The sequence below is a fragment of the Dellaglioa algida genome (assembly GCF_030127605.1).
GTDB classification, from domain to species: domain Bacteria; phylum Bacillota; class Bacilli; order Lactobacillales; family Lactobacillaceae; genus Dellaglioa; species Dellaglioa algida.
Window position 1 is genome coordinate 230,686 of sequence record NZ_JANXLE010000001.1, and the last position, 57,671, is coordinate 288,356.

Here is a 57,671-nt window from a genome sequence, read left to right on the forward strand (position 1 = left end):
GTTGGCATAGCCTAAACCAGTATCAGTAAATTCTTCATTGTCTTTAACCCCATAAAACGATCCAACAAAATTAGTTTGTTTCATTTTCTTTTGAAAATCATTATTAAGAACTTGAAGGTCCTTATCTAATTTTTTTGATGTTTCATTTGTTTTTTTTGCGGCGTTTATTTCGGTATTTGATTTTGCAATAACTGATTCTTTCCAAAGACTTTCTTTATTGAGCATCATTGGCCTATAAATAACTAGAAGCCCTATCCCCATAACTATCAGGCCTAAAATAACACCGGCCAGAAATACATTCATATTTTTTTTCATATTAATTGTAAAATCCCTCTTTATTTAATTGTAAAAAACCTATTTTATTATTATACCGTAATTATTAAAAATTAATAGTTACTTTTAGCAAGCTTTAAAAAAAATTATTTTTCTTTTAAAATATTATATTAACGTATTTTTTTAATTTCGACTAGAAAAATGAATCCAATATGAAAAGACTTATAAAAGTTAGTTGATAGCTGACCTTTATAAGTCTTCTCTTCATATTAATCCTTAATCGGTGGGTAATACCATGTCAAACAGTTCAGTGCGCCTCCCATTGTTGAAATATCTCCAATTTTAACGGGAACAACTGGTTTATCTACGTTCTTACGAATAAATTCTAGCATCTCATGATCTTGTTTCATGTTGAATTGTGGCACATAGATTACTTTATCCGTTTCCAACATGTTAATATATAAGCCCTTAGCGGAGAATATATCTTTATCGTACTGCCCCTTTTCAGTATATGCCGATTTTAATTCAACGAATTCAGCATCTGGCATCCCTTTTAGAATTGCCTTTCGAACTTTGGCCTGAAATGCTGTATCTTTTTGAAAATCACTAATAAACATCTTTTTAGGACCAATGAATTTAATCATACCATCGGCGTGTGCTAAAGCATCTTCTTCCTCAGCAGGAATAATAATCACTGTTTTAACATCTAATTGTTTTTTAAGCGTCCGAATAACTTCTTTTTCCGTTAATTGATCATTATCTTCAAAAACGCGATCAGTCATTACAACAACGTCTTTTTTATTCCAAACAACGTTTCCACCGTCCACAATCAATTTAGAAGATTCTGTCTTAATTTCATTTTGCTTCAAAAATCGATTGAAAGACTTATCCAAATATTTTGCATCTTTCTTTGGTAAGTAAGAGGGTTGATAGCGAAATTTTACCATTTTATTTGCCACTACCGGTGCCACATCACGCAACCAAATGTCATCATAGTCCGTATTAATTCTTTTTGAAACTTTCGAGTCCTTCGTTAAAGTTTTAACTGAATCTTGCCCTTCGGCTTTTTTCGCAAATTGATTACTGAACTGAGTTAATTCTTGGTATAGCGGTTGATAATAATCATTCGACTTCAAAGGTAATGCTGTAAAAATGACGCCACCTTTATTCGGTTTCGTTTCTTGTTTGCCAATTGTAAACCACATTATTAATCCTCCTATGATAAGCGTAAAAGTTATTGCAATACCAATCCATATTCTTCGTCTTTTCTTCATAAGATTAGCTCCCCTTTTACTGTTTTTTACAGTGTATCACGCCTTTTCTTTATATAATTATAATAAATATATAAGTCCGCCACGCCTCATCTTTTTGCCCCTTGACATGCCTTTTTATAATAAATATATAATTATTATAAAAAAATACTGACCATATCTATGCCTACTAAATAAATGGGACGACTTGATTCAATTTAGTAACAACTCAAATTTCCATCTTTACGTTTCTACTTGGCGAAACTCTGAAAGACCTTTTAGTCGCTTCTTTTTTTGGGAACGCTTATACTCAATTTATTGAACGAATACTGAAAGGAATTTAATGATGAAACAGATAACCCCAATACACGAAAAATTACTTTTCAGCAGCTTTCTAGCAGCAGCTGCTGGCGGATTTGATGCTTATACCTACCTGGTTCACGGTGAAGTTTTTGCCGGGCTACAAACTGGGAATTTAATTTTACTTGGTACACACATTGGTCAGCTCAGCTTCTCCACTGCCTTACATTATTTAGTACCCTTGTTATCCTTCATGCTGGGGACCATTTTGGCGCACTATCTTCAAAATAGGCTTCCTGAAAGTGATACCTTGGTACGACGCAAACAACTAATTATTACTTTTGAAATTATCTTGCTCTTATTAGTCGCTTTTATTTCACCTGTTATTCCTGACATGTTAGCAAGCGCCCTCGTCTCAATCGCGGCCGCAGCCCAACTTCAAGAATTTAGACGACTCAACAATGGCCCATTCGCCTCACTTATGATGACCGGAAATATTAGAACCTTAGCTGAATCTCTCTTCGAAGGTATTGTCCGACACGATACAGTCGCGAGAACTAAAGCAGTTGAAATTGGTACGATTATTTCTAGTTTTACTGTTGGCGCTGCTGTAACTGGCGCGGTTGTCCCTTATCTTGCTGAAAAAACGATTGTTTTGTCATCAATAATTCTTTTAATGCCACTTTTCTTGCTCACTTATTCGACTAAAAATAAATAAAATAAGGGTAACTATCAAGAAACCGATAGTTACTCTTATTTTTTTGACTAATTTTATTGCACCAATATTATCCGCAGCCACCCCGGCTGCTTTGCACAAAAAAAGACCGTCCAAAAGGACGGTCTTAAATTTAGATTAAAGTTTGATTTTACTTACGATGTTTAATTTGTCATCAAGATCGTAAACAACTGGTTCGCCAGTTGCCATTTCAACACCCATGATATCTGCATCAGAAATGTTTTCAATGTATTTTGTAAGGGCACGTAATGAGTTACCATGTGCAGCAACGATTACATTTTTGCCTTCAAGTAATTTAGGAGCGATTTCGTCTTCCCAGAAAGGAATAACACGTTCCAAAGTAACTTTTAAGTTTTCGCCACCTGGGATAGCTTTAGGATCTAAATCAGCATAACGACGATCGTTAGCTGCTGAACCTTCATCAGATGCACTTAAAAGTGGAGGTAATGTATCGTATGAACGACGCCATACAAGAACTTGATCTTCACCGAATTGTTCTGCTGCTTCGGCTTTATTTTGGCCTTGTAAAGCACCATAATGACGTTCATTTAAGCGCCATGATTTGATTTCAGGAACCCATAATTGGTCTGAACCTTCAAGTGCGTAATGTAACGTTTTGATAGCACGCGTTAAAACTGATGTGTAAGCTTGATCAAATTCGATTCCAGCTGCCTTAATCTTTTCACCAGCTGCTTGTGCTTCAGCAACGCCTTGTTCGCTCAAGTTAACATCTACCCAACCTGTGAAAAGGTTAGATAAGTTCCATTCACTTTGTCCGTGACGAATAAATACTAATTTTGCCATAAGATAAAATCCTCTTTTTCTATTTTTAGTTTACTGGTACATTTTACACTGAAATCACCTAAATTAATAGTCTAATTTAAGTGATTCAGTTTAGCACCCTTGAGCCCTTTTAACAACTGATCTACGGCGATTTGAACTGTCCCTAAATCCGTCGCTAAATTCATTCTAATAAACCCTGGAGTTTCTTCGCTAAACCACTGACCATAATCAACGGCCAAGCCGCATTCTTTTTGCATAAATTCTTTCATTCTGTCCGCTCTGACATAAGCTGAAAGGTCTATCCACATCAGATAAGTCCCTTCTAGTTCACTAATTTTAATCTCTGGAAATTTAGAAACTAACTGATGACTGACTTCTAAATAATTCGTTCTGACGATACTTAGAATTTCATCCAACCAGATTGCGCCTGAACGGTAGGCGGCTTCGCCTGCAACTCGTCCCATTAAACTACCTTCTGGTTTGTTTAAATGTTTCACAAGTTTGTCATATTTAGCACGTAATTGAGAATTTGGAATAATGATATGTGAGTTTTGTAATGCAGCTAAATTGAACGTCTTTGATGGCGCATTAACAACAACCATATTATCTCGGTAACGACCATCATCTATTGATAACGCCGATATAAAAGGTTTATTTCCAACAATTAAGTCCTGATGAATTTCGTCAGAAATCACCATGACATGATTCTCACGACATAGTTCAAGCAGTTGTGTTAGCTCACTTTCCGTCCAGACGCGACCCACTGGATTATGTGGTGAACATTGAATCAGTAACTTAACGTGGTTCTCTTTAATATCACGTTCAAGTGCCTCAAAATCCATTTCATATTGGTTATTTTCATGTTTTAAAGGCGTTCGAATCACACGTCGTTGATTGTCTTCAATCGCACTATAAAATGGGTAATACACAGGTGTTTGAACTAAAACATTGTCACCTGGCTCCGTCATTAAATCGACTAATTGGTATAATGAATTAACGACCCCTGTCCCAAAACGCATCCATTCCTTATGCATCTCGATGCCATAACGGGTTTGCTGCCATTCAAAAAAAACATCATAATATGAATCAGGAATTGTTGAATACCCGAAAACACCATGTTGTACACGGGCAACTAAGGCATCTGTCACCGCTTTAGGTGATTTGAAATCCATATCCGCAACCCACAATGGTAATAGCTGATCGTCACCATATTGTTCTTTTAAGTTATCCCACTTAACTGAGTTTGTATTTTTTCTGTTTACTCTAAATTCAGCTAAAAATTTATTTTTCTTTGCCATCAGTTTGCTTATCTCTCCTTAGTCTTTTGATTTTAACGCCCCGTCCTCTAGTCCCAGGAATCGACTTCACACCTAAGATATCTAAAAGGAAGGTAAAAATAGGAATTCCGACAATCAAACCCCATGTCCCAAATAATTCTTCACCGACCAATAGAATTACAAATGTGAAAAAGATTGGTAATTCTGTCCGACTCGACATGAACTTAGGATTTAACACATAAGCTTCAAGTAAATGAACCACCATAATCATAATTAAGATATAAATAACATCACGAATACCACCGACAGAATACCCAACCAAACTTAACGGTATACATGAAATCAGTACACCAGCCACAGGGATTAAACTCATTAAGAAAATTAAAATTCCTAAAGGCAATAACTGCGGAATATTCATAAAGTATAAACTGGTAATCGTAATAATTGTATTAACTGTTGCGATAAAAAATTGGGCTTCGATCACGACCCCAAATGACTTCACGAACTTCTCACCAAAATAGTAAACATCTTGGAAGAACCAGCCAAACTCACTTGATAAAAAGTTTTTTGAGAATTTTGCCATCTGATCTTTTTCAATCGTGTAGAAGAAACTTAATATTAATGACAACAAGAACGTTGCCGCCATAAATCCGATACTTGTTAAGTATTTAAAAACGAGTGTGAATCCACTTTTTAATTGTGGAATAATTTGAGACTTACCAATAGAATTAACGAACCACTCCATCATCACATTCGTTTCATCACCCGGATTTTGATAAAAATTAATCACGTAATGAGTCATTGAAACTGTCTGCATAACTAAAATTGGTAAGTACTTAGTAATTGCCAAATACAATAATGCGAGAATTGCCAGATACACGCCAATAACGATTAATTGGCTATTAATTGGTAAATGTCTCTGGATCATATTTATCAACCTAACCATTAAATATGTAAAAATAAACGTTAATAACACAATACTAATAACATCTTTTGCAAGGAAAATAACCCCAATAATTGTACATAGAACAACGAATCTACGTAACTTAATATTTTCAATAAAACTTTGCCAAATTTCCAATAGACACACTCCTTTAATCACATTCTTCATTGTACAAAAAAATCACTGAAATGTCTGTACTTCTTACTTTTTAATTACATAATATCAATCTATTTCAAAAAATATCGACTTGTTGAATATTAAAACTTATGTTTAACTATGATTATTAACGCTACGAAAGGAGTCCCATTTTATGGCCGAATTAATTTATAAACAACTGATTAGTAAACTAAAAAAAAGAATCACTGCGAATGAATTCCCCGACATGAAACTCCCCGATGAACGTAGTCTAAGTGAGACTTACGAAATTAGTCGTAGTTCAGTAAAACGGGCCCTAGGTCAGATGGCCAGTGATGGCATTATATTTAAAAAACGAGGATCTGGGACATTTATTAACCCGTTATATTTAAAAAACAAAACGGTTTTCAATTATGCGGGAACTAACTTAGGTGTCACAGATGGTTTCGAAATGAACGGAAAAAGTCCCAAAGTTAAGGTGTTAAGTTTTGAAGTAATTGCCCCCTCAGAAGACTTACAGCGTAACCTTTTCTTAAATGCGGATGACTTTGTTTACAAAATTGTTCGTCTCCGTCTTTTTGAAAAAACGCCATTCATGATTGAAACGGGTTATATTCCCATCAAAATCGTCCCCAATTTATCACGAGTTATCGTTAAGGGATCCATTTTTAATTATTTAGAAGATGCTCAAAATCAGGCGGTTACCAAGTCTTCCATTTCAATTTATGCTGAACCTTCTACCGAAAATGATCAAGCCCTTTTAGATTTAAAATCAACAGAGCCAGTCAGCATTATGGACGGTATTTTTTTCCTAGATGATGGCACACCATTTGAATATTCAAGCATGAGATTCCATTATAAATTCTCTAAATTCAATACTTTTATGTCCGTTAAATAGCCTATTTAACGGCTTTTTATTTAATTTTTAAAAAAATTGGTACGTTCCAATAAACTAAATGATTGACTTCTGTTTGATGTTTGTTATTATGGTCATATAGTAAGCGTTATTAATTTAACAAATAAAACCTTTAGGAGAGTGTATAACTATGACAGAAACTGATTTTTCATCTAAATCATATTTAGATAAAGTTGATGCTTGGTGGCGTGCAGCAAACTACCTTTCAGTTGGTCAACTTTATTTAAAACAAAATCCATTATTACAAACTGACGTCGTACCTGAAGACATCAAAGTTAACCCTATTGGCCATTGGGGAACAATCTCAGGCCAAAACTTTATTTACGCTCATTTAAACCGTGCAATTAACAAGTACGACTTAAACATGTTCTATATTGAAGGACCTGGTCATGGTGGCCAAGTAATGGTTTCTAACGCTTACCTTGATGGTAGTTATACAGAAATCTATCCTAAAATAACTCAAGACCTAACTGGTATGCAAAGATTGTTCAAACAATTTTCATTCCCAGGTGGTGTTGCTTCTCATGCTGCTCCCGAAACACCAGGATCAATTCATGAAGGTGGCGAATTAGGTTATTCATTATCTCATGCTGCTGGTGCTATTCTTGATAACCCTGATGTCATTGCTGCTACAGTAATTGGTGATGGTGAATCAGAAACTGGCCCATTAGCAACAAGTTGGTTCTCAAATGTCTTCATTAACCCAGTTAATGATGGTGCTGTATTACCAATTCTTGATATGAATGGTTTCAAAATCTCAAATCCTACAATTTTATCACGTAAATCTGATGCAGATTTAACGAAATACTTTGAAGGTATGGGTTGGGATCCAATTTTCGTTGAAGGAACTGATCCTGAGATCATCCATCCTGATATGGCTAAAAAAATGGATCTTGCTATCGAAAAAATTAAAGCAATCCAAACTGAAGCTCGCAAACATCCAGCTGAAGAAGCAACAATGCCTAAATGGCCTGTTATGATTGTCCGTACACCTAAAGGCTGGACTGGTCCAGCACAATGGGATAACGAACCAATCGAAGCTTCATTCCGTGCTCACCAAGTGCCAATTCCTGTAACACAACGTCACATGGAACATATTGACTCACTTGTTGATTGGATGAAATCATACCGTCCAGAAGAATTATTTACAAAAGATGGTAAATTAATTCCTGAATTAAAAGAAATGGCACCTAAAGGCAACCAACGTATGGCAATGAACCCTATTACTAACGGTGGGATTAATCCTCAAAAATTAGTTATGCCAGACTGGAAGAAAAATGCTGTTGATACATCAACTCCAGGTGCTGTAACAGCACAAGATATGATTGTTTTCGGTGATTTTGCTCGTGATATTATCGAAGAAAATCCTAAAAACTTCCGTATCTTCGGACCAGATGAAACTAAATCAAACCGTTTGAATGCTGTCTTTGAAGCAACTAACCGTCAATGGTTAGAACCAATCAAAAAAGGTAACGATGAATGGCAAAGTCCTGTAGGCCGTGTTCTTGATTCTCAATTATCAGAACATCAAGCTGAAGGTTGGATGGAAGGTTACGTCTTAACTGGACGTCATGGTTTCTTCGCTAGTTATGAATCATTCTTACGCGTTGTTGATTCAATGTTGACACAACATTTCAAGTGGTTACGTAAAGCCAAAGAACAATCATGGCGCAACCATTACCCATCATTGAATGTTATTGCAACATCAACTGTATTCCAACAAGATCATAATGGTTATACTCATCAAGATCCAGGTATCCTTGGCCATTTAGCTGATAAGAAACCTGAATTCATCCGTGAATATACACCAGCTGATGCTAACAGTTTATTAGCTGTTATGAATACAACACTTCAAAGCGAAGAATTGATTAACTTGGTTGTTTCAAGTAAACATCCACGTCCTCAATTCTACTCAGCTGATGAAGCTCAAGAACTTGTTGAAAACGGTTTGAAAGTCATTGATTGGGCAAGTACTGCTAAGGGCGACGACGCTGATATCGTTATTGCCGCTGCTGGTACAGAACCTAACTTGGAATCTTTAGCTGCTGTTGATCTTTTAAACGCAGCCTTCCCAGAATTAAAAATTCGTTTCATCAACGTTGTAGATATCTTAAAATTACGTCATCCTAAGATTGACCCTCGCGGTTTCTCTGATGAAGAATTTGATAGCTACTTTACAACTGACAAACCAGTCGTATTCGCATTCCATGGTTTCGAAGCTATGGTTCGTGACATCTTCTATGATCGTCACAACCATAACATCGCAATTCATGGTTACCGTGAAAATGGTGATATTACTACACCATTCGATATGCGTGTCTTGAACCAAATGGATCGTTTCAACCTTGCTAAAGATGCTGTCTTACAAGCTGGCCATTTAGGCGCTATGGGTGATGCATTTGTTAAAGAAATGGATGCTAAGATTGCAGAACATGAAGCTTACATTCGCGAACATGGTGATGATCTTCCAGAAGTTAACAACTGGAAATGGACATCATTAAGATCATAAACTATTAAATTAAAGGGAGACGCAATTGCGTCTCTTTTTTTGTTCCAAATTAAAAGACAGCATTCTTTTTAAATAAGAATACTGTCTTTTAATTTATCCATTACTATTCTTCCGTCAATTGTCCGTCCCGCATAAAGAATGTTTTATCTGTATAAGCTAATACATCCTCATCGTGCGAAACCATAATAATCGTTTGACCTGTTTTCTTCGTAATATCGGCCAACTGTTTAGCAACTTGCTTTGCTCTTTTGCTGTCCAGACTTGCCGTGGGTTCATCTGCAAAGACTATCTCTGGCTGACTAAACAATGCCCTAGCGATTGCAACACGTTGTCTTTGTCCACCTGAAAGACTTGCCGGATACTGATTTCTTTGGTCCCATACGCCCAATTCACGTAACATTGCTTCAGGATCATTATTCCCTTTTTTACTACGCATTTTACTTACTAACTCAAACTGTTCTAAAACTGTTAAAAAAGGAACTAAATTTGAGCCTTGTAAAATAAATCCAAATTCGTTAAATCGTAAATGCGTGCGTTCTTTTTCACTTAATTTACCAATTTCTAAATCTTTAAAATAAACTTCACCATCGGTTAGTCCCTGCAGCCCACCCATAATTGTTAACAACGTTGTTTTTCCGGAGCCTGAAGGACCAGTTAATCCAATAAACATTCCAGGTTCAACAACTAAATTAATATCTTTGAGTGCTAATTTGGCACTATCACCTTTTCCAAACATCTTGGACACATTCGATAATCGCATTAAACTCAATTTAGACACCCCCAATTGCATCAAGCGGATCAACACGTAATATTTTAGAAATTGAAAATAGTGATCCCAGAATAATCATTAGCAATAAAACAAGTGAGAATCCAGAAACTAAGAACGCGTTATTTAAAAATGGTACAGCGGCTGGTAGCGTCAATGCCGTTGCCACATCCGCAATAATTCCAAGCCCAATCCCTGCTATTCCTAACAATGATGATTCCCAGATTAAACTTTTAACTAAGGTTCCACCAGAAATCCCTTGCGCCCGTAAAACACCATAAACAGCCGTTTTCTCAATCGTTAAGATATACATAAATATACCGACGATAAACGCAATAATAACAAAAAGAGCCCCAATCATTAATGCAAATGTTTTTACCTCTGGAGCGTATCCCGGTATATTGTTAATTAATTCATTCGTTGTTAACGTTGTAAATTGTGTTTCTTTTTTTATACCTGCTGAATTTTTTAAAACGATCGCATTTATTTTTTTATTTGAACTACCCGGTCCATACCTCAATGTCTGATAATCGGTTAATCGTAAGTAAACAACAGGTGATGTCGTATATTTGTTCCCGGTAGTTAATCCAACGACCGTATAAACTTCATCCACGTTATTAATTTTTATTTTTTGACCTAGTTTAGTTGCTTCCAATCCATTATCAACAACAACTTCGTTAGCTTTTTGTGGCATACGTCCTTGAATTAATTTTGGTTTCAAAAACTTATTAAATTGAATACCAAAAACGCTGATATTAGCTTTTTTTTCATTCTTACGACTAGCGACACCCATCATTTGACCTAAGTAAGCATAGTCAGAGCTTGATCCTGAAATTTCAGGTAATGCGTTACTTTGAATTTCCGATGATGATAAGTTATCATTCGCGTATTGGCTAATAACAACATTATCTGCATGCCAATTATCAATTGATGAACGATTATTATTCGCAAGTCCGAATGCTAAACCCGTTAAAAAAAAGATGAGATATGATACTAGAAAGATCGTGAAAATAATAAGCCCATATCGAAACTTATTATGTTTTATTTCTTTAATAGCTAAGTACATAACCTATTCCCCCAATTTTTTACTATGTCATATGAATACTTAAGAAAAAGAACACAACCCCAGTAAAATCAAGGATCGTGCTCTTAAAAGTATTTTATTTGTAATCACGTGCTGCAATGGCCTTAACAGTTGTTTTTTCTTTAATAGACTGTTTAATAATTTTAGCAACATCTGAATCGCTAAACGCTCTAGGATTTACCCCAGCAGATCTAATTGCGTCACGTGCTTCCTTGATACGTGCTGCCGTAATTTTATCACTACTTGCATCAACATAATCCGATGAATTCGTCGTGTACTCATTTGAGCCAGAATACTTCGCCGCATCATCCTTTTCTTCTGATGTTAATTCCGCTGATGATGAACCAGAATCGGTATTAGGCTTCGAAGTAACGCTACTGCTACTTGATGATAAAGATGATGAGCTTGAGCTCGTTGAACTACTTGTTGGATATCCAATAGCTGCTAATTTCTTATCATTGCTCTTTTGTAAATCAGTTGCTTCTTTCTTAAAATCTGAATAATAATTTTTATCAATATCACTATCTTTTAAAATTTTGTCTAACTCAGTATTCGATGCCGTATAACTATTTTTTGCAGTTAAATCTTTTGCAGTATCATAGCTTGTTGTAAATGATTCACGTTTTTTAATAACTGTTGTTAATTCTTTTTCTAAATTTGTCGCACGTTTTTTAATAACCGTAGATGCATCACGATCTGCTAAAACAACACTTATTGCATCTTTTGCCTTAGCATACTGGCGTGCTTCAACCTTATCAAGAACAGTCCTGTAATGTGTTACCTGTGTCTTATAAGCTTGTGCAGTAACATCATTTGATTTCTTTTGTAAAGCAATGTCGAAGTACTTTTCAGCGCTAGCATACTCTGCATCCTTGATTGCGGCTTTACCGTCCTTCATTGCTGTATCATAACTTTTTCCAGTTTCCGCGTGTTTTGTTAAACCGTAACCACCAAACATACCTACAATGATGATCACTACTATTCCCCATACCCATTTTTTCATTCTAACTACACCTCTTAATTATCATATTTATACTAACGCCATTATATCACGGAATATTGCTCAATCGCTAATCAAAAATAAGAATTCGGCTTCCCAATGAAACCGAATTCTTATTTCAATTTATATTTACAAAACAAGTGACAATAACATAATAGCACAGAGTCCAAGAACAACTGATAGACCCATTGACCGCGTACGGTAAGCAATCGCAAAGACGATTACTGCTGCTATTAACTTTGTTACGTTATCTACACCAACAAACTGAAATCTTGAATTAATAAAAAGATCTTTAAAAACTAATGCTGAAAATAAAGAAACGGGTACATATTTCATCCATTCATTAAACCATTCCGGAATTTCACGAGATGCGAAAATTCGTAATGGAATGAATCGAGGTAAATATGCAACAAACGCAGATAAAATAATTAATAAAAAATGATCCATTGTTGTCATTTCCATAGTTAACTTTCCTCAGAAACTTTAGATTTTCTACTGATCGTATGTCGACTTGCTCTTGGCTTAATCGTATTCAATAACTTGCTACGTTTACCTTTTTTAACGACTTCGTGCTCTATTAAGAACCCAACAAAAGAGGCTAACAACGTTGCTACAACTAATCCCATTGTACTTTGAAATAACGTCATAAATACAATTGCTAGTATCCCTGACAAGACGCTAATCAGGATTGTTAAGTAATTTTTGAGTTGCATAACAATCATATAAATAAATAGTGATGTTAGTGCAAATTCAACAATACTTAAATTAATTTTTAATCCGGCACCAATGAGGCTACCCACAACATTACTCATTGTCCAAAATAATAATGAGTAATGTTCAACCATCAAGGCATCTTTTGGTTTCCATTCTTTATCTGTCGCAAACTTTAAGTAATTAACTGCATAATTTTCATCGTTCAGTGATGCCGCAAATATGTATAGGAATTTACGACTAGTTCCTCGAATGTATTGCGATAAACTAGCACCTAATAAGGCGTAACGCAATTCAAGGAAGAATAACATGGTAACAATCGAAAGAATCGGCGAATGAATTGTCAGCATAGATGCAATCAAAAACTGTGCACCACCTGAGAAAACAAGCACGGAAACTAATCCTGCTAATATCGTATTGAAGCCTGCCGCATGGAGTAAAATCCCACATGCGAGTCCAATTGGGATGTAACTCAGACAAAGTGGCAGCGCAATTTTTAGGACTGTGAGCCAGCGTTTTTCCGTTTCTTTCACGATAATCCTCCAGTAATATAAAATGGTTTTGCGGTATAAATTATAGCATACATCTGTTTTTTAATACTCTTTATTTAATAACTTTAATCAAAAAGTCATCCAATAATGATTTGTTCTGAAGGAAAACGGTATTTTTCATCCCGATCTTTTTTCGAAACGAAGAATATCAACATATATAACATCCCTACACGTCCAACAAACATCAGGATAATAATGACCATTTTACCAATGACGCTAAGCGAACTAGTAATACCTGTTGATAATCCCGTTGTCCCAAAGGCAGAGGTTACTTCCACAATTAACGAAATGAGTGATTGGTTTTCCGTAATACTTAAAATAAAAACCGCCATCAGACACATCAAGATGGACAAATTAACAACGACAATCGATTTTTGAATATCATTTTCATGAATTCTTCGGTTGAAGACATTCACGTTCTTATGCCCCCGGATAAATGAGAGTAAATATAACCCCAAAATACCAATTGTCGTCGTTCGGACACCACCACCAACAGAGCTCGGACTGGCACCAATAAACATTAAAATAGAGAAAATCAGTAAAGTTGTTGTATTAAAATCGCCAATTTGATTTATCTGTAATCCCGCATTTCGCGTTGTCACACTATAAAACATGGCCGTGATTGTTTTCTCAATAACCGTTTTATTTGCAAAATAGCCATTATTTTCAGATAAAAATATCAGAATGGTTCCAATGAAGAAGAATCCAACCGCGAAGCTACCCGCTAGTTTTGCAAACAGTGAAAATCTAAATTTCTGATTACCCGGCCTAAACCAAGTCATTTTAATCCACGCTAATACTTCAATGATAACTGGGAACCCAAGACCACCTATAAAAATTAAAATCATAATTAAAAATAAAAAAAAGTAATCTTTTGAATACGGAATAATGGATTGACCAGTAATATCAAAGCCCGCATTTGTCAGTGCTGAAATCGAAATATAAAAACCGTCAAAAATTGATTTGGCTAGATGTTCAAATCCATCGCGTGCGTACAGGTAACATGAAAAAATTACGCCAAATACAGCTTGAATTGCCAACATAATACCAAAGATCGTGTAAACCAAACGAACATTTCCACTTAAACGTGGTTGGTTCATATCGGTCTGAATCAGTCGGCGCTGCTGTAATCCAATTCGACGTCCAGCAATTACTAAGATAAATGTCGATAACATGGTGATTCCAAAACCACCTATTTGAAATAATATTTCGAGTAAAACAATACCATTTTGATTATAGACTTGCTCTAACGGAAATGTCGTCAATCCGGTAACACTAACAGTTGAAACGGCCATAAAAATCGTATCAATAAACGAGATATTCACACCCGGTTGTTTAAAAAATGGGATACATAACAAGAGACTAGTAACCACAATTAATGACAAATAATAAAACACGACAATTTGTACGGGGGATGCCAACAGATTGGCTTTATCGAGATATTTTTGAATCCACCTATTCATCTTGTCATCCCCCTTTTTTTAGTATAATTTAAAAAAAGAGGTTAGCGCTAAGTACGCACGCTAACCTCTCATTCTAATTATTTAATTAATTCTAATCCTGCGTAACTAATGACAACTTTTTGTTTTAATTCTTCAGCCGTTTCGTTCTTAATAAATTCCTTATCGAATTTAATAATAGCCGAATTTTTTAGTTGTTTTTCAACGACCCCAGTAAAGAATTCGTTGTTAGTTTCGAAACTAACGCGTGTATCAGCTGGGAACGGAATCCCTTTTTCGTTGACTTCAAGATTTTTTTCATCAAAATGACTTAACATAATTTGGCCTCCTATTGTTTTAAATATTAATAAATACAGTATACCGCTTTTCAATGATGATTACGACCCATTAGTGCTAACCAAATATAACTCATCTATAGTTCTTTTATCCCGCCAGTTTGTCTTTTACGACTCAACATCATAGCTGGAATGATAAGGCTGACAACGAATATTGCCGACCACATAAATCCATAGTGATACGCCTGAGCCAACTGCGTAACATTTACAACATGATGCGTCGTCGTATAGGTTGTGACAGCCGTCGCTAAAATGGCTGTTGCAAACCCAGCACCAATTTGTTGAAATAAATTAGAACTAAGTGAGGCTGCTGCTGAATCTACTTTATTTAATCCCACATAAGCATCCGCTTGCGTCGCAGATTTTACCGCTGAACCACCAACTCCTCGTATGAACATGACAATTGCAATTAATAAATAATGACTTGATGCGTCAAAGTAACTAAATGGAATAGTCCCAACGAGCGTTATGGCAATTCCAATAATAGTAACCAAACGAGCGCCCAAAGAATCAATTAAATTACCAATTGCAGTTCGCGAAACTAGCATCCCAATTGATTGTGGCATCAAAGATACCGCCGCAACAATTACGCTTTCACCTCGAATATCTTGAAAGAAAAGAGGTAAAAGTAACATTGGTCCAGAGGTCACAAATCCCGATAAAAAGATTCCTAACATGGATCCAGAAAAATGACGTTGTTTAAATAAATGTAAAGGCATCACGACCCTTTTACTATTCAATAGTGCGTACCCAACATAGATCATAGCTAGAAAGATTCCGGTACCAACGTATGATAACGTCGCCGTATTGTTAAACGTTCCTTTAGTGCTGGCTTGCACAACGCCATAGATACTTGTCGTAGAAATGGCAATTAGCAATACAACACCAAAATAATCAAATTTTATAGACTTATTTTTTGGTGCAACCTGTGGCACTTTAAGCATCAGTAATATAATCGCTATAATAACGACCGGTACATTGATAAAGAAAATCCAGCGCCATGAGAGATACTGAACTAATAGTCCGCCAATTATTGGACCAACCATTGGACCAAGGGTCATTGGAAGACCAATAACGGCCATCATTCGTCCCATTCTATCACCACCAACGGAATCAACAAGCAAGGTGAACATCACCGGCATTAATAGTCCACCAGCAAATCCTTGGATTAATCGAAAGATAATTAAACCATTAATATTCCAAGAAATACCCGCCAATAAAGATGCCATTCCAAAAGCGACTTCTGCCCACAGATAAACAGATTTACCAGAGAACCTCATTACTAACCAACTTGAAAATGGTACGGCAGCACCCATAGCCAGAATAAATCCGGTAACCGTCCATTGAACAATTGATAAACTGACATGAAAATCAATACTTAACTGATTAACTGAAATATTAACCATAGTGGAATCTAACATTGGTGCCATAATACCAAGTACCATAATCCACGCAATAATAACCAAGTTATGCGGAATTGGTTCAAGTTTCAAATTTTTATTCTTCATATTTAATAAATCTCCTAATAATTATATTTAAAGTACATGTTGTATCTTAAATATAAGATACGTCAACGTAAACTCAAAGTCAACTTTTAATTACATGTTGTATTTATTTTAATAACATTATGTAACTATGTTATACTTAACGTACCTAAAATGAAGGGATTTAAAGATAATGACGGATAAAAAAAGAGCACCCCGGAAGACAAAAAAAGAATTAACTAAAGATATCTTTCAATCAGCCATCAATATTTTAAATAAAGAAGGCTATGAAAATGTCACTTTTTCAAATGTTGCTCGCCTGGCAGGAACAGGACGGCCCGTCCTTTATCGCCGTTGGAAAACGCCATTTGATTTACTTCTAGATGCCGTTGATTACTTCTCAGAAGATGAGATTTCCGATTATTCAACTATTGATTTTTCAGATAAAACATTACGTGATAATTTAATTTCAATACTTAGTCATTTCAATGCATCATCTCAGTTCATGCGTGCTTTCTTATTCGAACTTGGTCAAGACACGCCGTCCGTTAAAAAATATTCAAATCAAATGCGCCAACAAAACTTATCATTAATGGATCAATTATTGTCACAAGCCCAGCTCTCTGGCGAGCTTCAATACACTGTTACTGAGGATATTAAGCTTTTACCTTTTAATTTATTACAGTATCAGGCAATGATGACACCCAATGATATGACACCACAATTCGTTACTGATTTTGCAGTTCGGATTGTTGATCGGATTGTTTTACCAGCCATCTTAGCCCAACAAAAAAAATAAGGTCGCCCAGAATAAATTCTGAGCGACCTTATTTTAATTTAATGATTATTTTTCTAAATCTTGTAATTTTTGATTATCATCTAATTGTGATTTACCAGCAAGTCCGATATTTTGAAGAACTTGCATAGCAACCCATAATAGAACAAGTGAGACGATAGCGAAGATTGCTAGAATAAGAACACTTATTCCAACTTGTCCACTAACCATTCCAGATGTTAATGATTGACGGAACCCTAAAGTAGAGTAAGTCATTGGTAAGAATGGATGGATAGCGTTGAAGAAGCTATTTGTAACTTCCATTGGGAAGGTACCACCCGCGCCACCTAATTGTAACATCAGAAGAACCATGGCCACAAAACGACCAGGATTATCGAATGCCATAGCAAGCGCCATGACGAGGTACATCGATGTTAACGAGAACGTAGTTGCAATTAAGTAAGTTTGAGCAATATGGTCTGCTTGTAAGCCGAACATAAGCATCCCTGTAACTTCAACGACTGCCATACCAATAGCAACGACAGTTCCGATAGCAACTTTACTCCAGAACCAAGCTGTTGCTGATTGACCTTCCATTGAAACTTTACGGATTGGGAATGCAAAGTTAAAGACGATTGCGCCAACATACAATGCAAGTGAAAGTACGTATGGTGCTAAAGCATGACCGTAATTAGGTACATAACTATAATCTTTATGTTTCAATTCTGAAGGTGCAGCGAACATTTGAGCTGTTTTATTAGTTGCTTTAATACCGTTAACGGTATCTGATCCCGTTTTAAGAGCAGTAGCTAACGTTTTAGTTCCGTCTTTAAGTGTTTTAGAACCATCACCCAATTTAGCTGAGTTATCATCTAATTTTTGAGTTCCTGCTGCCAATTGATCAACACCTGATACAAGTGTTGGTACTTGGTTATTCAAGGTTACTAGCCCATTTGATAACGTATTTGAACCTGTAGATAATTGACCGATACCTGATGTCAATGCTGGTACTGATCCATCTAATGTTGATAGACCCGTGCTTAATTGACCTGAGCCTGATACAAGTGCGCTATTGTTTCCTGCTAACTGTTTAGAACCGGCACTAGCTGTCGAAACTCCAGCAGTATATTGCTGAACACTTGGAATTAATCCAGGCGCCGTACTTGTTCCATTCAATCCAGCCTGAATTTGGTTTAATCCATCATTTAGTAATTCCGTTGCCTGGATTGCACCCATAGGACTGTTTTTCGCTCCCGTTCCCTGTTGCATTAAGCCATTTTTAACAGTTGTTAAACCACCTGTTAATGTATTAATTGCCTTTGTGGCGCCAGCTGTCACCTTAGGTTCGTCCTTGGCTAACTTAGCAACGCCGTCTTTTAGTTCCTGTAGTTTAGGTAACAAGCCTTGAACGACTGCCAATTCTTTTTGAATATCTTTTAATTTAGTACCATTATCGTTCAATGGATCTGACATACCGGTTAAGTCATCTTTAATTTTTGATGCGTTAGCACCTGATGCCACTAAATCTTCGCCTGAAGTCTTTAAATTACCACCTAAATCAGTTACGGACTTAACAAGACTTCCCGCTAATGTCGGATTTGATGCTGCTAATTTCTTAAAATCATTTGAATTTAAGAAATTAACTAATACGGCCATGTTACCTTGAGCACCTTTAAGTTGTACAGCGGCACTAGAAGGATTGTCCGTATTATAAAGATTATTATTAAGCGCGCTCAATTGTAATCCTGCATCCTTCGCTTTAGCCCCAACTAACTGCGTGTTCACCCCAATTTGAGTTAAGTCCGCAGTTAATCTTTTAGCATCAATATTTGGCATACTTTCACCATTTAATTGATCATTCAGATATGATACACCAGAATCTAACGCCTTAAATCCATCCATTAGAGTTTTCATTTGATCTTTTGATTCTGAATTATTTAGCTGTGTGTCCAAATCATTAGCAGATGTTTTCAAGTTTGAACTTAATGTATTCAATCCAGTATTTAATGAAGAAACACCATTAGTGTACGTTTTTACACCACTTGCTAACGTTGTTGAACCAGAATCTAACTTCGATACACCTGAAGCTAAAGCGCCCGTACTATTATCTAATTTTGATAATCCAGCACTTAAAGAGCCGGCACCTGTTGTTAATTGTTGCACACCGTTCTTCAATGGTACAACGCTAGTTGATAATGTTTGAACACCATTGTTAACTGTGCCAACACCTGTAATGTAACTATTTAAACCATCATTTAACGTAATCGTACCATCAGATAGTTTTTTTGAACCCGTTGCGGCTGTTTTAAAGCCTTTCCCGATTGTTTTAACTTGTCCAAAGATAGCTGTAGCGTATGATTCCGTGACTGATTCACGAATTTGGCTATTTAATTGTTTTGCAGCTGCTTCACTGATAACTTCACCAATGTAGTTACGTGATGCATTGGTATCATATGTGATTTGCATTTTCTTAGGATTTGTATCCAACAACGTTGCTGCGTTAGAAGAGAAGTTCTCAGGTAACGTAATCGTTGTGTAGTACTTGTTGTCTTTCATCCCTTGTTTTGCTTGTTCTTCAGAAACAAACATCCACTTTAATTGATGATTACTCTTCAACTCTTTTACAAGTTGATCACCAACATCTAAAGTTTCACCATTATATTTAACGGATTTATCGTTATTAACGACTGCTACTGGTAATTCGCTTGTCTTACCATATGGATCCCAAACTGATTTCAAGAAGAAAGCAGCATATAGAATCGGAATGAGCATCATAACGATTGTTGAAATAAGAATTAGTCTATTCTTCCCAACAAATTTAAATTCATTCTTGATCATTTTCATTGAAATTGGTGCCCCCTAAAATTAATTATGTCTACTATAAAGTTTCATCGATAGGTTATAATATACATCAAATGTCCACGAAGGACAAATTTTTTTTACTATTTTTTTTTTTTTTAAGATTTTCTTAATTTTACATAACTTATTAACTCATAAAGACAAAAAAATCATCTTATGATATAGATGATTTTTATTGCTTAAAATAAGTTTTTAAAGAAGTTAGCAACCGCGCGCCACATAATAACAAAGATGTTTGCTTTTTCAATTGCCTTCTCATTTGTTCCGGTAACAGAAAGTGCTTTTGCCCCATCAACATAAGTTAATGCACCATCTTTGCCAGTTAACTTAAGCGTCCCAATATCACTATTAGCTTTAATGGGTGCTTCTAATCCAGTCTTTTTAACTAATGATGTGTTTTTCGCTACCGTAGCCGAAACAACGCTCTTAACTGTTTCGCCCTTTTTCAACCAAACTTTTTGGTCAGATTTAAGTGCTACTTTTGTTGTTAATTCTTTACCATGGAAGACAGGTAAACTATCTGCGTTTTTAAATGTCGTACCCGCTTTGATTGTTTTAACATCAAATGAATCAAAGACATATGACATGATTTTTTGCGTATCAGTAAAGCGACTCACATCTGTCTCACTCTTATGTGATGAACCTAAAACAACCGTAATAATACGATGTCCATCTTTTTTAACAGTTCCTGTAAAACATTCGCCGGCTTTATCAGATGTCCCTGTCTTCAAACCATCAACAGGTAATTCAGTATAAGCTTTAGCCAATCCAGGCAACATCCAGTTCCAGTTTTCCATCAACGTTTCGTCAGATGTTCCTTTATCAAAAGCTTGGCGTTTGATACTTGTTGTTTTCAATACTTCTGGATATTTTTTTAGTAGGTTTTTAGCAATAAGTCCCATATCTTTGGCTGTTAATTCATTTTCATCGGCCGCAGATGATCCAGGATAGCGATCTGCATCACTAATATCACTATTTGTTAACCCAGAGACATTGTCAATTTTAGCATCGTTAATGCCCCATGATTTAACTTTTGCACGCATTAAAGTCACAAAATCTTTTTGTGATCCCGAAACTTGGTGAGCAAGCGCCATAATGGCGCCATTAGCTGAATAAATTAAACTAGCATCATACAGTTCTTTAACTGTATATTTTTTCGTTTTACTCAATGGTACATTAGACAATGATGTATCTTGACTGATTTTATAAGAATCATCATCAACAGTCACTTTTTGGTCCCAAGTTAACTTACCACTTTTAATTTGATCCAAAATAACATCAATTGAAATTAATTTTGTCATTGATGCAATTGGTAAAACAGCATCGGCATTTTTTTCATAAATAACTTGACCGGTATCCGCATCAATTGCTAAAGCCGCTTTAGCAGTTAAATTAATTGCACTTGAGCTTGTTGTTGCAGCCGATACAGGTTTAACATCGTGAAGTGTCATTGCTGAAACACCAGTGAATAACGCTGCACCAGAAATAAGTCCAACTACGAATTTTTTTGTGCGTTTTAAAAATATCATATTCTCTTTACCCTCTTAACTTCTCTTATTCATTTAAGAATACCCAATAATACCTATTCTTGCAACTATCCTTCTTACTTTCTAATCAGTTTTTTATCCTTACCAAGTGGTAAGTGAATAACAAAACTAGTTAGCGAATCATCTGAAACGACGTAGATGTACCCACCATGAAGTGTGATAATACTCTGAGCAATAGCGAGCCCTAATCCAGTTCCACCCGTTTTTTGTGAACGCGATTCTTCCACTCGGTAAAAACGATCGAATAATTGATCGAGCGACTGCTCAGGAATTTTAGGCCCATCATTAGAGACTTTTACAATGACTTCTTGGCCAATTTTTTCTGCTTCCAAATAAATGTGTTTCCCACCGGAACCATATTTCAAAGCATTTGAAATTAAATTATTAAAAACGCGACCTAATTTCTCGGTATCAGCTTCCATCATTAATGGGTTAGGTTTTGTGCTACTGGCAATTGTCATCCCTTTATTTTTAGCTTCAAGTTCAAAGCTAGCTGCTAACTGAGCCAACATCTGGTTCATATCAAAATCAATTGCATTAATTGGTGTCGATGTTTGACGAACCTTCGTATATTCGAATAAATCTTCCACCAAAACTTTCATTTGTTTCGACTTCACATATGCCGTGTGCGTATATGAAAGTAAATCTTCTTGCGAATTATACTGATTATCTTCTATTAAACCGAGATACCCAATAATTGATGTTAATGGCGTACGGATATCATGGCTAACATTCGTTATCAATTCATCTTTTGAATTCTCTATTCGCCGTTCTTCCTCCATTGACTCAATTGTACTTTGAACCAATGCATTAATACTCGAAACCACTCGTGCCATATCTCCCTGTAACTTAAAAGGGATTTGGTGGTCATAATGACCATCGGCAATATAATGTAATTCTGAAATAACATGTCGCAACTGCATTTGACGGTAGCGTCGAATTAAACGCCAGTAAAGCACGATAATATCTACAATAACCATAAACACAACAAAAACATTGCCCCAACTCCAGATATTGAAATCATTAGGTCCAAACGTTAATGATGTCTTTATTTGAAATATTCCATTCCTAAGTCCTGGATTAGAAGCAATGGTCTGATTTAATAAGATAAAAACAGATAAATTTAATAAAATTAATAAAATGATTGTAATGAATCCTTCACCAATTAATTCACTTTTTTCTCTACCGGTTAATTTCAAAGATGTCTCCTTAACTAATGCGTCTCTATCTTGTACCCAACGCCCCAAACAGTTTTAATAATATCATCGCCGTTTGTGGCTACTTCAATTTTATCTCGCAAATGGCTAACATGAACCATTACCGTTTTTGCAGAAATAATTGATTCCTGCTGCCATACTTGTTCAAAAATATCATCTGCGGAGTAAACATGGTTTGGATGTGATGCTAACAAATATAAGATTCCAAATTCTAAAGCCGTTAATTGAATAGCATTCCCATCAACCGTTTGAACTTCATGTGAGTCCTTTTTAATAATTAATGGTCCAATTTCGAGTGCAACATCGGGTGCTGGATTTGAGTTTTGGCTACGACGGAGTAATGATTTAACCCGAGCCATAATTTCTAATGGGTTAAATGGTTTAACAACATAATCATCGGCCCCCGTGATTAATCCACGGATTTTGTCCATGTCTTCCGTCTTCGCAGAAACCATTAAAATAGGGATTTCTGAAGTTTTACGAACTTCTTTAATCACATCCATTCCGTTCATTTTAGGCATCATGACATCAAGAATCATCACACCAATATCCGGCATTTTTTCTAATTTTTCAATAGCTTCAAGTCCATTTTGAGCAGTAATTGCTTCATATCCTTCGTTCTTTAAATAAATAGAAATTAAATCAACGATTTCTTTTTCATCATCTACGACTAAAATTTTCATTGGATGTCTCCTGACTTTCTTAATTATAGTTACATTGTATCAAACATCTTACAGGATAACTTTAAAGAATTGCTTAAATATGCTTAATTCATGGTATCAAAAAGGGCTTTCATTTAAAAATGAAAGCCCTTCTCCTAGAAAATTATTTACGTGCTAATAAGTAGTTGAATAAACCGCCCATTGTTTTGTCTGATATGTCAATTTCTTTACCGTCTTCTGTAACTTTAGTGATTTCATAATAATCTTCGAATTCAGGTACTTCTAATTCCATCATTGCGACAAAAGCTGCAGCCGTTTTATAAGTTGCTTGTAACTCTTTTCCATGAACATAATTGATTACTAACATAATTGTATCCCCCTTATGAGTCTCTCTTAGATTAATTCAGTTTTTTTAATATCATCAACCGTTTTTGTTCCGGCTAATTGCATATCGATTGTTAATTCTTTTGATAAATGTTCAAAGACTGATTGAACACCTTGCGCACCACCCAAATGAAGACCGTAAACCATTGGACGACCAATTGCGACAATATCTGCACCACTTGCAAGTGCCTTAAAAATATGTGACCCACGACGGATTCCACTATCAAAGACAATTGGCACACGTTTGTTAACTTTTTTGGCAATTGATTCAAGAACATCAAATGATGCAGGTCCACCATCTAATTGACGACCACCATGATTTGAAACCCAAACGCCTTTAGCGCCGGCTTCGATGATGTCATCAATGTCTAATGGTGATTGAATTCCCTTAACAAAGACAGGTAAGTCAGTGTAGTCAGAAATTGTTTTAATATCTTCTAAGCTCAATGTTTGTTTAGCATTGGCATAGATAGCCGCAATTCCTTGTCCTTCACCTTCGCCATATTCAGCCAAGTTTGCCATGGGAATTGGGAAGGTAAAGTGGTTAATACTATCAGCTTCACGATTACCACCTAATGTTGAATCAGCTGTCAAAATGATTGCTTTCATGCCAACTTTTTTAGCTTGATCTAACAAGAAACGGTTAAATTTTTCATCTTTACTCATATATAGTTGGAAGAATTGAGGACCACCCGTTCCACCATCGCATGTTTCCGAAATCGTTTTGTTGGAATATGTACTGAGTGACATGATTGATCCAACAGCAGCTACCCCTTTAGCAGTATCAATTTCGCCTTGTTCATGAGCCAATCCTTGTGCTGCAATTGGTGCTGCAATCATTGGGATTTTTAAATCGATACCCATAAAGGTTGTTGATAAATCTGGTTTTTCAATATTTTTTAAAACGCGAGGTGCGATGTGTTTGTGATCGAATGCGACACCATTTTCACGTAATGTCCATTCATCTTCTGCACCACCGGCGATGTAACCAAATGCACCCTTTTCCATACGTGCTTTTACTAAACCTTCTAATGCTTGAACATTAGTAATTTCAATTGAATGTTCTTCCTGACTTGCTTGATATGCCAATTTTGTAACCCCCATCTGTTATTTATAATTGTAGTGTAGTCCCTAACGTTGAATACTTCCACAAATAACACTTATTTTAGATAAAAAACGCTGACGTCAGTTACTAGAATCGTATTTGTAATTAATTTGACTAAATGTTATAAAGTTACTGTAGTATAAATATAGATTTATGGAGGAATGAAAGTGTTAGTTAAAAAAATGGGGATAGTCGTTGTTTTATGTTGTTCGCTTTTAGTTACCGTTGGTTGTGGGAAGCAATCAGGGTCGACTGAACAACAAAGTTCTGAAAGTGCTCAGAAAATTAGTTCTGAAAAGGCTAAAAAAGCTAGTTCCGAAAGTGCCAAAAAAGCTAGTTCCGAAAGTGCCAAAAAAGCTAGTTCTGAAAGTGCTCAAAAAGCTAGTTCCGAAAGTGCTCAAAAAGCTAGTTCTGAAAGTGCTCAAAAAGCTAGTTCTGAAAGTGCTCAAAAAGCTAGTTCTGAAAGTGCTCAAAAAGCTAGTTCTGAAAGTGCTCAAAAAGCTAGTTCTGAAAGTGCCAAGAAAGCCAATAATCTAATTGATTCTTCATTAATAGGAACTTGGTATGGCTATAATAAATACGAGTCCAAACTTGATACGATTAACATTACCGGCAATAAAATTATTACAAATGGTAATACCACTGAAATACACTCCGATAGCGAACGAACGGCTGCTGATAAAGCACTCTCAGCAGGGTCTGGTACGATCGATGATAATAAGGATACCTACAAATTTAAACACTGGGGTTCAGTTAGATCAACTAACGAGGAAAATGGTCGAAAATGGCTTAATGTTAAAGGTTGGTATCAATCTGCGGGTACTGGCTCTTTCTACGGCGTTAAAAATAGAGTTATTAACGGGCGCAGTATTCCGGTATTAACTCTAGCAGACGGCGCCGGTATGTGGGCAAGTCAACACTTTTATCAAGATAAGGCAGACGCCAATAAAATGTCTGATACTATGTTTGATGATGAACCTTCACAAAATTAGCGCTTTAAAAATTACTCAATAAAAAAAGGTTCAATTTCTTTAATTAACTTAAAGAAATTAAACCTTTTTTGTTATTTAACTGAGTAATTAGGTGCTTCTTTAGTAATTTGAACATCATGTGGATGTGATTCAATTAAACCAGCACCTGAAATTTGAACAAATTGAGCATCGTCTTGTAAGGCTTTCAATGTACCAGCGCCAACATAACCCATACCAGAATGTAAGCCACCAACCATTTGGAAAATGATATCAGCTAAACTACCCTTGTATGCCACGCGACCTTCAATACCTTCTGGCACTAATTTATTAGCTTCGTTCACGCCACTTTGGAAGTAACGGTCAGAAGAGCCATTTGATTGTTCCATGGCTGCTAAACTACCCATACCACGGTAAACTTTAAAGCGACGGCCTTCATAAATTTCGAATTCGCCAGGTGCTTCATCAGTTCCAGCCAACATGCTACCTAACATAACGGCATTTCCACCGGCAGCAAGCGCCTTAACAATATCACCAGAGTACTTGATTCCACCATCAGCAATAATTGTCTTACCATATTCACGAGCAACTTCAGCAGCATCATAAATGGCCGTTAATTGAGGAACACCAACGCCGGCAACAATTCGTGTTGTACAGATTGATCCAGGACCAATCCCAACTTTAACAACATCAACACCAGCATCATAAAGAGCACGAGTTGCTTCACCCGTTGCGACATTACCAGCAATTAAAGTAGCATCAGGAAATTTAGCTCTGATTTCAGTAATTTTACGGATAACACCGGCAGAATGTCCATGTGCAGTATCAATAACCAAAGCATCAACGCCAGCCTCTAGTAAAGCTGTAGCTCGTTCGAATGTATCGCTTGTAACACCAACAGCAGCAGCGACAAGTAAACGACCATGTTTATCTTTAGCAGCATTAGGAAACTCAACAACTTTTTCGATATCTTTAATTGTGATTAAACCTGTTAAACGACCATCATGATCAACGATTGGTAATTTTTCGATTTTATTTGTTTGAAGAATTTTTTCCGCTTCCTTGAGTGAAGTTCCTTCGGCAGCAGTTATTAATCCTTCTTTAGTCATTACACTATCAATTGAAACTGTCATATCTGAGACAAAACGTAAATCACGGTTGGTAATAATACCAATCAATAGACGATTATCAAGCGTTTCAACAATTGGTACACCACTGATGCGGTAACGTTGCATTAACTGTTCAGCATCCGCAACAGAATGTTGTGGTGTTAAGTAGAAAGGATCAATAATAACGCCACTTTCAGAGCGTTTAACTTTTTTTACTTCTCCGGCTTGTTGTTCGATGCTCATGTTCTTATGGACAACACCTAATCCACCTTGGCGAGCCATAGCAATCGCCATCTTAGAATCTGTGACAGTATCCATGCTGGCACTTAAAATTGGGACATTTAACTTGATATTCTTTGCTAATTGCACACTGATATCAACTTCGTTCGGTAATACATGACTTTCTGCAGGTACTAATAATACGTCATCAAAAGTGAATCCTTTTTTAGCGAACTTTGTTTCCCAATTTGACATCTTAAAACCAGCTTTCTCATTTTATTTTGTTTACTAACATACCAGATAAGTTCAACCCTGGTCAAGGCTATTGTCTGATTCTTATTAAGTTGTAATCGTTCGTGATTGTAGCAAAAAAGAGCTCAAAAATTTTACTTGAACTCTTTTTCCAGTCGTTACTGAATCTAAAACATTGTACGATTAATATTATAGCGACGTTTAATATAAAGTCTTGCCACAAATGCGATAGCCGCAATTGCAACATATACAGCTGCTGGTAATATTGAATTAAGTGGTCCTGGAATCAATGCTACTAACATGTAGGCAAGAATCCAAACAGCGATGAAAGCAATCATTACGAGTAATGTAACCCAAAAAGCTGGTTTGTCTTCTTTTTTGACATTAGGCCCATACTTTTTGTAGAAAAGTGCTGCGCCCATTCCACCCAAGATCGATGTCAAGAGTAGCGTCAATAACCCACCGGCACCTGAATCACCGGCCTCTAAACTTGTTTTATTCATAAATCCTGTCACAGCATACATGGCAGCGAAAATTGCTAGCATCATCAAGCCATTATCCAGAACAGTCAACCAAAAACTCGTTGATGGTTCTGCAGCTTTTTTCTGAGGTCCCATAATAATATCGGCAGCTTTTGTGCTAACTGGACCATATAATTTAGTTGCCGTTACACCCTTACGTTGTTCAGTACGCAATTCTGCAACAATCTCATTAATAATTGTATCGCGTTTTTCATTATTAATTTCTGAATCCGTTAAAATACTATTTAAACGGTAAACATAGTCTTCATTACGTTTCGTTAATCCCGCGAAAGGACCATCGCCTTGTAACTTTGTTTCTTTTTCTAGATATTCTTTTTGTTTTGCAGCGGCCGAAGCATTTCTATCTTCAACTGATGTTCCTTCAAGGTTATTTTCATCTGCCATGGTTAACAACTCCTACTAACTTATTTTATTTAGACGTTAAATCTGAACTCAATAATATCGCCATCTTGCACGACATATTCCTTACCTTCGGAACGTAAGCGACCAGCTTCTCTAACAGCCGCAACACTTCCATTTTTATCCAAGTCATCAAATGACATTGTTTCGGCGCGGATAAACCCACGTTCGAAATCTGAATGGATAACACCGGCAACTTGAGGTGCTTTCATCCCCTGTTTAAAGGTCCATGCTCGTGTTTCAGCACCACCCGCAGTGAAGAATGTTGCTAAACCTAATAACTTGTAAGAAGCTCTAATTAAACGATCAAGTCCTGATTCTTCGACACCAGCAGCTTCAAGGAAATCTAACTTATCTTCATCATCTAATTCGGCAATTTCTTCTTCCGTTTTAGCAGAAACAGCTAAGCATTCAGAACCTTCTTCTTTGGCGAAAGATTCAATTAATTTCACATATTTATTAGCGTTAGGGTCAGCCATATCGTCTTCGGCGATATTAGCAACGTAAAGGACTGGCTTATTAGTTAATAAGAACATGCCTTTAACATATTTTTCTTCTTCTTCATCAAATTCAATCGAACGAACGGCATGTCCAGCTTCAAGAACTGGTTTGATTTTTTGTAAGATACTGAATTCTGCTAAAGCATCCTTATCTTTTGTTCTCGCAACTTTTTCTACCTTAGCATAGCGTTTCGTAACACTATCCAAATCTGCAAAAACAAGTTCCAAATTAATCGTTTCGATATCGTCCATTGGGTCAACTTTATCAGAAACATGCGTAATATTATCATCATCAAACGCGCGAACAACATGCACAATTGCATCAACCTGACGAATGTTTTCTAAAAATTTATTACCCAATCCTTCGCCTTTACTTGCGCCTTTAACAATACCGGCAATATCTGTAAATTCAAAAGTTGTGTGAATAATTTTCTTAGCAGGGACGACTTCGTCAATCCGAGCTAAGCGTTTATCTGGAACTTCAACCATTCCAACATTAGGATCAATTGTCGCAAATGGATAGTTAGCCATTTCTGCGCCTGCTTTTGTAATTGCGTTAAATAAAGTTGATTTACCTACGTTTGGTAATCCTACGATTCCTGCAGTTAATGCCATAATTAAGCGTCACTCTTTTCATTTATTTTGTGTTATCTTCTGGCGTAGCTTTTTCTAACATTTTTTTCATCTTTTTTTCAAATTCTCGTCTGGATAATAGAATAAGGTGTCCGCAGCCTAAACATTTAATGCGGATATCCATCCCCATTCGGACAATTTCCCAGCGGTTAGTTCCACAGGGATGCGGCTTTTTCATTTCAACAATATCGTGTAAGTCATACATATCGACTAACCTCCTAATCTAGTGAAATATCAAGTAAGTCTAAGATTCGGTTCAAATCATCCGTTGATAAATAATCAATTTCGATTTTACCTTTATCATTTTTTTTACTTTGCTGAATAGAGACCTGTGTACCAAATTTTTCTTTTAATAAATTCTCACTTTGTTGAACGTAAATTGACTTTTCACTGTCGTTCGTTTTTTTAGTATTCTTTTTACTCTCGCCATTCATTTGGGCAATTACTTTTTCTAATTCACGAACAGTTAAATTTTCTTTAACCGTCCTTTTAGCTAACGTACCAATTTTTTGTTTGTCTTTAAGTGACAACAACGTTCGCGCTTGACCCATTGATAATTGGTCAGCCTGAATTAATTCTTTGACCGCATGAGGCAACCCTAGCAAGCGTAAATAGTTAGCGATATATGGGCGACTTTTGCCCAACCGTTCTGAAACTTGTGATTGTGTTAGATTTAATTTCTCCATCAACGTATTATAAGCTTCTGCCTCTTCTAAAGGAGATAACTCTTCACGCTGTAGATTTTCTAAAATCGCAACTTCCATCATTGATTCTTCGGTCATCGTTCTAACAATTGCTGGAACGTCAGCCACACCGGCTAATTTAGATGCGCGAAAACGACGTTCCCCGGCAATAATTTCGTAACCTTTAATCACTGATTCTCTAACGATGATTGGTTGAAAGACACCCGATTTTTTAATTGAAGCCGCTAATTCCTTTAGCGCATCTTCATTAAACGTTTTACGTGGTTGATAAGGGTTGGGCCGAATCTCATCTAAATTCAGACGGACAATAGATTCTTTTGTGTCATCGTACTGGTCAAGCTCATCTTGAAATAATGCGTTGATGCCTTTTCCAAGGCCTTTTTTATTATTTGCCATGCGCCTTTAACACTTCCTTTGCCAATTCCATATAAACTTGAGCACCCTTTGACTTAGGATCGTAATCGATAATTGCCATCCCATGACTAGGTGCTTCGGACAAGCGGACATTTCGCGGAATAATCGTTTTGTAAACTTTTTCTGCAAAATATTTTTGAACTTCAGAAACAACTTCTGCGCCTAAATTCGTTCGCGCATCGTACATTGTCATCAGAACGCCTTCAATAGCTAAATCTGGATTAAAATGTTTTTGAACCAAGCGAATTGTATTCAATAATTGGCTCAAACCTTCCAAGGCGTAATACTCGCTTTGAACAGGAATTAAAATTGATTTGCTGGCCGTAAAAGCGTTGATTGTAATCAAGCCAAGTGATGGCGGGCAATCAATTAAAATATAATCATATTGATCTTCAATTGTTTTGATGGCATCCAATAGACGTGTTTCACGCGCCATTTGTGGTGTTAATTCAATTTCGGCACCGGCTAATTGAATTGTTGCGGGAACAATATCTAACCCTTTATGATTCGTAGGAAGAATAGTGTCCTTAATTGGAAATTCATTAACTAAAACATCGTAAATATCTTTTTTAATGGTTGATTTTTCGATACCGACTCCACTTGTTGAATTTCCTTGGGCATCTGTATCGATTAATAAGACTCGTTGACCTAATTCGGCCAAGCAGGCGCCTAAGTTCACGCTTGTTGTTGTTTTACCAACGCCGCCTTTTTGGTTCGCTAATGAAATAACAATTCCCATATTTGATTAACCCTCCTTTTTTGATTCAACCACATCAATAATGACGCGATATCCTGAATCAGTTTTTTCTTGTTTTGATTTAATGGTAACGCCGTTATCTTCTATAACTTTAACGGCCTGTTTCAATGTGTTAAGAACTAATCGTTTATCAGGATTAGCTTTTTTTGTAACTTTTTTTTCATTTTCTTTTGGTTCTGGTTTACCTTTATCCTCTGCAATGAGTAATTCAGTTTCTTTAACTGTTAATTTTTCTTTTAAAATACGTTTTAGTAATTTCTTTTGTGCGGTAGGTTCTAAATTAACCATCGCCCGACCATGACGCTCGGATATTTGTTGTGACATAATTGCTGTCTGCACTTCATGTTCTAGCTTTAGCAACCGTAATTTATTCGCAATAAATGCTTGACTCTTACCCATGTTTTCAGCCAATTTAGACTGCGATAGGTGGTTCAAGTCCATTAATTTACTGTATGCTTCCGCTTCTTCAATCGCAGTTAACTCTTCTCGTTGTAAGTTTTCAATCAGTGCCATTGATGCCGCTTGGTCGTCATTCATCTCGCGAATAATCGCCGGTATTTCTTTCCAATCTAATGAAGTTACCGCTCGAAAACGACGTTCCCCAGCAATAATTTCATATTTTCCCGTCTCATATTCTCTTAAAATAATAGGTTGCAACAAACCATGTTCTTTAATGGTTTGTGCCAATTCCTCTATTTTTTGATCATCGAAGACTCGACGAGGTTGAAATCGATTGGGAATAATAGTCGCAATAGAAATGTCACTAACCTTCTTTTGATTCGTTTCATCTTCTTGTTGATTTTTACGATTTCCTAAAAATGAAAATGCCATTTTCTGACGACCTCCTGACTATAACTTAGCTACAAGCGGTGTCCGTCCAGGGACGCCCGCCTTTCTAGGGTATTTCTTAGGACTTAATTTAATTTTATCGACTACCAATAAATGACGTTCATCATCGGAAATTGGTAAATTAAATTCATGATTAGCTTTAACCTGACCACCCAAAAGTTTGATGGCATATTCGGCGTCGGCTAGTTCCTCATCCATTTTTTGCGCTTTTAATGCAATAAATTGACCGTTTAACTTAACTAACGGTAAACATAATTCAGATAACACGCTCAATCTGGCAACTGCTCGTGCCGTTACAATATCGTATTGCTCTCTGTATAAGCTTTTCTTACCCGCAAATTCTTCTGCACGATTATGAAAAAAAGCAACCCCTGTAATATCTAATTTGTCCGCCAATTCATTCAAAAAGTTGATACGCTTGTTCAACGAATCAACAATAGTCACCGTTAATTGCGGGAAAGCAATCTTCAATGGAATTGAAGGAAAGCCGGCACCAGCGCCGACGTCACAAATAGATAAGGGCTCGCTTTGTATTTCTTTTGAATAAAAAGCAGGCGTTAAAGAATCATAAAAATGCTTCAAATAAACGTCTGACTTTTCTGTAATAGCAGTCAGATTAAGGTTTTCATTTGTCATTACTAAAAATTCATAGTAAGTTTCAAATTGTGCCATTTGTCTGTCTGTTAAATTGATACCTTTTTCAGCTAATGATTGACGAAATTCTTCTGGATTCATATGACTGGCCCTCCGTTATTTGTGAAACAAAACGATGTTTCACGTCCTGTTTAACTTTAACGTATTTAGTCCAGAAATACAAGCCACCTGTAAGATTTACTATCCTACTAACTCATCAAATTTTTTAAGTTTTGAAATTAATAATTCAACAAATTTTGTACGGTCAATAGACAACAGAACCTCTGTATTTTTTTCAAGACCTAACAAATCAAATTTGTCGACAATCGTTTCGCCTCGAGTAAGATCACCATTAACTTCAACATCAACATGATAGTGACCACTCGTGAATAATTCTGGCTGTAGCATCCAAGCAATCGTACAAGGATCATGTAAAGGAATACCTTGGAATCCCCATTTTTCTTGGCCATAATAAATACCGTAAAATTTCAATAATCCGTATGCTGATTGTGCTACTTTGTTGTTAATCTTACCAATTTCTTCAATTTCTGCATCCAAAATTTGCGCTTGATGCGTTAAATTCAAGCCAGCCATAACTAATGGAATTGAATCATTCAAAACCATTTTTGCTGATTCTGGATCTACGGCGATATTAAATTCTGAACCAGGCTTAACATTTCCTACATCAGTTGATCCACCCATGAAGACAATTTTTTCAATTTTACTTTTTAATTCAGGATATACGGCTAAGAATAAAGCCATATTTGTCATTGGACCCGTTACTACCATTGTGACTTTTTCAGCACTCTTAGAAAGCGTCTCAGCAATTAGTTCAATTGCCGTTAAGTTAGTTGCTGGAATCTCTGATTTAGGCAATACTGTTCCATCAACCCCAGTATCCCCGTGAACGGCATCAGCGATCATTAATTCTTGAAGTAAAGGTTTTTTATTACCACTAGCAACCGGAATATCCGTTCGTTCCATTAATGTTAGTAGTCGACAAGCATTATCAAATGTTTTATCAGGCGTTTGATTCCCGGCAGACGTTGTTACTGCACGTAAATCAAATTCTGGTGAAGCAATGACCATCATTAATGCTAATGCGTCATCATGTCCTGGATCACAATCTAAAATAATTGGTGTTTTTGTCATAATAAAATCTCCTCTTCAATCGAATTATTTTTTTGCATTTTTAATGCAATTAGTAAATGTATTTATGTTCGGACTTGTTGAAATTCCAGAATGGGACTTTTACGACACCCTGAATTTTCGACTTGTCAACGAATCCCCAATAACGACTATCGTTAGACACCGAACGATGATCCCCTAAAACAAAATATTTACCTGCCGGAACTTTAGTAACCGAACTATCTTTAGTCCACTGATTATCCATGGCCAATGATTTAAATGACCAGTCCTTAGCATTTATCCCCTGGACCCTTGTTCCTGTTGTCTTTTGATAGGTTGAAATATAAGGCTCCGAAATTTCTTTATCATTGACATAGACGTGGTCATTTTTAAATGCCACTGTATCACCAGGCATTCCGATAACACGTTTAACATACTCTTGACCGTCTGTTGCGTCCGGATCCACACCATATGCATCAAAAACAACCGTACTAAGGCGCTTAATATCAATGACTTTAACAACTGCTACATGTTCGTTGTTAACCAAGTTCGGTTGCATTGATGGTCCATCAACGCGCACCATTGTGACAACGAATGTTTTTAAGAGCATTGCAATTATTAGTCCTACCGCGATTGGTATGATCCAACTCATTATTTCTTTACCTATTTTTTTCATAATTCCACCCAATCGTTACGTATTTTTATCCCTTTATTATGGTTAATTATACGCCAACTATTTACGAACTTTCAACGTCTAATAATTCATATGATACCAGACAATGAAATCCCTTTCTATTTAAATTAAAAATTTCATTTGCAACTATGTAAAACGACTGGTATAGTTTTATTTAGTTCTAGTAGTTAAAAACATAAGATTTTTGTAACTTTTTTGTAACATTCATAAAAATCCGTTTTTAGTGGAACAATACGTTAATCGCCTTTAAATCAATATAAATGACGTGTTTTATCAATAATCAAAATTCATTATAATTACATAAAACATTTAAAATACGCGTATGTAAGCGTTTGTTAGTGTTTATTACAGTATTTCCCCGAATTGTAATAGTTTTCGCATTTAACTGCAACACGAACCAGTTACAATGGTTACTATAGTATAAAACCAATAAAAAAAGAAAGTAGATGTGACTCAATTTGAATAACACAATTAAATCATTATTACTCGGTACAGTTGGTACCGCCGGCCTCCTTCTTGCATCTAATGCAAGTGCTGATGCAGCAACAGTTAAAGTTCAAACAAACGATACCGTTTGGGCATTTTCTCAAAAGTATGGCGTTTCAATCAAAACAATCGAAACTTTAAACAACATTGACTCAAATTCTCATATTATTACAATGGGCCAATCATTAAACATCCCTACAAAAGATAGCGATGCTGACACGAACTCAACAAAAACAAGTTCAGCTAAAACAAGCGTTGTTGCTACACTTCCTGCTGATAACTCAGCAAACAAAACATCAGTTACTGTTAAAAGTGGCGATTCATTATGGTCAATTGCTCAGGCAAATGGCATCTCAATCGCAGCTCTTCGCTCAGCTAATGGATTTGCTGACAACTCAGCACTTATCTTACCTGGCCAAAAATTAACATTAACTGGATCAAAAGCAGTCGTTACGACTGCTAAACCTGCCGAAACAGTTACTCCAGCTCCAGTTAAGACAACTACACCAGAAGTTGCCGCTAAACCTGCTGAAACAGTTACTCCGGCTCCAGCTAAGACAGCTACACCAGAAGTTGCTGCTAAACCTGTTGAAACAGCACCTAAAGCAACAGAATCAGCAGTTTCTGCAGATGGTAAAACAGTAACAGTTAAGAATGGTGATTCATTCTGGTCAATCGCTCAAGCAAATGGTATTACTATCTCAGCATTACTTGATGCTAACGGTTTAACTTCAGGTTCAATGATCAATCCTGGTCAAACGTTGAACTTAACTGGCTCAGTTGCAAAAAAAGCTGTTCCTGAAAAAGTTGTTACCGAAAAACCAGCTGCAGCTCCTGCTGCTGAAGTAGCTAAACCTTCTACTAACAACACTGTTGCTAGTTCAAACACTGCTTCAACAACAAATGTTGCTACTAACAACACAACTACTAACACAAACACAGCTTCAACAAGTAATAACGATGCTACTACTTCAAATACTGATACTGCTGAAAGTTCTACAACACAAACAGCAAGCTACTCAGCAAGTAAAGTTATCTCAGTTGCTAAAGCATACATAGGTACTCCTTATGTTTGGGGCGGATCAACTCCTTCAGGTTTTGATTGCTCAGGCTTCACGCAATACGTATTCGCTAAAGTTGGTATCAACTTAAACCGTAATACTATTGGACAAGAATCAAATGTTACTAAGAAATCAACTGCTGCTGCTCAACCAGGAGACTTATTATTCTGGGGAGCACAAGGTTCTACATACCATGTTGGTATCTACTTAGGTGGTGGCCAATACATCGCTGCTCCAGAACCTGGTCAAAATGTTAAAGTTGGTACATTAGCATACTTCCCTGCTTCATTTGCTGGTACTGTTAACAAATAATTCTTAAATAAATGAAAAAGCGTAAACCTAACGGTTTACGCTTTTTTTATATCCCATCATTATCGATGTTTCACATGAAACATTTTAAGCAAATAGTAACCCAATATAATACGTTACAAGCATCGTTACTAACCCCGCTATAACGTTACGTAATATTGCTGGTCCTTTTCTCGCACTTCCTAATGACGCGCTAATAAAGCCCGTTAACGCTAACGCAAAGGTGACAACTACGACTGTTCCCCACATTTTAATGTTTTCGGGTAAAAAGGTCATCGAAAGCAATGGAAACACACCACCTAACGACGCCGCAAGCATTGATGAGAAAACGGCATCCCACGGATTTACGTAATCGCCAATTTCAATTCCATATCTTTCTTTGACGGTTCCTTCTAATGCATTATTTTCCATAATATTATCCGCTGCCTTAATTGCCAAAGATTTCGAGACACCTTTTTCCAAATAAGCAGCGATTACCATTTGACGTTCTTCCTCGGGTTCTTCAATTAATCTGCGCTTTTGTGTTTCGACAGCCGCCTTTTCTGTATCTTTTTGCGTGCTAACAGAAACATATTCTCCGGATGCCATCGAAAACGCGACTGCCAACAAATCTGATATTCCGGCGATGAAAACAGCAAATGGACTTGACGTTGCTGCCGCCACTCCGAAGACAACGCCCGCAACAGTTAAAATTCCGTCATTTGATCCCAATACTCCAGCACGTAATATATTTAACTCTGCGCCTAATGATATTTTCTTTCTATCTGTCATTATTTTCTCCTTCTACGCGAATAAGTGTCCAATAAAATAAGTCATTGCCATCGTTAAAAGTCCAGAAATAACATTGCGCATTATAGCTAATTTGCGACTGGAGTTCCCGAGCGTTGCACTGACATAGCCCGTCAATATCAAAGAAAAAATAACCGCCATAATTGTCATTGAAATTCTAATCTGTTTAGGGAATAACGTTATCGCTAATAAAGGTAAAGCGGCACCAACCGGGAATAATAACATCGAAGCAACTGCTGCATGCCATGGGTTCGTGTAGTGATCTGGATCAATCCCATATTTTTCTTTTACCGTTACCAAAACGGCATCTTTTCTCATCAGCTCATCTGCAATATCTACAGCGACATCCTCAGAAATACCCTGTTTTTGATAATAGGCCACTAAGTCATTTCTTTCATCATTAAAATGCGTTTTTATATTTTTTGCCTGCACGTCTGTTGCCGCTTTTTCCGTATCTTTTTGCGTATTCACGGATACGTATTCCCCAGCAGCCATTGCGAACATTCCCGCAAACATTCCTGCAATTCCAGCAATGAAGATTCCAAAATTATTCACGGCAGCACCCGCAACACCGAGCACAATCCCGGAAATTGAGATAATCCCATCATTAGCACCCATCACACCCGCACGCAGTATGTTAATTTTTTCCGCCAATGTTATTTTCTGTAGCATAGTTACATCCCCCTTATTCATTTTACAAACCATCAAAAGTTAAATACTCTCTAGTCATTAAGTTTAGGTCCGTTCTCATTCACAGTCAAAACTATCAAAATCAATACTTTTCTGACCCCCTGGTAATCCCTTTGTGGCAACATTATTTATTCAAAAAAGAATTTAACCGCACACTGTTTAATTGAGAACTATTATTATTTAGAAAAAATCACTTAAAAAATCATTTTTTACTTTTAATTTCATATATTTAGTGTATTATAGAGCTATTCGGGCCCTTAGCTCAGTTGGGAGAGCGTCTGCTCCGCAAGTAGAAGGTCGACGGTTCAAATCCGTTAGGGTCCATTCAACATCAACTGATATAGAAAAAAATGACTAACTTCAAATAAACGAAGTTAGTCATTTTTTTCTATCATATTTTACCATCGCAAGTTTTTCCATGAGCGACATGTTTAGCATGTTGTAACAACGCCGTCATCGTTTCTATGATGTGTGGATCATCAATTCGATAATACATCAGTTTACCTTCTCTTCGTTGGCTAATGATTTGATGCGTTTTTAGTAAACTTAATTGATGCGACAAGTTTGTTTGCTCAATATCCAATATTGTAGACAATTCAGTCACATTGTATTCATGTTGTTCCAGTAAGTAGATTAATTGTAATCTGATTCGATTATTCAATACTTTAGTTAGCATGATTGATTCATCGAGTTCATCCGCCGGAATTTCTTTATACGGTTGCATCATTTTCCTCCTAAATAAAGTGTTGAATGGTCCCGCTCTCTAGTAAGATATAGATCCCCAAGAAGACATAAACAAGTAACGTAATTAAATCGCCAAATCTTTCAAAAAATACTTGGATTTTTGGCAAATTAGTAATCATTTTACTTAACCAAGTAATCATGCACAAGAATATAAAGAATAATCCCAACACGATTGGTATATCGCCAGCGTTTAACGTTGTGAAAAAGGGTACATAGATGGCAAGATTATCAGGACCACAAGTTGCAATAGTAATCATAATAACACTTAATACGATACTACGCTGTGGTTTTCCCAATTTTTCACGAACTTCATTGCCTTCATCTTCGTCACCAAAATACATTTTTATTCCCATGACAATTGGAATGATTCCTAAAAATCCTAAAATCCATTCTTCCGGAATCATCTTTAACCAGAATGCGACGATCAGACTTACCCCTATCAGTGTCCCACTGCCCAATAACTCACCTATGAATATTAGTTTATCATCATGTTTATTCTTATACTTCGCAAAAATAATAATTAAAATTAACAAATAATCGATATTTGTTGAAATAAATGCAAGTACAGTAGATCCTATTAATGCGGCCATTGTAACATCTCCTATATATGAACTATTTTTCACGTGAAACTATTTTCATATGAATAATATATCATATGTTCATATCAATGTACACCGCTTAGTAACATATAAAAGCAAAAAAGAGACCACCCGGTAGGATGATCTCTTACATGATTATTAAAAAATGTCACTATTACTTAATTAAATTAAGCAACAGTTGATGACAATGTCCATGTTAAATCAGCTTGGTATACTGCATTATCAACAGAAGCCGTTTTAGGCATTGTTAATTTAATATCATTAGTATTCCAACCAAAGACGTTAGCACCTTGTCCTTCAGCAGCTTTAGCTGTTGCTACAGTAACGTCTGTACCAGCTGTTTTAGCTAAAGTTAAACCAATATTTGGTGTAACAGTTGATACGGCAGCAGGTGTTTCAAGTGCTGGATTTGCTGCTTTTAATGCGGCAACATCGTCAGTCCAAGTTTTATCTTGTCCTTCTTGTGTTAAACCGTAAACATCTTGTGTTTGAGCTGAGGCAGTGTTTTTAAATGATAATGTTGCATCTGAAATGCTATCATTTGGCATTGCATTACCTTGAGAATCAACAGCTGTTAATTCGTTGTTTGATTTAACGCTCAATGTCCAGTCACCAGAAGCAGCTGTATTTTTAGCATCTGTTTCTGCAGCTGTACGTGTGATTTGTTTATCGACAACAGTTGCCCAAGCTTTACCATCAACGCTTGATAAAGCAGCATCACCCTTAGTATTCAAAACGGCTGTTTTATTTGTATCACCGTTTTCGTAGTTAGGGTAACGTGTGTTATCTTTCTTACCTTCATTCATACCATCAGCTGTAAATGTAGGATATGCAGCATCAAGTAACGTATGGTTACCAAAATCTAAGATATGAGGTACCATTTGAAGACGTAGGTAGCCAGTGTTTGAGTTATGTGTATTATCACCAAAAGAAATACCAACTTTAGTATTATCTGTTTGTGGTAATGCTGTTCCCCCATTTGCTGCAGCGTTGTTATTTTCTGTAGCAGCAGATACTGTTGCTGGTGCAAGCAATGATAATAAAGTTGCCCCTGCTAAAACTGAACCAGTTAATTTATTGAATTTCATGAGAAATTCCCCCTATATTTTTTTTGCACAAATTGTGCGGTGTTATAATGTAACCTATAACCATTTTTAAAGTTGGTGCTCCAAAACCCTTATAGTTAATTACTATAAGCGCCACTACTTATGATTGTTAATTAAGCGTACAACCAGCGCAATCATATCCCGTAGATTTACATTGTTACCGTTGTGTAGACATCGTAATTATGATAAGTAATGAGTCCCAAGGTTAAACTTACCCCGAATACAATTAAGAACACAATCATCAGGATCGTCATACTCGTTATCACCCATTTTTTTCCAAAACGATTAACTAATTTTCGCATTTAATCTCCTCTTTCGTTTTCTTCTAATTAATAACCAAGTAACAATTATTATTAAAATTAAACCACCCAAAACACCTAAAATAATATTTCTAAATTTTAAATATTCGTAGTTATTTCGATTAATATATGATGCATCTGACGACGTAATTTTGACGTACTTATGAATCGTTTTTGTATATTCATCAGTCTTCACATTTAACGTCATTTTGTATAGACCCGGAACTAGGCGCAATTCGCTTAATAAAAGATCATCATAAAAACTCGAATTTGGCGCAATTTTAATATTTTTAAGTTCATTATCGTAATGAATCATATGCCACTTATCATTTTGTAAACTCGCAGTCACCTTAACATTACTTAGAAACTTTGGATCTGGATTCTTAAGTTTAATACTGATTGCGGCTTTATGATCTTTAATAATTCGCGTTTTAATACCATCCGATAATATTGTTTTATACTCTTTTTTCTTTAAATCGGTCCCATTCAACACAAGACCTATTGCGTACACAAATTTGTTATTAATACTTGATTTAGTATCTGTTTCAGCTGAGCTAAGATTCAAGGCCATTAACTTTTGACCCGCAAACAGGGTCTTTCCTGGATTAATCTTAATAGTTACCCATTTTGTTTCATTCGGTTTAAGTTTAAGATTCTTTGGCATCTTAACGATGTCGTTTCCTACCTCAGGCAATAAACTACGATCAATTTTATGCAGTCCGAGGTAGTCAATTCCTCCGTTATCGTCTGTCATTGCGTCCTTCACTTCACTCGTGATAGACAACACCTTATCGGTCGGATTATAGACTTTAATCCTAATTTGACGCGTTTTATCCGCGCTTAACTTAAGATTAAAATAACCGAGATGATTCCCGCCAATGTTATCCTTAGGTAATTCCGGCATTAGCATAAACGTTGCCTTGCTCTCATCATTAACGATTTTTTGAGCAGAGACGCTTCCTTGTGACAATCTGCCAACAGTTATCACGCTAAACATAACCAACATAATGCCCTTTAGAAATTGAAAGTGATTACGTCTCATTAGACTGTCATCCGTAAAACGAAGATTGCGCCACCTAACGTTGCTAACATCATTGCCCCACTAGCTGCTGCAATATAGAACCAGAAATTAATGGGTCTTTTAATTGCTTCACTATTGATATCATCAGCTTCTTTGCCCGTAACGTTAAATGTCTTTTTAAATGACCAATTCATTTTCTTTAAATCCCACAGATTTTGACCATTCACTTTAACTTCTACATGATATTTACCCGGCTTCATCGTCTCATATTGCCATGAAATAGGCAGTGTAACTGATGAGTTCGGCGCAATACTTGATTGTGTTTTATTAAACACGCGTCGACTACTGTACTGTCCATCCCTATAGAGTACTGCTTGGAAGGTAACATTCTTCAAAACCATTGGTTCCGTATTCCTAAGTTTAATTCCCATAGCAGGATGCTTATTGAATAACATTGGTTTTGTTGAATCATAGGCTAATTTTGGATAGACCTCATATTTCGATCCCCTGATATTAACGCTCACCATGTAAGCATAATTACTAGAAACCGATTGTTTTGCATTCCCGGTACTTTTTACATACTCGATAAAATGCCAACCGCCGGCAATCATGCCGTCAAATTTTTGTTTAGGCATTTTGATAGTTGCCGAAATAGTTGTAGCCTCTTTTGGCCCTAATTTAATGGTTTGATCCGCTTTTTTTATGCTTGCCACAGTTGTGAACGGAATTTTTAAACTCACATCCAAATTTTTAATAGATTGTTGGAATTTCATACCACCGCCATCTTGTGTCATTCCATTTTGGAAATCACTTTTAAGCGTCATTTCGTGATCCGTAAAATTTTGAACCTTCATTTTAATAACATGGGTTGTTCCCGGTTCATAGTTAACGTCATAATAATGTAAACTATTATCCACTTGTTCGCTGGGTAACACTGGTTGAATTTCAAAATCTGCATTCTGTGTCTGTGCAGCAGCCTGTACTGGCCGGTTCAACATCATAAATCCAAATAATAGTAATCCCAAACTAAGACCAAATTGCCCCAATCGTCGTTTCTTACTCATCTTTCATTTCCTCCTACGGCGCAACCGTTAATGACCATGTTAACTCTGTCTGGTAATGCGTCTTGTATCTCTTAGTTGTTGCTGGAACATGTAACCCAACACTGTAGTTGGCCGTTTTATCATCTCCAAATTGGTAATCCCAAGCCCCTTTTCCAGGATTGGTATATGGATTATCTTTACTACTTTGATCTTTTTTCTCGTCTTTATCTTGATAAGTTCCTAACTTTGTAAAGGTCATCAATTGATCAATCTCACTACCAGTATCAATATTAAATTTATCTTTCGAATTAATATTCCCTTTAGCGGTATTGTCTTTATTGGCAATTACATTTCCGTTAGTAATTCTAAGTTGTGCATCAGTTAACTCATGTTTATCTGTATCAGTACTGATAAACGCGGTTGATTGTTGAACTTTTAATTGCCATGATTGAACGCCGTAGTTATCTACTACAGAAATTTTCTGTGGTTTATTTTCGGCAGTCTTTAGATAGTAAGTTGTATCCGATTGTGCCGGATCATTTGTACCGAAATCCCACAACTTAGGCGCATCAATCGAAATCATGGCCTTCTTATACCCATACGTGATCACCTTATCTTTATAATCGAATAAAGGATCATCTTTATAAGCATCTGACCAGTTGGCCTTTGTTAAATCAGTGTCATTAGTAACTGAGATAACCGTGTAATCATTCAACACTTTAGGCGCAACCCTGTCAGAAATAACTGTTGATAGTGCTGCTTTAGGTTTTCCCGCCGCACTAACTTCAGTACTAATATATGTTGGACTCGCTAGATTATCGTCGAGATCAACATAACGAATCGTCATATTAGTATTACGAGGCTCTGTCACTTCGACATCTGCTTTACTAGAATCAGAATACGTTTCATTCCCACTTGTTTTAGCAGTCACCGATGCTTTATTTTCAATTTCTCCAACTGTCGTTCGTTTAACCGTTCCTGAGTAAGTGATTGTTGCACTGTCGCCCTTCACCATATCTTTAAGTTTGATATCAGCAATTGAACTTTCTTTTTGAGTTGAACCATCCGCATAAGTCACTAAAATTGAATTATTATCAATGTCTAAATCACTTGTCGGATCACTAACAACATCTTTTAAATCAATAGTTGTTAATTTATCAGCCGAGTTTGCATCCGGCTTCACTTTAATTTGATATTTAACTAAATCATCAACCTGTCCACTTGTTTTAGACTGATATTTTGTCTCTTTATTTGTCTCATTAAGAACGCCTTTTTCAATACTTCCCTTGTAGGGGAGCTTGTTAATGGTCACTATCGCATCATTACTCTTAACGCTTGAACTAGACGTACCAGCCGTTGCATTATTAATAATCTTGTCTCCCGGAGAGACGCCTGAATTGATTGCACCATTTAATTTCAATTTAAACGAGCCACCGGCAGGGATAACATACGGAAATTTAACCGTTTGATTGCTAATAAAAATACTATCGTCAATCGTTTTATATTCCCAATTACTATCAGGGCTCGCCATTTGTAAACTACCTTTGGTATACGTGATATTACTTGGTAATTTATCCGTGATGTCACCGGAAGAAATATTAGTTAAATTGGTATACGTTAACTCATAACTAATGTTATCTCCCGTTTTACCGGTCGTATCCGTCACCCAGTTTGCATCATTGGCGGTAACATTTTTAACCGCTTTTTTAAGCGCATAATTCTCTGGCGGCGTCTGTTTTTTGTATTTATACGTTACATTGTAGCCAGTTGTTGCCGAGAAAGTTCCATTATCTTTTGAATCGGGGGTATCAGCCGTGTAGTTACCAGTATATTGATACCATTCTTTATTGTACTGAATCCATTCTTGTCTTCGATCGGCACCATTCCAAGTCTCGCCCGCCTCACCATTTAAGGAAATTGGATCAATCAATTTTGTATTCGTTCCATCAATTACAAAATTAAGCGTAACTGGACTTGCTGTTTGGGGTAATTTATTCATGCTGGCAGCTTGGAAGTTATTAGCCCCACCTGTTGATCCCGTAAAGCCATATAAAACGCTTTGATTTGAAGGATCAGATGTTGAAGAGTCAACGCCAAAGTAAGTGTTAACATCCGGAATATCTAACGACATATCTCCTGGCATAATCGTGCTATTATCTACTGCCCCCGTTTTAGGATCGTAATTATTTCCAAACGTGTATGATAACTTGCCACCTAGAATTCGTTTTCCATTTTGCCAAGTAACCTTAGGAACCCAGTTGATGTTGAATAAGCGCCAATGATTATTGGCTAACATGTATTTAGGATCCTTATTATTATCAGTCGTTGGATTTTTTTCGTACCAATACTTAATATGTCCTAGTTTTGAATTTTTACCAAGATCTTTCGGTTGAACAAATGCAGTATGACCATTTGAATTTGCCGCATATGGGATATCTTCATCAAAATGTTCAGCCGGAAGGTTAGCAATATTATTCCACCAACTATCCATCTCAATCGCCAAGGAATCCTTAACATAATTGGTTTTTCCACTTTGTTGATTTCCGTATGAATAAGCCCCAATACCACCACCATTGGTTCCTATTGCCTGATTGTTTTTAACATCATTCTGCAAAAGGAACGCTATTCCATCAGATGCCGCGTCAGGTACATCGTATAGGCCATTTTTAGCACCTAACCATAGCCACATACCATAAGAAAAACTATTATTTAAATCAATTCGTTTGTTTGACCAAATACCACCCAATTGATCCCTTTTATATGGGGTTATAATAACCGTTTGTGGGTACTTAGAACTCGTATCTGCGTTAGTTCCCGAGACAACTCCAAAAACGTCCCTAATTGTCAATGCAGATGGCGGTGGCGCCGGCACGCTTGATGGCCACGTACTCGTTGCCGCTTCTGCTTTTAATCCACCCAAGAAAAACAGAAGAAGTCCGCTAATTACATACAATAATATTTTCTTTTTCATAATAAGTTGCTTCCTTCCCCCGAAGAATTTTCACCTAATCTAAACTATTCTGATTGTTTATGTCCCTAACATAATAACATGTTAGACACAAAAAGCCAACTTAATCGCGCACGATTTAAATTGCTTATTAATAGTATAATCGAACTATATTTTTTTACCATTTTTAGAAGGATTAAGCACCTGTATTAATTGCTTAAAGCCCATATATACTTGATAAATACGGTAATCTTCAAAATACTAAAATAATTTATCTTTATCCCATACTAAGAGAACGTTCCAGTTCTTTACCCCTAAATAATGTGCTAAACTTGAGATATTCTTTCATTTGGAGGGTAATTTATGAGCTATTTAATTCTGTTATTACCATTTTTAATACTATTATCTTGGTACGTTAGTTTTCATATCGAACCACGTCGATTACTCAATGGATTTTTATTCAACGCGTTTCTCATCTCTTTAATGGGATTTCTTGCCGGTATCTCTAATAGTTTTATAGAAACAGTGGCACTTATTGTGATCACTGTTGGCGTATTGGGCGTGTTCTTAATATCCATTAGTACCATCCCTTTTCTTTTAATTAATGCACGCATGGTCTTTAAACGGGAAAGTCACTCATTAGCCAATATGTTAGGCTTAATACTCGCTATTGTACTTATTGTTCAATGGTTTACAAAATCCTTAGTTCCCACATGGCCTTGGTATGTTCAAATTCCATTTGCTTTCGCTTCATGGCTTGGTATTTATTTTATGCTAGCCTTTTTAAATTTTTTATCCGCCAGTGTCTTATATAACCTTCGTCGTCCTAAATATGATCAAAATTATATTATTGTTTTAGGTGCGGGGTTACTTAGTGGTCATAAGGTTAGTAGATTGCTTTCCAATCGAATCCAACGCGCGATCAAATTTGCGGATAAACAAGTTTCATTAGGCGGGAAACGGCCAATCCTTGTTTTTTCAGGTGGACAAGGTCATGATGAAGCCACTTCAGAGGCACTCGCAATGCAAAAATGGGCGGTTGAAAATGGATATCCCGAAGCATCTACATTATTAGAAGATAAATCGACAACTACTTTTGAGAACATGCTCTTTTCAAAAAAAATAATTGATCTTGATAACGGAGGGACTAATATTTTATTCAGTTCCAATAACTATCATATATTCCGCGCAGGACTGTTCGCACGGATGGTTGGTGTCAACGCTCAAGGTATCGGCGGTAAAACAGCTTGGTATTTTTTACCCAACGCTTTTTTACGTGAATTTATTGCCATATTGATGCTTAACAAGACCCGACACCTTGTTGTTATTTTACTTCTTCTCCTAGTTTCTATTGCCCAACAGCTTTTAAATTAGATCTATCAACATTTAGGTCACCCCTCATCAATACCTTGTTGACAACACTAGCTGTTATATGTCTTGTTGACAAAATTGCTGACTATCGTTAAAATTAATTTTTTGCAAGCGTCAGTCTTATATATTACATAATTTTGTTGTAATCTAAGCATTAGCTAATAAAAGCTAATGCTTTTTTTATATCATTTTTTACAAGGGAGATTTTATTTATGAATGGGATAGATTTACACGATAACTTGAAGGTATTACAGGATTTAAAATTTTTAATCTATGATTTGAGTAATCATCGGATTGATTTTCACAATTTTGATATTTTAACTCTGGACTTACCTACCAAGCAAATTGATTTAGCGGGAACTTATCAAATACAAAAAAAAGACCACACTATTGAAGAAATAGCATGGTCTATCATTAATGATAATCAATTATAACCGAATAACTTTGAGCAATAATTCAGCAGTTGCTTCACGTTTGTCTTCTGGTAATGAAGCAAGATAGTTAATTAAATCCAGTGTCGCAATACCTTTTAAATTTTGATTAGTAAAAAAATCGGCTAGTGTCATATTCAGAGCTTCAGCAATATCTGATAATTTTTTCATCTTAATATTGTCTAATCTCCCTCGTTCTATCAAGGAGATTAAACTAACAGAGGATTTTGACTTTTCAGCCAACTGCTCAATGGTCATATTTAATAATTTTCGTTTGGCACGAATTAAAATTCCTATTTTCTTAAGCATATTAAACTCCTAAGCAGAAACGTTATCTCTTTATGGTAAAGGATTTAAAATCAATCAAACAGACTACAAGTTGTTCTTTTTTTAAAAATACATGTATACAATAACTTGTATCGTTGGTAAAATAAGTTAAGTTTCAATTAAGTTTCAGATTCTATTTATTGATTTTAGCCATTAAATCTGGTTTAAAGAGGGTGTCTTACGGGGGTACATAAGTAACACAGTATTACGAAATAGCTTCAAATAATAATTAAAAAGGGGAACTAATGATCAAAAAAGAATATATCTATCATGCGCCTTTAGATGATACAGTCGGCGGATCAGCGCAAAAATTTTGCCCTAATTGTGGGTCTAAAGTGCCACAAGGTGCTAATTTTTGTCCTAACTGTAACTTCGATTTACGGGTGAGTCCTGTTACACCGCAACAACCACAATCTGTCACTCCGACGCAAAGTAAAGCGCCCGTTCAACAAGAAATGCCAGTTGAACAAACACGAACAACGGCTCCAAAAAAACCAATTTCAGGTAAGACTAAATTTATCAGAATTTTAATTGGTATTCTTGTCCTTGCTATTGTAGGTGGTTACTACGTTGGTACTAAATATTACTCAAAAGACAATCAAATTAATCGTATTACAGATTCTCTTAAAGATAATAAAAATATGGAGAGCTATTTTTCGACGTCAGATACGTCATTCAAAGTTACTGATTCAAACATGAAACCAGCATCCGATGCTTGGCACAGTGCGAGCGCACTTAAATACTTTAAAACTGGTCTAGCAGATAATAAGGATACTTCAACCTATTTCCGTTTAAAAGAAAATGGTAAACATTGGTTGCTATTCCCTAAATATACGGCCGACTTTTCAACTGCTTCCGTTAAACTATCAACGAATAGTTCCGGTGCCGACATTAAGTTAAACGGGAAAAAAGTTGCCACAGCAACTTCCGATGACTACAACAAAACAATCTCAGGATTAGTTCCCGGAAACTATACACTAGAATCTGTTGGCTCCATTGATGGTACCAAATTAACTAATAAATCGACCCAATTTATCGGTGGTTCAGCTTCTAAAGTGAACCTAGATTTAAGCACAATTACTTTTAGAATTAAAAGTATTGCAAACGCCGATATTTTTGTTAACTCAAAAAAGGTCGGTACAACCAGTGATTCTGGATCTGCCACAATTGGCCCCATTGCTTCTTCTGGGAATAACCTTTTACAACTTAAAGAAAAGGTTGGCGACAACACGCTTGTTACAAGTAAATACCAAATTTCAGGTAATGATGACGATAATAATGTGACTTTAGATAACACTGACGAAAATGGTTCTCAGGATAATTCTGATAGTAATCTATTCACTATTGCCTTTCCAGATATGTTATCGACGGATGATGCCCAGAGCTATATGGACAAATTATTTACCCATATCGATAATTATACTTCAGAGGGTGACGATTCTGATGAGTATTCAGATGAAAGTTACGGTTCAATTGATAGCTTCTTCGTTGATGGTAAAAGTAATGAAGATGCTAAAAAATGGGTCAAGATTGCTAAGGGATACCATGATAATCACTTACTTACAAGCGTCGATTATGAAGCTAAAGTAAAAGCGGTAACGCCTACTGCTAAAAATAAATTTAACGTGACTTACGATGTTACTTATACTTTCTACATTACTGATGATAACGATAAGAGCTCAACTAAGACACAAGTTTTCGAATTTACTGCTAAAACTAATTATTCTAACAACGATGATTTCTTAATTGATTCAATTTCACCAGGTAAACAAATTAGCGAAAAAATCGAAGACAACTAACCTTTGGAGGAAATAACAATGAAAACATGTCCTAACTGTGGTTCTCAACAACCAGAAAACGTCAAATTTTGTACGAACTGCGGGTTTGCCTTCCCAGCTGAACCGGGAAAAACACCCGTTCAAGAACCAACCAAAGCGCAAAGTGAACAAGAACCAACTAAGTTCCAACAACAATACGCACAACCGCAAGAAACAAAGAACCCAAACGAAAACGTTGAACAAGCTAAATCATTTGCAAAGGACTACTGGTTTTACTTCTTAAATGCTGTAAAACACCCAACTATTTTAGAAAATGGCCATAAATATTTTGGTTTCGCCACAATTATCTTATTCGCACTATTCAATGACCTTTTTGTAAAATTATTAATGAACAGTGTCGCAAGATCAGTTACTTCAGCCGTAGATTCTACGAAGTCATTCCTTAGTGCCTTTGGCGAATCAACAACGACGGGTAGCAGTAGTGATGCCGTTAGTGCCGGACAAGCAACGCTTGAGAGCGGTCTTTACGCAAAATTATTTTTCTTAACGTTAATCGTCTTCGCCATTTACGTATTAATCGGTTTCTTTGTTAGAAACGTCGTATTAGGTGATAAAACCGATACACTAATGTCATTCACAAATCGCTTTACGCATTACTTAATGGTTAATCTTGGATTATCCGTTGTCAGCATGGTTTTAATGTTATCTGGTATGAAAGGTGCTGCAGTTTTCATTTATTTCTTAATGGCACTTATCATGAGTGTTGCGTTCATCCTAGCAATTGTGATTGATACAAATCCTGTCAAAATTGATCGCCTTTACGGTGTCGTAATTGGTCAACTTCTATTAGCATTTGTGGTCTTCATTATTATGACCGTATTTGCTGTTAGCTTGGCTTCAAATCTTACTTCAATCATGCATGCAGCTGGACTGTAAAATTATTATACACATAATATAAAATAAAAAGGTGTCAATTAAGTATGAAAAATATACTTAATTGACACCTTTTTTGCATCCCCGTAACGCTAACTATTAACCTTAGCGATTTTACCCTGTTCAATATAAACAGCGAGAATTGATAAGTCAGCGGGATTAACACCACTAATACGACTAGCTTGTGCCAACGTTTCCGGTTGGATTTTGATGAATTTTTGACGGGCTTCCGTCGCAATCCCTTCAATTGAATCGTAATCAATATTCGTTGGAATCTTTTTAGCTTCCATACGTTTTAATTTCGCAACTTTTTCTTGTGCTTTTTTAATGTAGCCTTCATATTTAAATTGAATTTCAACCTGTTCAATAATTCGATGATCTAATTCATGATCAGGACCTGGCATAAATTTCGCAACGTCCGCATAAGTTACTTCAGGACGACGTAAGAATTCGTTAGCCAACACACCATCTTTCAAAGCAGCACTTTCATGTTCTGCTAAGAAAGCATTCACATCATCGGTTGGTTTAATACGAAATGTTTGTAATCGAGCTTTTTCTGCTTCTATTTCTGCTTTTTTAGCTTCAAAAATAGCCAAACGGTCTTCAGAAATCAACCCAATATCATACCCTTTTTCAGTTAAACGCAAGTCGGCATTATCATGACGTAAAATTAAGCGATATTCAGCACGAGACGTTAATAAACGATAAGGTTCATTTGTTCCCTTTGTTACTAAATCATCAATCATAACGCCAATATAAGCATCACTACGGTTCAACGTAAAGTCTTCGCGACCAAGAGCACGTAATCCAGCATTAATTCCTGCTATTATACCTTGTCCAGCAGCTTCTTCATATCCAGAAGTTCCGTTAGTTTGACCAGCAGTATATAAGTTCTTCACTAATTTTGTTTCAAGTGTTGGGCGTAATTGGTAAGGTGCCACAACGTCATATTCAATTGCATATCCAGGACGCATCAATTCGGCGTTTTCTAAGCCCTTAATTGAATGAATAATCTCTTGCTGAACTTCTTCCGGCATTGATGTAGAAAGCCCCTGAACGTAGAATTCGTCTGTTGAACGACCTTCTGGTTCCAAAAAGAGTTGGTGACGAGGTTTATCCGAGAAACGCACAATCTTATCTTCAATTGATGGACAGTAACGTGGACCCACACCTTTAATAATTCCTGAGAACATTGGTGCTCGATCAAGATTAGCATTAATAATTTCATGCGTTTTCAAGTTAGTGTAAGTTAACCAACAAGAGAGTTGGTTCTTAACATCAATATAGTCTTCATCAGGTGTTTCAAAGCTAAAATGATTAGGTTCAATATCACCAGGTTGTTCATCAGTTACACTGTAGTCAATGGTATTACCATCAACACGGGGTGGTGTTCCTGTTTTGAAACGTTCTAAATCAAAACCAAGTGCTTCAAGATTTTCAGATAATTTAATAGCGGGTTGAGAATTATTAGGACCCGATGAATAACTTAATTCACCAATAATAATTTTACCTCGAGCGGCCGTTCCAACTGTTAAAACAACACTTTTAGAACGGTATTTAGCACCAGTATTTGTCACAACACCACGGCATTCGCCATCTTCAACAATTAAACTATCGACTGTTCCTTGACGTAACGTTAGATTTTCTTCTTTTTCCATCGTATGTTTCATTTCACTGGAATAAAGATGCTTATCAGCTTGTGCCCGTAGCGCTCTGACAGCTGGGCCTTTACCAGTATTCAACATCCGCATTTGGACATAAGTCTTATCAATATTACGTCCCATTTCGCCACCTAAGGCATCAATTTCGCGGACAACAATTCCTTTAGCAGGACCACCAATTGAGGGGTTACATGGCATAAATGCGACCATGTCTAAGCTAATTGTAATAAGTAATGTTTTGTTACCCATTCGCGCAGCAGCAAGTGCAGCTTCTGAACCGGCATGCCCAGCACCAACGACAATGACATCGTAATCCGAACCATTATAAGTTTTAAAATCCATTTATATTCTCCTATTTGTTAATCGTTATTTGCCTAAACAGAATTGACTAAATAATTCCGTGAGTAATTCATCTTTGTAACTATCGCCGGTGACTTCACCGAGTAGTTCCCAACTTCTGGTCATGTCAATTTGAACTAAATCGATTGGCATCCCTGCAGCAATTCCCGTTATAACATCATCTAAAGACGTTTCAGCTTGGTTTAACAAACCAATATGACGAGAATTTGTAATCATAACAGTTGTCTGACTATTTTCAATACCGCCAAAGAATAAGTTAGCAATCTTTTCTTCAAGCTGCTTCATACCCTCATGTTTTAAGACAGAAATTGAAATAATTTCAGCTGGATCAACCATACTCTCTAATTCTTTACGATCTAAATTCTCAGGTAAATCAGTTTTATTCAAAATAACGATTCGTTTATCATTTTGCGTTAATTTAATGAGTTGTTTATCTTCAGCAGATAAAGGTTCGTTACTATTTAAGACAAGCATGACTAAATCAGCTTGAACAATGGCTTCTTTAGAACGTTCAACCCCAATTTTTTCAACTTTATCCTCTGTGTCACGAATACCGGCTGTATCCACTAACTTTAAAGGCACGCCCATAACATTAACGTATTCTTCAATGACATCACGCGTTGTTCCGGCGACATCAGTTACAATGGCTTTATCCTCGTGTAATAGGTGATTCAAAAGACTTGATTTACCCACATTAGGACGCCCGATAATGGCCGTAGCTAATCCTTCTCTTAACACTTTACCTTGTTGTGCAGTTTTTAGTAATTCTTGAACATATTGCTTAACATCTTGCGCTTTTTCGAGTAATAATTTAGTCGTCATTTCTTCACCAGCATCGTACTCTGGATAATCAATATTAACTTCAACTAATGCTAAAACATCCACGATATCTTTACGTAAATTACGAATTAAACGTGATAAATTACCGTCTAATTGATTTAAAGCAACTTTCATTGAGCGATCTGTTTTAGCACGGATTAAGTCCATGACGGCCTCAGCTTGAGATAAATCAATTCGACCATTTAAGAAGGCTCGTTTTGTAAATTCTCCGGGTTCAGCCAGTCTAGCACCATTACTTAATAGTAGTTGTAAAATTTGGTTCGTTGGCACAATCCCACCGTGACAGTTAATTTCGATCACATCTTCACGGGTAAATGTTTTAGGCGCTAGCATAACAGAAACCATCACTTCATCAACTTCTTCATCCGTTTTAGGATTTAAAATATGACCATAATTAATGGTATGACTATCAACATTCGCTAAATTTTTCCCTTTAAACACGTTGTTAGCAATTTGGACAGCGTCTTCCCCACTTAATCGAACAATCGAAATAGCACCTTCACCAGGTGGCGTTGAAATAGCGGCAATTGTATCAAATTCTGTTAGTTCTGGCATGTCTTTAAATACTCCCTTCGATTTTGAATTATTATTCGGGTAACCTTATTTTCTAAATTTTTTCAAACAAAAAAAGGGCCCACTCCACGCCTTAAAAAAGACGTGGATAAAGCACCTTCACTACTTTATCTAATATTAAGTTCAATGCCAATAATATACTTTTTTTACCGACATTTGTCAATAAGTCTGTTTAACTAGTCGCGATTAACCCGATTTTCTAATTTACTAGTAATCATTTTTAATTCATTAACGTAACCAAGATATTCTTCCTCAGTCATATCAAATGAAGCAAAACAATTAGACATTTGTTTAATAATCTTAGTCTTACTCTTCTTTGCTTTTTCAGTTAACGACACGTTCACGCGACGTTCATCTTCTGGATCTCTCGTTCGTTCAACCCACTCATCTTTTTCCATTCGTTTTAAAAGAGGCGTTAGGGTTCCGTTATCTAAGTGTAACTTTGCGCCTAGTTCTTTCACCATCACTGGCGATTTTTCCCATAGTGAGAGCAAAGTAATATATTGTGGATACGTCAAACTGAATTCCTTCAGTGATTCCGTATAAAACTTATTATAATCTTTTTGTGCCGTGTAAATTGAAAAACAAAGTTCATCTTCTAACTTGTTAGGATTATGATTTAAGGTCATGTGGGGGACTTCCTTCCATTATTGACTAATGTGTTTTCTTCTTTGGCGCAACCACAACTGAACGTTTAGGTTCAGTTCCAATTGACGTTGTTTTAATACGACTATTCCGTGCCAGATAGAAATGAATTTGTTTACGTTCATTCGCTGGCATTGGATCTAATTGAATTGTTTCACCTGTTCTAATGACGTCTTTAGCAACCTTAATTGCGAGGCGTTCAATGGTTTCCTCGCGGCGCTTACGATAGCCACCAACGTCTAATATGACATTCATTCGACTAACAGCTTTTTGATTCATATTAACCTGTGCTAAGTACTGTAGTGCATTTAAACTTTTACCATGTTTACCAATTAATAAACCTTGTTTACTCGTATTAAAGTCATACGTAACTTGACGACGTTCAAATTGGACGTTAATTTCCGTATCAATTCCCATTAATTCAGTAATATCAGCTAAGTAATAACCAACATCATGAACTGCCTTTTCATTAAGCTGACTTCTAGCAGCTTTTTCTTCTGCAGTGAGCGGTTTTGACACAACATTTTCTTCTTTTTTCTCATCAACGGTTTTTTTACTTGTTGATTTTTTTGTTACTATTTTTTCAATTAATTCAACTTCCGCTTTTTGACGACCAAAAAATAAAAATCCAGACTTACCTTCATTGATTATTTTAATCTCAACCTGCGATTTTTCAAGCTTTAATGTAGCCAAACCGTTAGTTACAGCCTGATCAACATTTTTTCCAGTAAATATGGGCATGTTCATCCTCCAAGTATAGTTATCATCATTGTATTATAGCACTAAATGAGCCTTCACCTAAACCCTTTTTCAGAACGATTTTTTTGAAAAGGTCTTTCATTTGACAAGGTCTATAGGACCCGGGCTATAATGGATACATAAAGTAAGTAAAAATAATTGGAGGTTCAATTCTATGAATAAATTAACAGATACATATGAATTATCAAATGGCGTTCAAATCCCAGTTGTTGGTTTTGGGACATGGCAAACACCTAGCGGCGATGTCGCTAAAGCATCCGTAAAATCAGCCTTGGCTGCTGGCTACAGACATTTAGATACTGCCGAAATGTACCATAATGAAAGCAGTGTTGGTGAAGGAATTGCTGAAAGTGGTGTGGCTCGTGAAGACATCTTCTTAACAAGTAAGTTAGCTAATACAGAACATACTTATGATCAAGCACAGGCTGCCTTTGCGCAAACGTTAAAAGATTTAGGCGTTGATTATCTTGATTTATTCTTGATTCATTGGCCAAATCCTGCTGCTTACCGTGAAGATAATTGGGAAAGTCACCTTCAAGAAACATGGCGTGCATTTGAAGACCTTTATAATGAGGGCAAAATCAAAGCAATCGGCGTTTCTAACTTCCGCCCTCGTCATTTTAAAGTTTTAGAAGAGACACAAACAATTATGCCAATGGTCAACCAAATTCGTTTGGCTCCCGGAGACACAAATAAAGAAACAATTGATTATGCTCATGACCACAACATTCAACTAGAAGCATATAGCCCATTAGGAACAGGCGCTATCTTTGCAGAACCAACAATGGTTGAAATTGCCGAACGTATTGGTCGTAGTGTGGCACAAGTTACCTTACGTTGGTCATTACAAAATGGTTTCTTACCACTTCCAAAGTCTGTCCATGCTGATCGAATTGAAGAAAATACTCATTTATTCGATTTCGAATTATCAGATGAAGATATGGCAAAGATTAACGCGCTTGAAGGCGTCGTTGGTTATGCGCAAGATCCAGATACAGCAACTTTCTAAATTGTTTCACGTGAAACAAATGCGCAACCAGAAATTCTGGTTGCGCATTTTTATTTATCTATATTTTGAAGGTGCTTCAGGCATAATTATGGCGCAAAGAATGTACACAATAATACCAGGAAACGCGACACTCATGACGCTTAAAATAATATAACCTATTCTTGTCAACGTAGGATCCCAGTTAAAGTATTCGGCAATTCCACCGACAACCCCAGCAATAACCTTATTGTTAGATTTTGTTAATTTTTTCATCTTTAACATCCCCTTCCTACTTCTTTCCTTAATTATAGCCAAAATAAAAAGCCAATTCCACTAAACGGAATTGGCCCCATCTTACTATTTTTTATTACGGCCCTTATAGGCTTTCTTTTTAGCTTTTTGAATAGCTTGCGCTTTTTCTTTTTCAAGACGAACTTTTTCTTCACGTTCACGAGTAATCTTGAACGGATTATTGATTAATAATGTCTGTCCAACTGAGAATGCGTTAGTGATAACCCAGTATAATGATAAAGCAGATGGTAAATTAATAGCCGTAACAAGAATCATGATAGGTGTTCCATAAACCATGATTGTTGACATTGAATTTGCCTCTGGTTGCGCCATAACGCCCAATTTAGAAACAAAGTAAGTTAAGATTGCGGCCAAGATAGGTAAGATGAAGTATGGATCCTTGTCTCCAAGTTGTAACCACAAAAATTCACCAGTTTTCAAAACATTGGTTCTTAAGATAGCTTGATAAAGAGCCAACAAGATTGGCATTTGTACCAACAATGGTAAACATCCAGCAATTGGATTAATACCTGCTTCTGCGTACAATTTTTGTTGTTCTTCACGTAATTTCTGAACTGTGGCAGCGTCTTTACCAGAATGCTTAGCTTGAAGTGCCTTTAATTGAGGTTGTACTTCAGCCGTTTTACGCATACTTTTTGTTTGATAAATCATTAATGGTAATAAAATAACTCTAATGATTATGGTAAAGACAATAATACCAACACCATAGTTCCCACCGAATAAGTTTGATAGGAAG

56 protein-coding genes and 1 tRNA gene (2 of these 57 only partly in view) are annotated in these 57,671 nt (G+C 36.3%); 12 read left to right on the forward strand and 45 right to left on the reverse strand.

The genetic code is table 11. From position 1 onward, the window contains the following. Both N0K73_RS01005 and N0K73_RS01010 read right to left on the reverse strand, forming a co-directional pair. Window positions 1–315, reverse strand: partial view of a serine hydrolase domain-containing protein gene (locus N0K73_RS01005; protein WP_112250999.1) — the beginning only. It extends 858 nt beyond the left edge of the window; 315 of the gene's 1,173 nt are visible here — the first part of the coding sequence; it begins with the start codon at window positions 313–315; its stop codon lies beyond the left edge, outside the window. Between the two features lie 227 nt (window positions 316–542). Next, window positions 543–1,547 carry an agmatine deiminase family protein gene (locus N0K73_RS01010; protein WP_112251001.1) on the reverse strand — a complete coding sequence of 335 codons (1,005 nt, stop codon included), beginning with the start codon at window positions 1,545–1,547 and terminating at the stop codon, window positions 543–545. Between the two features lie 319 nt (window positions 1,548–1,866). Between N0K73_RS01010 and N0K73_RS01015 the strand changes: the two genes are divergently transcribed. Beyond that, window positions 1,867–2,541: a YoaK family protein gene (locus N0K73_RS01015; protein ID WP_112251003.1), complete on the forward strand. Its 675-nt coding sequence runs from the start codon at window positions 1,867–1,869 to the stop codon at window positions 2,539–2,541. 135 nt (window positions 2,542–2,676) lie between these two features. Here the strand turns inward: N0K73_RS01015 and N0K73_RS01020 are convergent, their stop codons facing one another. The 3 genes from N0K73_RS01020 to N0K73_RS01030 form a co-directional block, all read right to left on the reverse strand. Beyond that, complete coding sequence (locus N0K73_RS01020) at window positions 2,677–3,363, reverse strand: 2,3-diphosphoglycerate-dependent phosphoglycerate mutase (protein ID WP_057974668.1); 687 nt, start codon at window positions 3,361–3,363, stop codon at window positions 2,677–2,679. A 71-nt stretch (window positions 3,364–3,434) separates the two neighbouring features. Continuing rightward, window positions 3,435–4,640, reverse strand: coding sequence for a MalY/PatB family protein (locus N0K73_RS01025; RefSeq protein ID WP_112251005.1), 1,206 nt, complete (start codon window positions 4,638–4,640; stop codon window positions 3,435–3,437). After that, the gene (locus tag N0K73_RS01030; RefSeq protein WP_057974666.1) at window positions 4,624–5,700 is read right to left on the reverse strand and encodes an AI-2E family transporter; all 1,077 of its coding nucleotides are present in this window, start codon (window positions 5,698–5,700) and stop codon (window positions 4,624–4,626) included. The genes N0K73_RS01025 and N0K73_RS01030 overlap by 17 nt, the downstream gene beginning before the upstream one ends. A gap of 172 nt (window positions 5,701–5,872) precedes the next feature. Between N0K73_RS01030 and N0K73_RS01035 the strand changes: the two genes are divergently transcribed. Together N0K73_RS01035 and N0K73_RS01040 are read left to right on the forward strand one after the other, a co-directional pair. After that, a complete protein-coding gene (locus N0K73_RS01035) occupies window positions 5,873–6,595 on the forward strand; it encodes a GntR family transcriptional regulator (protein WP_057974665.1) in 723 nt (240 codons plus the stop codon). Window positions 6,596–6,743: 148 nt separating this feature from the next. After that, complete coding sequence (locus tag N0K73_RS01040) at window positions 6,744–9,122, forward strand: phosphoketolase family protein (RefSeq protein ID WP_057974664.1); 2,379 nt, start codon at window positions 6,744–6,746, stop codon at window positions 9,120–9,122. 103 nt (window positions 9,123–9,225) lie between these two features. Here the strand turns inward: N0K73_RS01040 and N0K73_RS01045 are convergent, their stop codons facing one another. The 8 genes from N0K73_RS01045 to N0K73_RS01080 all read right to left on the reverse strand — a co-directional run bounded on the left by N0K73_RS01045 (window position 9,226) and on the right by N0K73_RS01080 (window position 16,537). Further along, a complete protein-coding gene (locus tag N0K73_RS01045; RefSeq protein ID WP_318530524.1) occupies window positions 9,226–9,882 on the reverse strand; it encodes an ABC transporter ATP-binding protein in 657 nt (218 codons plus the stop codon). Window positions 9,883–9,892: 10 nt separating this feature from the next. Next, a complete protein-coding gene (locus tag N0K73_RS01050) occupies window positions 9,893–10,954 on the reverse strand; it encodes an ABC transporter permease family protein (protein WP_112251199.1) in 1,062 nt (353 codons plus the stop codon). 94 nt (window positions 10,955–11,048) lie between these two features. Further along, entirely contained in the window at window positions 11,049–11,975 is a 927-nt protein-coding gene (locus tag N0K73_RS01055) for a hypothetical protein (protein ID WP_057974661.1), read from the reverse strand. 126 nt (window positions 11,976–12,101) lie between these two features. Continuing rightward, window positions 12,102–12,434, reverse strand: a complete 333-nt coding sequence (locus tag N0K73_RS01060) for an AzlD domain-containing protein (protein ID WP_057974660.1) — start codon at window positions 12,432–12,434, stop codon at window positions 12,102–12,104. A 2-nt stretch (window positions 12,435–12,436) separates the two neighbouring features. Then, window positions 12,437–13,216, reverse strand: coding sequence for an AzlC family ABC transporter permease (locus N0K73_RS01065; RefSeq protein WP_112251197.1), 780 nt, complete (start codon window positions 13,214–13,216; stop codon window positions 12,437–12,439). A gap of 95 nt (window positions 13,217–13,311) precedes the next feature. Further along, window positions 13,312–14,697 (reverse strand): TrkH family potassium uptake protein, encoded by a 1,386-nt coding sequence (locus tag N0K73_RS01070; protein WP_112251195.1) that lies wholly within the window; start codon window positions 14,695–14,697, stop codon window positions 13,312–13,314. A gap of 77 nt (window positions 14,698–14,774) precedes the next feature. After that, window positions 14,775–15,011: a hypothetical protein gene (locus N0K73_RS01075; RefSeq protein ID WP_057974657.1), complete on the reverse strand. Its 237-nt coding sequence runs from the start codon at window positions 15,009–15,011 to the stop codon at window positions 14,775–14,777. Between the two features lie 95 nt (window positions 15,012–15,106). Continuing rightward, a complete protein-coding gene (locus tag N0K73_RS01080) occupies window positions 15,107–16,537 on the reverse strand; it encodes a DHA2 family efflux MFS transporter permease subunit (protein ID WP_112251193.1) in 1,431 nt (476 codons plus the stop codon). A 169-nt stretch (window positions 16,538–16,706) separates the two neighbouring features. On the opposite strand from N0K73_RS01080, the gene N0K73_RS01085 reads away from it, so the two are divergent. Then, window positions 16,707–17,312, forward strand: coding sequence for a TetR/AcrR family transcriptional regulator (locus N0K73_RS01085; RefSeq protein WP_112251191.1), 606 nt, complete (start codon window positions 16,707–16,709; stop codon window positions 17,310–17,312). Window positions 17,313–17,357: 45 nt separating this feature from the next. Here the strand turns inward: N0K73_RS01085 and N0K73_RS01090 are convergent, their stop codons facing one another. From N0K73_RS01090 to N0K73_RS01115, 6 genes are all read right to left on the reverse strand, one after another. Then, the gene (locus N0K73_RS01090; RefSeq protein WP_284068593.1) at window positions 17,358–20,132 is read right to left on the reverse strand and encodes a YhgE/Pip domain-containing protein; all 2,775 of its coding nucleotides are present in this window, start codon (window positions 20,130–20,132) and stop codon (window positions 17,358–17,360) included. Between the two features lie 194 nt (window positions 20,133–20,326). Continuing rightward, complete coding sequence (locus N0K73_RS01095; RefSeq protein ID WP_112251189.1) at window positions 20,327–21,676, reverse strand: serine hydrolase; 1,350 nt, start codon at window positions 21,674–21,676, stop codon at window positions 20,327–20,329. A gap of 74 nt (window positions 21,677–21,750) precedes the next feature. After that, entirely contained in the window at window positions 21,751–22,893 is a 1,143-nt protein-coding gene (locus N0K73_RS01100) for a sensor histidine kinase (protein WP_112251187.1), read from the reverse strand. Between the two features lie 14 nt (window positions 22,894–22,907). Further along, window positions 22,908–23,594 (reverse strand): response regulator transcription factor, encoded by a 687-nt coding sequence (locus tag N0K73_RS01105; RefSeq protein WP_057974192.1) that lies wholly within the window; start codon window positions 23,592–23,594, stop codon window positions 22,908–22,910. 142 nt (window positions 23,595–23,736) lie between these two features. Continuing rightward, window positions 23,737–23,940 carry a DUF4649 family protein gene (locus tag N0K73_RS01110; protein ID WP_112251185.1) on the reverse strand — a complete coding sequence of 68 codons (204 nt, stop codon included), beginning with the start codon at window positions 23,938–23,940 and terminating at the stop codon, window positions 23,737–23,739. 26 nt (window positions 23,941–23,966) lie between these two features. After that, window positions 23,967–25,046, reverse strand: a complete 1,080-nt coding sequence (locus tag N0K73_RS01115; RefSeq protein WP_181647434.1) for a lactate oxidase — start codon at window positions 25,044–25,046, stop codon at window positions 23,967–23,969. Between the two features lie 183 nt (window positions 25,047–25,229). Between N0K73_RS01115 and N0K73_RS01120 the strand changes: the two genes are divergently transcribed. Next, window positions 25,230–26,054 carry a hypothetical protein gene (locus tag N0K73_RS01120; protein WP_284063896.1) on the forward strand — a complete coding sequence of 275 codons (825 nt, stop codon included), beginning with the start codon at window positions 25,230–25,232 and terminating at the stop codon, window positions 26,052–26,054. Window positions 26,055–26,125: 71 nt separating this feature from the next. Here the strand turns inward: N0K73_RS01120 and guaB are convergent, their stop codons facing one another. The 10 genes from guaB to lepB all read right to left on the reverse strand — a co-directional run bounded on the left by guaB (window position 26,126) and on the right by lepB (window position 34,845). Beyond that, window positions 26,126–27,613 carry an IMP dehydrogenase gene (gene guaB / locus N0K73_RS01125; RefSeq protein WP_057974188.1) on the reverse strand — a complete coding sequence of 496 codons (1,488 nt, stop codon included), beginning with the start codon at window positions 27,611–27,613 and terminating at the stop codon, window positions 26,126–26,128. 164 nt (window positions 27,614–27,777) lie between these two features. Beyond that, window positions 27,778–28,536, reverse strand: a complete 759-nt coding sequence (locus N0K73_RS01130) for a DUF1129 family protein (protein WP_112251028.1) — start codon at window positions 28,534–28,536, stop codon at window positions 27,778–27,780. A gap of 29 nt (window positions 28,537–28,565) precedes the next feature. Continuing rightward, window positions 28,566–29,666, reverse strand: coding sequence for a redox-regulated ATPase YchF (gene ychF / locus N0K73_RS01135; protein ID WP_112251030.1), 1,101 nt, complete (start codon window positions 29,664–29,666; stop codon window positions 28,566–28,568). A 22-nt stretch (window positions 29,667–29,688) separates the two neighbouring features. After that, complete coding sequence (locus N0K73_RS01140; RefSeq protein WP_057974185.1) at window positions 29,689–29,889, reverse strand: DUF951 domain-containing protein; 201 nt, start codon at window positions 29,887–29,889, stop codon at window positions 29,689–29,691. Between the two features lie 13 nt (window positions 29,890–29,902). Next, the gene (locus N0K73_RS01145) at window positions 29,903–30,784 is read right to left on the reverse strand and encodes a ParB/RepB/Spo0J family partition protein (RefSeq protein ID WP_057974184.1); all 882 of its coding nucleotides are present in this window, start codon (window positions 30,782–30,784) and stop codon (window positions 29,903–29,905) included. Continuing rightward, window positions 30,774–31,541, reverse strand: a complete 768-nt coding sequence (locus tag N0K73_RS01150; RefSeq protein ID WP_057974183.1) for a ParA family protein — start codon at window positions 31,539–31,541, stop codon at window positions 30,774–30,776. The genes N0K73_RS01145 and N0K73_RS01150 overlap by 11 nt, the downstream gene beginning before the upstream one ends. A gap of 6 nt (window positions 31,542–31,547) precedes the next feature. Continuing rightward, window positions 31,548–32,390 (reverse strand): nucleoid occlusion protein, encoded by an 843-nt coding sequence (gene noc, locus N0K73_RS01155; protein ID WP_112251032.1) that lies wholly within the window; start codon window positions 32,388–32,390, stop codon window positions 31,548–31,550. A gap of 18 nt (window positions 32,391–32,408) precedes the next feature. Then, window positions 32,409–33,143 (reverse strand): 16S rRNA (guanine(527)-N(7))-methyltransferase RsmG, encoded by a 735-nt coding sequence (gene rsmG, locus N0K73_RS01160; RefSeq protein ID WP_112251034.1) that lies wholly within the window; start codon window positions 33,141–33,143, stop codon window positions 32,409–32,411. Window positions 33,144–33,242: 99 nt separating this feature from the next. Further along, window positions 33,243–34,193 (reverse strand): pyrimidine-specific ribonucleoside hydrolase RihA, encoded by a 951-nt coding sequence (gene rihA, locus N0K73_RS01165; RefSeq protein WP_057974180.1) that lies wholly within the window; start codon window positions 34,191–34,193, stop codon window positions 33,243–33,245. Between the two features lie 49 nt (window positions 34,194–34,242). Next, window positions 34,243–34,845, reverse strand: a complete 603-nt coding sequence (lepB, locus tag N0K73_RS01170; RefSeq protein ID WP_112251036.1) for a signal peptidase I — start codon at window positions 34,843–34,845, stop codon at window positions 34,243–34,245. A 476-nt stretch (window positions 34,846–35,321) separates the two neighbouring features. On the opposite strand from lepB, the gene N0K73_RS01175 reads away from it, so the two are divergent. Continuing rightward, complete coding sequence (locus N0K73_RS01175) at window positions 35,322–36,722, forward strand: C40 family peptidase (protein WP_284068594.1); 1,401 nt, start codon at window positions 35,322–35,324, stop codon at window positions 36,720–36,722. Between the two features lie 84 nt (window positions 36,723–36,806). Here N0K73_RS01175 and N0K73_RS01180 read toward each other — a convergent pair whose 3' ends face one another. Further along, entirely contained in the window at window positions 36,807–37,490 is a 684-nt protein-coding gene (locus N0K73_RS01180) for a VIT1/CCC1 transporter family protein (RefSeq protein ID WP_112251040.1), read from the reverse strand. Between the two features lie 12 nt (window positions 37,491–37,502). After that, a complete protein-coding gene (locus N0K73_RS01185; RefSeq protein WP_112251042.1) occupies window positions 37,503–38,180 on the reverse strand; it encodes a VIT1/CCC1 transporter family protein in 678 nt (225 codons plus the stop codon). A 269-nt stretch (window positions 38,181–38,449) separates the two neighbouring features. Here N0K73_RS01185 and N0K73_RS01190 point away from each other — a divergent pair. Then, a tRNA-Ala gene (locus N0K73_RS01190) sits at window positions 38,450–38,522 on the forward strand. 67 nt (window positions 38,523–38,589) lie between these two features. Here the strand turns inward: N0K73_RS01190 and N0K73_RS01195 are convergent. From N0K73_RS01195 to N0K73_RS01225, 7 genes are all read right to left on the reverse strand, one after another. Beyond that, on the reverse strand, window positions 38,590–38,925 hold the full coding sequence (locus tag N0K73_RS01195; RefSeq protein ID WP_347710337.1) for an ArsR/SmtB family transcription factor: 336 nt from the start codon (window positions 38,923–38,925) through the stop codon (window positions 38,590–38,592). Between the two features lie 7 nt (window positions 38,926–38,932). Next, window positions 38,933–39,532, reverse strand: coding sequence for a cadmium resistance transporter (locus tag N0K73_RS01200; protein ID WP_112251046.1), 600 nt, complete (start codon window positions 39,530–39,532; stop codon window positions 38,933–38,935). A gap of 176 nt (window positions 39,533–39,708) precedes the next feature. Next, window positions 39,709–40,629: a WxL domain-containing protein gene (locus N0K73_RS01205; protein WP_112251048.1), complete on the reverse strand. Its 921-nt coding sequence runs from the start codon at window positions 40,627–40,629 to the stop codon at window positions 39,709–39,711. 167 nt (window positions 40,630–40,796) lie between these two features. Continuing rightward, window positions 40,797–40,949, reverse strand: a complete 153-nt coding sequence (locus tag N0K73_RS01210) for a hypothetical protein (protein ID WP_157051989.1) — start codon at window positions 40,947–40,949, stop codon at window positions 40,797–40,799. Next, window positions 40,933–41,988: a WxL protein host-binding domain-containing protein gene (locus N0K73_RS01215; protein ID WP_284068595.1), complete on the reverse strand. Its 1,056-nt coding sequence runs from the start codon at window positions 41,986–41,988 to the stop codon at window positions 40,933–40,935. Before N0K73_RS01215 ends, N0K73_RS01210 begins: the two co-directional genes overlap by 17 nt. After that, window positions 41,988–43,031, reverse strand: coding sequence for a WxLIP family cell surface protein (locus N0K73_RS01220; RefSeq protein ID WP_284068596.1), 1,044 nt, complete (start codon window positions 43,029–43,031; stop codon window positions 41,988–41,990). The genes N0K73_RS01215 and N0K73_RS01220 overlap by 1 nt, the downstream gene beginning before the upstream one ends. A 13-nt stretch (window positions 43,032–43,044) precedes the next feature. Then, a complete protein-coding gene (locus tag N0K73_RS01225; protein ID WP_112251054.1) occupies window positions 43,045–45,981 on the reverse strand; it encodes a lectin-like domain-containing protein in 2,937 nt (978 codons plus the stop codon). Window positions 45,982–46,320: 339 nt separating this feature from the next. Here N0K73_RS01225 and N0K73_RS01230 point away from each other — a divergent pair, with 339 nt between their 5' ends. Then, window positions 46,321–47,331 (forward strand): YdcF family protein, encoded by a 1,011-nt coding sequence (locus N0K73_RS01230; protein ID WP_112251056.1) that lies wholly within the window; start codon window positions 46,321–46,323, stop codon window positions 47,329–47,331. Window positions 47,332–47,540: 209 nt separating this feature from the next. Continuing rightward, window positions 47,541–47,762, forward strand: coding sequence for a hypothetical protein (locus N0K73_RS01235; RefSeq protein ID WP_112251058.1), 222 nt, complete (start codon window positions 47,541–47,543; stop codon window positions 47,760–47,762). Here the strand turns inward: N0K73_RS01235 and N0K73_RS01240 are convergent. Beyond that, window positions 47,757–48,068, reverse strand: a complete 312-nt coding sequence (locus N0K73_RS01240) for a helix-turn-helix domain-containing protein (protein ID WP_112251060.1) — start codon at window positions 48,066–48,068, stop codon at window positions 47,757–47,759. The two genes, N0K73_RS01235 and N0K73_RS01240, sit on opposite strands and share 6 nt — an antisense overlap. A 263-nt stretch (window positions 48,069–48,331) precedes the next feature. Between N0K73_RS01240 and N0K73_RS01245 the strand changes: the two genes are divergently transcribed. Beyond that, window positions 48,332–49,885, forward strand: coding sequence for a zinc ribbon domain-containing protein (locus tag N0K73_RS01245; RefSeq protein WP_112251062.1), 1,554 nt, complete (start codon window positions 48,332–48,334; stop codon window positions 49,883–49,885). An 18-nt stretch (window positions 49,886–49,903) separates the two neighbouring features. Continuing rightward, window positions 49,904–50,800, forward strand: coding sequence for a zinc ribbon domain-containing protein (locus tag N0K73_RS01250; protein WP_112251064.1), 897 nt, complete (start codon window positions 49,904–49,906; stop codon window positions 50,798–50,800). Between the two features lie 89 nt (window positions 50,801–50,889). On the opposite strand, the gene mnmG is transcribed toward N0K73_RS01250, so the two are convergent. From mnmG to jag, 4 genes are all read right to left on the reverse strand, one after another. Beyond that, on the reverse strand, window positions 50,890–52,800 hold the full coding sequence (gene mnmG / locus N0K73_RS01255) for a tRNA uridine-5-carboxymethylaminomethyl(34) synthesis enzyme MnmG (protein ID WP_112251066.1): 1,911 nt from the start codon (window positions 52,798–52,800) through the stop codon (window positions 50,890–50,892). 24 nt (window positions 52,801–52,824) lie between these two features. Continuing rightward, the gene (mnmE, locus tag N0K73_RS01260; protein WP_057974164.1) at window positions 52,825–54,213 is read right to left on the reverse strand and encodes a tRNA uridine-5-carboxymethylaminomethyl(34) synthesis GTPase MnmE; all 1,389 of its coding nucleotides are present in this window, start codon (window positions 54,211–54,213) and stop codon (window positions 52,825–52,827) included. 194 nt (window positions 54,214–54,407) lie between these two features. After that, window positions 54,408–54,860 carry a MarR family winged helix-turn-helix transcriptional regulator gene (locus N0K73_RS01265; protein ID WP_057974163.1) on the reverse strand — a complete coding sequence of 151 codons (453 nt, stop codon included), beginning with the start codon at window positions 54,858–54,860 and terminating at the stop codon, window positions 54,408–54,410. Window positions 54,861–54,885: 25 nt separating this feature from the next. Beyond that, entirely contained in the window at window positions 54,886–55,617 is a 732-nt protein-coding gene (jag, locus tag N0K73_RS01270) for an RNA-binding cell elongation regulator Jag/EloR (protein ID WP_112251068.1), read from the reverse strand. Window positions 55,618–55,789: 172 nt separating this feature from the next. On the opposite strand from jag, the gene N0K73_RS01275 reads away from it, so the two are divergent. Next, window positions 55,790–56,644, forward strand: a complete 855-nt coding sequence (locus N0K73_RS01275; RefSeq protein ID WP_057974161.1) for an aldo/keto reductase — start codon at window positions 55,790–55,792, stop codon at window positions 56,642–56,644. A gap of 54 nt (window positions 56,645–56,698) precedes the next feature. On the opposite strand, the gene N0K73_RS01280 is transcribed toward N0K73_RS01275, so the two are convergent. Together N0K73_RS01280 and yidC are read right to left on the reverse strand one after the other, a co-directional pair. Beyond that, window positions 56,699–56,896 (reverse strand): PspC domain-containing protein, encoded by a 198-nt coding sequence (locus N0K73_RS01280; RefSeq protein ID WP_225416502.1) that lies wholly within the window; start codon window positions 56,894–56,896, stop codon window positions 56,699–56,701. Window positions 56,897–56,980: 84 nt separating this feature from the next. Further along, a protein-coding gene (yidC, locus tag N0K73_RS01285; protein ID WP_057974159.1) for a membrane protein insertase YidC crosses the window boundary here: on the reverse strand, window positions 56,981–57,671 show its 3' portion. The gene runs 149 nt beyond the window's last position; 691 of the gene's 840 nt are visible here — the last part of the coding sequence; its start codon lies off the right edge, out of view; its stop codon occupies window positions 56,981–56,983.

Bases quoted from the DNA above. Each gene is read 5' to 3' on its own strand.
- mnmG (WP_112251066.1), bottom strand. From the start codon at position 52,800: ATGGATTTTAAAACTTATAATGGTTCGGATTACGATGTCATTGTCGTT.
- N0K73_RS01060 (WP_057974660.1), bottom strand. From the start codon at position 12,434: ATGGAAATGACAACAATGGATCATTTTTTATTAATTATTTTATCTGCG.
- N0K73_RS01075 (WP_057974657.1), bottom strand. From the start codon at position 15,011: ATGTTAAGTCATTTTGATGAAAAAAATCTTGAAGTCAACGAAAAAGGG.
- N0K73_RS01090 (WP_284068593.1), bottom strand. From the start codon at position 20,132: ATGAAAATGATCAAGAATGAATTTAAATTTGTTGGGAAGAATAGACTA.
- N0K73_RS01010 (WP_112251001.1), bottom strand. From the start codon at position 1,547: ATGAAGAAAAGACGAAGAATATGGATTGGTATTGCAATAACTTTTACG.
- N0K73_RS01275 (WP_057974161.1), top strand. From the start codon at position 55,790: ATGAATAAATTAACAGATACATATGAATTATCAAATGGCGTTCAAATC.
- rihA (WP_057974180.1), bottom strand. From the start codon at position 34,193: ATGACAAAAACACCAATTATTTTAGATTGTGATCCAGGACATGATGAC.
- N0K73_RS01220 (WP_284068596.1), bottom strand. From the start codon at position 43,031: ATGAGTAAGAAACGACGATTGGGGCAATTTGGTCTTAGTTTGGGATTA.
- N0K73_RS01105 (WP_057974192.1), bottom strand. From the start codon at position 23,594: ATGAAAATTTTAGTCGTAGATGATGAAAAAGAAATCGTTGATTTAATT.
- ychF (WP_112251030.1), bottom strand. From the start codon at position 29,666: ATGGCATTAACTGCAGGAATCGTAGGATTACCAAACGTAGGTAAATCA.
- N0K73_RS01185 (WP_112251042.1), bottom strand. From the start codon at position 38,180: ATGCTACAGAAAATAACATTGGCGGAAAAAATTAACATACTGCGTGCG.
- N0K73_RS01095 (WP_112251189.1), bottom strand. From the start codon at position 21,676: ATGATATTTTTAAAACGCACAAAAAAATTCGTAGTTGGACTTATTTCT.
- N0K73_RS01050 (WP_112251199.1), bottom strand. From the start codon at position 10,954: ATGTACTTAGCTATTAAAGAAATAAAACATAATAAGTTTCGATATGGG.
- N0K73_RS01040 (WP_057974664.1), top strand. From the start codon at position 6,744: ATGACAGAAACTGATTTTTCATCTAAATCATATTTAGATAAAGTTGAT.
- lepB (WP_112251036.1), bottom strand. From the start codon at position 34,845: ATGAAAAAAATAGGTAAAGAAATAATGAGTTGGATCATACCAATCGCG.
- mnmE (WP_057974164.1), bottom strand. From the start codon at position 54,213: ATGCCAGAACTAACAGAATTTGATACAATTGCCGCTATTTCAACGCCA.
- N0K73_RS01045 (WP_318530524.1), bottom strand. From the start codon at position 9,882: ATGCGATTATCGAATGTGTCCAAGATGTTTGGAAAAGGTGATAGTGCC.
- N0K73_RS01150 (WP_057974183.1), bottom strand. From the start codon at position 31,541: ATGGGAATTGTTATTTCATTAGCGAACCAAAAAGGCGGCGTTGGTAAA.
- N0K73_RS01205 (WP_112251048.1), bottom strand. From the start codon at position 40,629: ATGAAATTCAATAAATTAACTGGTTCAGTTTTAGCAGGGGCAACTTTA.
- N0K73_RS01240 (WP_112251060.1), bottom strand. From the start codon at position 48,068: ATGCTTAAGAAAATAGGAATTTTAATTCGTGCCAAACGAAAATTATTA.
- N0K73_RS01210 (WP_157051989.1), bottom strand. From the start codon at position 40,949: ATGCGAAAATTAGTTAATCGTTTTGGAAAAAAATGGGTGATAACGAGT.
- N0K73_RS01070 (WP_112251195.1), bottom strand. From the start codon at position 14,697: ATGAATAGGTGGATTCAAAAATATCTCGATAAAGCCAATCTGTTGGCA.
- N0K73_RS01230 (WP_112251056.1), top strand. From the start codon at position 46,321: ATGAGCTATTTAATTCTGTTATTACCATTTTTAATACTATTATCTTGG.
- N0K73_RS01035 (WP_057974665.1), top strand. From the start codon at position 5,873: ATGGCCGAATTAATTTATAAACAACTGATTAGTAAACTAAAAAAAAGA.
- N0K73_RS01195 (WP_347710337.1), bottom strand. From the start codon at position 38,925: ATGATGCAACCGTATAAAGAAATTCCGGCGGATGAACTCGATGAATCA.
- N0K73_RS01265 (WP_057974163.1), bottom strand. From the start codon at position 54,860: ATGACCTTAAATCATAATCCTAACAAGTTAGAAGATGAACTTTGTTTT.
- N0K73_RS01085 (WP_112251191.1), top strand. From the start codon at position 16,707: ATGACGGATAAAAAAAGAGCACCCCGGAAGACAAAAAAAGAATTAACT.
- N0K73_RS01145 (WP_057974184.1), bottom strand. From the start codon at position 30,784: ATGGCAAATAATAAAAAAGGCCTTGGAAAAGGCATCAACGCATTATTT.
- N0K73_RS01015 (WP_112251003.1), top strand. From the start codon at position 1,867: ATGATGAAACAGATAACCCCAATACACGAAAAATTACTTTTCAGCAGC.
- N0K73_RS01225 (WP_112251054.1), bottom strand. From the start codon at position 45,981: ATGAAAAAGAAAATATTATTGTATGTAATTAGCGGACTTCTTCTGTTT.
- N0K73_RS01080 (WP_112251193.1), bottom strand. From the start codon at position 16,537: ATGAAGAATAAAAATTTGAAACTTGAACCAATTCCGCATAACTTGGTT.
- N0K73_RS01020 (WP_057974668.1), bottom strand. From the start codon at position 3,363: ATGGCAAAATTAGTATTTATTCGTCACGGACAAAGTGAATGGAACTTA.
- N0K73_RS01280 (WP_225416502.1), bottom strand. From the start codon at position 56,896: ATGAAAAAATTAACAAAATCTAACAATAAGGTTATTGCTGGGGTTGTC.
- N0K73_RS01130 (WP_112251028.1), bottom strand. From the start codon at position 28,536: ATGGCAGATGAAAATAACCTTGAAGGAACATCAGTTGAAGATAGAAAT.
- N0K73_RS01180 (WP_112251040.1), bottom strand. From the start codon at position 37,490: ATGACAGATAGAAAGAAAATATCATTAGGCGCAGAGTTAAATATATTA.
- N0K73_RS01140 (WP_057974185.1), bottom strand. From the start codon at position 29,889: ATGTATGACTTACACGATATTGTTGAAATGAAAAAGCCGCATCCCTGT.
- N0K73_RS01025 (WP_112251005.1), bottom strand. From the start codon at position 4,640: ATGGCAAAGAAAAATAAATTTTTAGCTGAATTTAGAGTAAACAGAAAA.
- rsmG (WP_112251034.1), bottom strand. From the start codon at position 33,143: ATGAATCCAGAAGAATTTCGTCAATCATTAGCTGAAAAAGGTATCAAT.
- N0K73_RS01245 (WP_112251062.1), top strand. From the start codon at position 48,332: ATGATCAAAAAAGAATATATCTATCATGCGCCTTTAGATGATACAGTC.
- noc (WP_112251032.1), bottom strand. From the start codon at position 32,390: ATGGCATTTTCATTTTTAGGAAATCGTAAAAATCAACAAGAAGATGAA.
- jag (WP_112251068.1), bottom strand. From the start codon at position 55,617: ATGCCCATATTTACTGGAAAAAATGTTGATCAGGCTGTAACTAACGGT.
- N0K73_RS01200 (WP_112251046.1), bottom strand. From the start codon at position 39,532: ATGGCCGCATTAATAGGATCTACTGTACTTGCATTTATTTCAACAAAT.
- N0K73_RS01250 (WP_112251064.1), top strand. From the start codon at position 49,904: ATGAAAACATGTCCTAACTGTGGTTCTCAACAACCAGAAAACGTCAAA.
- guaB (WP_057974188.1), bottom strand. From the start codon at position 27,613: ATGTCAAATTGGGAAACAAAGTTCGCTAAAAAAGGATTCACTTTTGAT.
- N0K73_RS01110 (WP_112251185.1), bottom strand. From the start codon at position 23,940: ATGTTAGTAATCAATTATGTTCATGGAAAAGAGTTACAAGCAACTTAT.
- N0K73_RS01235 (WP_112251058.1), top strand. From the start codon at position 47,541: ATGAATGGGATAGATTTACACGATAACTTGAAGGTATTACAGGATTTA.
- N0K73_RS01055 (WP_057974661.1), bottom strand. From the start codon at position 11,975: ATGAAAAAATGGGTATGGGGAATAGTAGTGATCATCATTGTAGGTATG.
- N0K73_RS01215 (WP_284068595.1), bottom strand. From the start codon at position 41,988: ATGAGACGTAATCACTTTCAATTTCTAAAGGGCATTATGTTGGTTATG.